The following is a 57,355-nucleotide window of genomic DNA, read 5'->3' as shown; positions in this document are numbered from 1 at the left end:
CCACCTCCATCTGGAGTGCCCGAATCGCCCTGATCGCGGGCCTGATCGCGGTATGGCAGCTGGCCGCCGGGCGGATCTTCGACCCGAGCTTCACCAGCAGGCCCAGCGACATCTGGACCCGCCTGGTCGAGTGGAACGCCGACGGCACCCTGTGGATGCACTCCTGGATCACCCTGCAGGAGGTCGTCTACGGCTACGCCCTCGGCTCGGCCGGCGGTGCGCTGCTGGGCTTCGTCCTGACCTCCCTGCCGACCGTGTACCGGGTGCTGGACCCCTTCATCATGGCGCTGTACGCGATCCCGAAGGTGGCGCTGGCGCCGCTGTTCATCGTCTGGTTCGGCATCGAGATGGACATGAAGATCCTGCTCGCCGCGGTGACGGTGTTCTTCCTGGTCTTCCTGAACACCGCCGCCGGGGTGCGCGAGGTCGACCGCGGGCTGATCGACGCGGTGCGGCTCATGGGCGGCGGGCCCCGCGACATCGCGCTGAAGGTGGTGCTGCCCGCGTCGATGACCGGGATGCTCACCGGTCTCAAGGTGGCGATCCCCTATGCGCTGATCGGCGCGGTGATCGGTGAGCTGGTGGCCTCCAACCGGGGCCTGGGCTACCTGATCAGCAACTCCGCGGCGCAGTTCGACACCGCCGGGGTGTTCGCCACCCTCGTGGTGCTCAGCGTGATCGCCGCGATCCTCAATTTCCTCGTCGGACTTCTCGACCACCGCGTGAGCCGGTGGAAACCAGCGGAGGCACGGACATGACAATCACGACCACGGCGCGCCGGATGCGCGCGACGGCGGCGGCCGGTGCGCTCTCCGCCCTGATGATCGCCACGAGCGCATGCGCCGGCGGCTCCTCCGACACCCCCGACGGCGTGCTCAACGTCGGCCAGATCAGCGACTCCGTCGCCTTCTTCCCGCTGTATGTCGCCGAGGAGCGCGGCTACTTCGAGGACGAGGGCCTCAAGCTCGGCGAGCGGCCGCGCATGGGCACGGGCGCCAAGCTGGCGGCCGCCCTGCAGTCGGGCAGCATCGACCTGGGCGCGGGGGTGCTGACCGACGCCCTGAACCTGTACGGCAACGACGACTCCACCGAGCTGGTGGCCAACCTGGTCGAGAAGTACTACGTCGACATCGTCGTCAGCGAGGACTTCGACGGCCCGTCCGCCGACGCGCCGCTCAAGGAGCGCATCGCCGCCCTGGAGGGCAAGAACATCGGCATCACCGGCCCCGGAAGCGGGACCGAGGCGCTGGTCGCCTACGTCTTCCAGCGCAACGGGCTCGATCCGGCCACCGACGCCAAGCTGGTCAACCTCGGCGCCGACCCCTCCGCCGCACTGGGTGCGCTGGAGTCCGGCCAGGTGGACGCGCTGTCGTTCTTCCAGCCGGTGCCCCAGCAGGCCGAGGCCACCGGTGTGGGCACCACCTACATCTCCCCCTCGCGCGGCGACATCCCCGGGTTCGAGCACACCGCCCACGGCGTCGTGTTCAGCACCCGGGCCGTACGGGAGGACAAAGCCGAGGAGGTCGAGGCCTTTCAGCGGGCCATCGAACGCGCCAACAAGGACATCCGCGAGGACCCGAAGATCCAGGAGCTGCTCGCCAGCTACATGGAGGGCATCGACGAGCAGGCCCGCGAGGAGCTGGTGCCCATCATGCGCGAGCAGGTGCCGCCGGGGATCGGGTTCTCCAAGGACTCCGTCGAGACGGCCCTGGAGTTCCACACCTCGACCGGCCTCGTGGAGAACCCGCCCGGCTACACCGAGATCGTCCCCAAGGACCTCCGCGCCGAGCCCGCCGCCTAAGAGCCCCCATCCCCTCCCCGCCCGCCTGCGGTCCCGACCGCGGGCGGGCGGCTCGCGGGCCGCGCCCCCTCGGGCGAGCACCGGCCCGCCACCTGCGACAGCGGTAGGGCCAAGCGGCGATTGACCGCGGACGACTCGGGTAGCCGCGGGCTCATGCGCCACAGCCCGGACAGACCCGACACCGACCCCGGACCCGAGGACCCCGACGGCGAAGATCGGCCGGTCCCGCTGCCCAAGCGCGGCGGGGGCCGGGCGCAGGCGGCTCTTCCGGGGCGGCCCCACCCCGGAGCGGTGGCGTGCTCGGCCGTGGTGGCGGCGGCCATCAGCGGGGTGCCGGCCGCGGAGCTGAGAGTCTATGAGAACCGCGGGCTGATCGCCTCGGTGCGCGGCCCGGCAGGCGGCCGCGGCTACCCGCCGCGCGACGTCGAGCGCGTGCTCGCCGTCGCCGAACTCCGCGAGCAGGGGCTCGACCTGACGCTGGTCAAGACCGTCCTCACCGACGAGTCCGGACCCGGCTCCCTCGGCCGGGGCCGCCGCGGCGCGGCCCGCGAATCCGCCGTGCCGGCCGCCGCCACATACGGTTTCCCCAGGGCAACCGCTTGCGGCCGCGCCCCCGGGGCGGCGCGGCTGCCGGACATCGGACGCTGAGACAGGGGAGTGTGCATGCTCATCGCCGCGTTCAAGCCCGGCCACGACGGGTCCGTCGCCGTCGTCGAGGACGGCGTGCTGGTGGAGTCGCTGGAGGCGGAGAAGGACTCCTTCCCCCGGCACTCCCCGCTAACCCCCGCGGCCCTGTTCGACAACGCCGAAAGCCTCGACCGCCTCCCCGACGTGTTCGCACTGGGCGGCTGGCAGAGCGGGAAGGCGCCCATCGGCGCCGGCTACCACGGCACGGCCGCGCCCGTCCGGCACCGGAGGCGGTTCTTCGGCCGCCAGGCGGAGATGTTCTCCTCCTCCCACGTCCGCTCGCACATCATGATGGCGGTCGGCATGGCGCCGCGGCCGGAGCCGCCCCAGGCGCAGGTGGTACTGGTATGGGAGGGCGTCACCGGCGCGTTCTACCTGCTCGACGAGGAGTTCCGCATTCAGCGCGAGCTGCCCGTCCTGGAGCAGCCCGGCGCCCGCTACGCCTTCCTGTTCGCCCTGGCCGATCCCACGTTCCCCGACGAGGGTGCCGTCCCCGACCTCAGCGACAGCGGCAAGCTGATGGCCCTCGCCGCCTACGGCGACGCGGAGTCCGCCGGTGCCGAGACCGTGCGCACCGTCGAACGGATCCTGCAGACCCCCACCATCTACCCGGCGCCCAAGGGCGCCTTCGCCGACAGCCCCGTCTACAACTCCGGTGTGCGCTCGCAGGTCGCGGTGGACGCCGCGGCGCTGCTCAGCGACCGCCTCTTCGACACGTTCTTCCGCATGGCCAAAGAGGAGCTGCCGCCCGGCCTGCCGCTGCGGATCTCCGGCGGCTGCGGGCTGAACTGCGAATGGAACGCGCGCTGGCGGTTCGACGGGCACTTCTCCTCGGTGTTCGTGCCACCCTGCACCAACGACTCCGGTTCGGCGATCGGCACCGCCGCCGACGCCCAGCTCGCGGCGACCGGCGATCCGCACATCGACTGGAGCGTCTACAGCGGCCGGGAGTTCGTCTGGGACCGCGACCCCGACGGCGCGCGCTGGCACCGGCGCTCCGCGGACCTGCGCGGGATCGCCGACGCACTCGGCTCCGGCCGCGTCGTGGCCTGGGTGCAGGGCCGCTGGGAGATCGGCCCGCGAGCCCTGGGCAACCGCTCGCTGCTGGCGGAGCCGCGCGACCCGGCCACCAGAGACCGGCTCAACCGCATCAAACAGCGCGAGGACTACCGCCCAATCGCCCCGTGCTGCCGCGTGGAGGACACGGCCGCGGTCTTCGCCCACGACTTCCCCGACCCCTACATGCTGTACTTCCGGGAGTTCCGCACCGCGGAGTACGGCGCGGTCACCCACGTGGACGGCTCCGCGCGCGTCCAGACGGTCGGCACGGACACCAACCCGCGCCTGCACGCCCTGCTCAGCGCCTTCGCGGAGCGCACCGGCGGGCCGGGCATGCTGTGCAACACGTCGCTGAACTTCAAGGGGAGCGGCTTCATCAACCGCATGTCCGACCTGGTGCGCTACTGCGAGGACCACGGCGTCGACGACATGGTGGTGGGGGAGACCTGGTTCCACCGCACCGCGCCCGACCGACGCTGAGCCGACGGGGGAGGAGGGGCGGCGCCGCGGGCGTGCCGGGAGCAGCCGCGCCCGCGTTCTCCGGAAGTTCGCGGTCCGGCCACCCGGCACACGCCGCCGTGGGCGAGGATCGCGCTCATGCGCCTCACCCTCACGGCACTCACCGCGATCGCGCTCCTCGGCCCCCTCGCACCCGCCGCCGCGGCGGAGGAAGCCGAGCCCGCCCGGAAACGGGGGACCGGGCCGGCCGTGGTGACGACCGACAACGAAACGCCCCCGCTGTATGACGACGAACAGGGCGGCAACGCCTCCGGCGACGACCCGGCGATCTGGGTGCACCCGAGCGACCCGGGCCGGAGTCTCGTGCTGGCGACCGCGAAAGAAGGCGGCCTGCGGGTCTACGACCTGGACTCCGAGGAGATCCAGTCCATCGCGGCCGCGCCCGCACCGGGCGACGACGGTGTGGACGGCCGCTACAACAACGTCGACATCGCCACCGGCATCACCGTCGGCGGGGAGACCGCCGACGTGGCCGTCGTCTCGGACCGCTACAACGACCAGCTGAGGTTCTGGACCATCGACCCGGCCGGAGCGGCCGCCGAGGCGCCGCTGACCGAGGTCACAGCGCCCGGCCAGGACTTCCTGTTCAACCCCGACCGCAAGGCCGTCGCCGAGGAGCGCACCGCCTACGGAGTCGCCGTCTGGCAGCCGAACGCCGACGAGGCCTACGCGGTGGCCACCCAGGCCGACGAGACCTCGATCGCCACCGCCCGGATCGTCCCTCGCGGCGGCACCGTGGGCTACACCGGGATCGAGACGATGGACCTGCCCGCACGCTTCGAGCTGCCCGACGGCACCGTGTGGCGGCCCTGCGGCGAACCGGGGACGCGTCCGCACCTGGAAGGGGTGGCGGTCGACCAGCGCACCGGCACGCTGTTCGCCGCCCAGGAAGACGTCGGGCTGTGGCGGATCCCGCTGCCCCTGGGCTCGGGCGATCCGGTGCTCGTCGACAGGGTCGCCGGCTTCGGCGTCCCCGCCACGTACAACCCCGCCACCGACGAGTGCGAGCCCGACGACCCCGACGCCCCCTCCTACGGCGGGACCAACCTGACCGCCGACGCCGAAGGAGTCGGCATCTACTACGGACCCGGCCGAACCGGCTACATCCTGGTCTCCAGCCAGGGCGACGACCGGTTCGCGGTCTACACCACGCAGGGGCGGAACCGCTCCCTGGGCACCTTCCGGGTCGCCGGCGACGGGGTCGACGACATCCACGGCTCAGACGGGCTCGCGGTCACCAACCGAGCCGTCGGCGACTACACCCGCGGCCTGCTGGTCGTGCACGACGAGCCCGAGTCCGGCCCCGACACCGACCCGGGACGCGATGCCACCGGCTTCTCCTACGTCGACTGGGGGCGGGTCGCCGACGCGCTGCGGCTGAAGACCGACACCACCGCGGGCAACGCTCCCGCCGCCTAGCAGCGCCCGCGCCCCGGGCGACCCGGTGGGCCGCGGCCCCCGCCGCGGCCCACCGAGGTCAGGCCGTGTACTGGTAGGCCGGGTAGGTCAGATAGCCCCTGTCGCCGCCCTGGTAGAAGGTGTCCTCGTCGACGGGAGCCAGGGGGACCCCGGTGCGCAGGCGTTCGACCAGGTCGGGGTTTGCGATGAAGGCGCGGCCGAAGCTGATGAGGTCGGCGCCCAGGTCGAGCCAGCGGTCGGCCTCGGCCCGGCCGGTCTGCTTGGGGCCCATCGGAACCGACGGGTTCACGACGAAGGTCCCGGGCCAGGCGCGGCGGAGCCCGACCAGCACCTCTTCGTCGGCGGTGGCCTCCAGGTGGATGTAGGCCGGTTGGAGCCGGGCCAGCTCGGCCAGGAGCGCGGCGTAGAGCTCGGGCGTATCGTCCTCCTCCACGCCCCAGAACCCCCCGCCCGGCGAGAGCCGGATGCCCGTCCGGGCCGCGCCCACGGCGTCGACGGTCGCGGACGCCGCCTCCACGGCGAAGCGGATCCGGTTGGCGATCGAGCCGCCGTAGCGGTCGGTGCGCAGGTTGGCGTTGGACGACAGGAACTGCGAGATCAGGTAGCCGTTGGCGCCGTGCAGCTCGACGCCGTCGAAGCCGGCGTCGACGGCGCGGCGCGCCGCCGCCGCGTAGGCCAGGGCGTGCTCGGGCACCTCGTCGGTGTCCAGGGCGCGCGGGGCCGGCGCGGGCTGCGGGCCGGTCGGGGTGAAGACCTCGCCGACGGCCGAAACGGCCGAGGGCCCGACCGGCCGCATGCCGGTGGTGTCGGGGTGCGAGACCCGGCCGCCGTGCATGATCTGGGCGAAGATGCGCCCGCCGTTGGTGTGCACGGCGTCGGTGACCGGCCGCCACGCGGCGACCTGGTCGTCGGTGTGCAGGCCGGGGGTGCCGGGGTTCGACTGCCCGATCAGGCTCGGCTGCACGCCTTCGCTCACGATGAGCCCGGCACTCGCCCGCTGGGCGTAGTACGCCGCCATCGACGGTGTCGCCAGACCGCCGGCGGCGGCGCGGACCCGCGTCATGGGAGCCATGACCACCCGGTTGGGCAGCGCCAGGTCGCCGAGCCGATAGGGGTGGAAGAGTGTGGGCACGGGGTTCTCCTTCCCGATGGTGCCCGGCCGTCGGGCACTGCGCTTAAGCTAGAACCTGACATCGGTGTCAGAGGCAAGTCGCTGTGCCGCAGCTCATAGCGGGGAGGAACACGTGCGTATCGGGGAGCTCGCGAGGCGGACCGGAGCCAGCGTCCGGTCGCTGCGGTACTACGAGGAGCAGGGGCTGCTCGCCAGCGCCCGCAGCGCCAGCGGGCAGCGGCACTACACCGAGGACCAGGTGGCCCGGGTGGAGTTCCTGCAGCGGCTCTACGCCGCGGGCCTGTCCAGCAGGACCATCGCCGAACTGCTGCCCTGCGTCGACCGGCCCAGCGAGGAGAACTCCGAAGCGGCCCTGGAGCGGCTGAGCCGGGAGTGCGAACGGCTCTCCGCGCACATCGAGGGGCTCATCAGCACCCGCGAATCGCTCCAGCGGCTGCTGGAGGAGACCCGGGCGCACGAGGACCGGCGGCGGCGGATGGCGGCGGGGGAATCCGCCGCGGCGGCCGGAGGCTGACGGCGCGAGCGGGGTCTGGGGCCGGCCCGGACCGGGGGGACGGCCGGCGCACCGCCCTCGGTGCGGGCGGCGCGCCGGCCAGCGGGGTCAGGACGTGGAGAACGTGAACCAGTTCAGGTTGACGAAGTCGGCCGGCTGGCCGCTTGAGAACGTCAGGTAGACGGTGTGCGTGCCGGTCACCGCGCTCATGTTCGCCGGAACGGTGCGCCAGCTCTGCCAGCCGCCGGTGTTGGCCACGGCGAAGCTCGCGACCGGTGCGGCCGTGGGGCTGTCCAGCCGGACCTCGACCAGGCCGCTCACACCCGCGGCCGCGCCGGAGGCCACGCGGGCCTTGAACTGGTGCGCGGCGGTGGAGCCGAAGTCGACGCCGTCGAAGCGGAGCCAGTCGCCGTTTGCGATCCGGGCGACGTTCTGCCCGCCTCCGGTATCGGAGGTCGTCTCCAGAGCCGTCCCCGACTGCGCCTGGTAGTCCTCGCCCTGGATGGTGGAGCGGGCGTCCACGCCCCCACCGCCGCCGTCGTCGCCACCGCCGTCGTCGCCACCGCCGTCATCACCGCCGCCCGAGGCGCTTTCCCACACGGCGACGTAGTCGACGAGCATGGAGGCGCCCGGCTGGGTGGCGGCGGTGGGGGTGGCGCTGCCCTGCACCCCGTCGGGGAAGGCGCCGCCCATGGCCACGTTGAGCAGGATGAAGTAGCCGGCGTGGCTGGTCATGTCGTTCCACGCCGAGGCGCCGATCTGTTCCTCGGTGACGCTGTGGTACTGCTGGCCGTCGACGTACCAGCGCAGCTCGCTGGTGGAGCCGCTGCGGTCCCACTCGAAGCGGTAGGTGTGGTAGCCGGACTGGCAGCTCGAGTCGGGGCAGGCCCGGCTGGCGCCCAGGCCCTGGGTCTCGTTGCACGGTCCGCCGGGGGTGACCCCGCAGTGCAGCACGCCCCAGGCCCGGTTCAGCCCGTTGACGTTCTCCATGATGTCGAACTCGCCGACGGCGGGCCAGTTCCAGTAGTCGCCGCGGTAGGGCGAGCCCAGGGCCCAGAACGCGGGCCAGTAGCCGAGCGCGGCCTCGCCGGTGATCTCGGGCAGGTGGATCCGGCCCTCGATGCGCAGAGTGTTCCCGTCAGCGGGCTTGAAGTCGGCCCGCCGGGTCTCGATCCGGGCGGAGGTCCACTGCCCCGACGCGTCGCGCCGGGGGGTGATGCGGAGGTTGCCCTGCCCGTCGAGGCCGAGGTTCTCGGGGTTGTCGGTGTAGGTCTGCACCTCTCCGGTGCCCCAGTTCGCCGGTCCTCCGGGGTAGGAGGTGCCGGTGTCGACGATCCAGTCGTCGGAGTCGGGCAGGCTCCCGGCCTGGCCCTCGAAGTCGTCGCTCCACACCAGGTTCCAGCCCTGCGGATCGGGCGGGACGTCGGCGTGAGCGGGGCCCGCCGCCGCACCCGACGCGCCGATGGGCAGCAGGAGTGCGGCGAGCGCGGCGAGGATTCTGCGCGGACGTCTGGACCGGGGGGATCGGGGGGTCTCCATTCCGACCTCTTTTCCGTGCGTCAGGGGGATGTGCTCGGGGAGTCGCAGGCCGTCGGACCCGGCTGCGCCGGCGGAACCGGGCGCGACCCCTGCGGTGAGAGAGCGCTCTCTCACTCAACGAACATGACACAACCGCCGCCGACGGGCAAGGCGGGGAAGGCGTCCGGATCCCCCTCCGGAACCCGCCGGCCGGCGGGTTCCGGAGGGGGACGCGGCAGCGCGGTGTGCGCGCGCCGGCGCCGCCTGTTCCTTCCGCACCGACGCCCCCTGCTGGGATGATGAGGCGAAAGCGCCGCCGGCGAAGGGGGCGCGCCCGAGCGCGACGCGACCGGTTGCGGCCGTCGCTTCCCCCCTCTGGCCGGGGGACGCCGCCTGTCGGGCTGCGCTACCGTAGCCGATCGGCACCGCGGATGCGCCTGAGAGCGCTCTCTTCCGCGGTCGAAGGGCTGTGCGGCAGGGAGGACAAGTGGATACCAGGCGCCCCACTCTGGAGGCTGTGGCGGCTCGCGCGGGGGTGTCGCGCGCGACGGTCTCCCGCGTCGTCAACGGCCAGACCACCGTCGACGCGCAGATCCGCGACGCCGTGCTGCGCGCCATCGACGAGCTGGGATACGTGCCCAATTCGGCGGCGCGCAGCCTGGTCACGCGGCAGACCGATTCCATCGCCCTGGTCGTCTCCGAGCCCCCCACGCGCGTGTTCTCCGACGATCCCCTGTTCTCCCTGGTCGTCCGCACGGTGAGCAGCGAGCTTGAGGCCGCCGGCAAGCAGGCGGTGCTGATGCTGGCCGGCTCGCAGCAGGCCCAGGAGCGGGTGGAGAGCTACGTCTCCGGCGGGCACGTGGACGGGGTCATGCTCCTGTCCATGCACGGTGCCGACCCGCTGCCGATCGCCCTGTCCCGCATGTCGGTTCCGGCGGTGTCCTACGGGCGGCCCGCCGCCGCGGTGCCCCTGCCCCACGTCGACAACGACAACGTGGGAGGGGCCGAGCAGGCCGTGCGGCACCTGCTCGCCGCGGGCCGCCGGCGCATCGCCGCCATCGCCGGGCCCCAGGACATGACCGCGGGACAGGACCGGCTCATCGGGTACCGCGACGCACTGCGGGCCTCCGACCGCCGCTCGATCGTGGCGGTCGGGGACTTCACGCGGGCCTCGGGAGCCGCGGCGATGCGCCAGCTCCTGGAGGACGATCCCGCACTCGACGCGGTGTTCGCCGCGAACGACCTGATGGCCATCGGCGCCCTGCAGGCGCTGCGCAAGGCCGGGCGCCGGGTGCCCGACGACGTCGCCGTGGCGGGGTTCGACGACATCGAGGCCGCGAGCTTCGCCGATCCGCCGCTGACCACGGTGCGCCATCCGGTCGTCGAGCAGGCGACGGCCATGGTCAGGATGGTGCTCACGCCGCCCGCCGAACGCGAGAGCGACCGCGTGGTCCTGCCCACCGAGCTCGTCGTGCGCGACTCGGCCTGACTCGACCGAGCGGCCCTGGAGCGGCGAAGGGACGGGCCGCGCGGGAGCGCCGATCCGGATCGGCGTATTACACCTAAAAACCTACTTGTTTTGTGGGGAAGAAATCCGCATCATGGTCGGGTAGGGCGGCCCGCCAGGCGCGGTCGCCGGGTCGGTGTGCCGCGCTGCCGCGCGTGCGGTGCCGAACGCGGCGGACGGGCGAGGGCGGGTGCGGCCCTATTCCATACTAAAAAAGTAGGATAAGTGGAGTGGCAGGCCGCCGCCGTTGCGGTCCGCCCTCGGCTTTCCCCCGGTCAGGAGGGCTCGCTTGCGCACCGTCATCCTTCTCGGCATCGCCGGGCTCGTCGCCCAGTTCGTCGACGGCAGCCTCGGCATGGCCTACGGCGTCACCTCGACGACCCTGCTCCTGCTGTTCGGCACCAACCCGGCCGCCGCCTCGGCCACCGTCCACCTGGCCGAGATCGGCACCACGCTGGCCTCCGGGGCCGCGCACTGGCGCCTGGGCAACGTCGACTGGACCGTCGTGCGGCGCATCGCGCTGCCGGGGGCCGTCGGCGCCTTCGCGGGAGCGACCTTCCTCAGCCGGTTGTCCACCGAGGCGGCGAAACCGGTCATGGCGCTGCTGCTGCTCGCGCTGGGCGTCTACATCCTCGTCCGCTTCACCGCCTGGGGGACGCCCCGGCACCGGCTGGGCAAACCGCTGCACCGGCGCTTCCTCGTGCCCGTGGGCCTGCTCGGCGGGTTCGTCGACGCCACCGGCGGGGGCGGATGGGGGCCGGTGGGGACGCCGGCGCTGCTGGCCAGCGGGCGCATCGAGCCCCGCAAGGTCGTGGGGTCCATCGACACCAGCGAGTTCATCGTGACACTGGCGGCCAGCCTCGGCTTCCTCGTCGGCCTCGGCTCGGCCGGGATCAACGTGGCATGGGCCGCCGCGCTGCTCGTCAGCGGGGTGATCGCGGCTCCGCTGGCGGCATGGGTCGTGCGGCACGTTCCGGCGCGGATCCTCGGGTCGGTCGTCGGCGCTGTCATCGTGCTGACCAACACCCGGACGCTGATGGACGCGGAGATCGTCTCCGCTTCCGGAGCGGTGCAGGCCGCCGTCTACGCCGTGGTCTGGGCGAGCTGGATCGCGGCTGTGGCCTGGTCGGTGCGCGCCCACCTCACCGAGCGCCGCGGCGGTGGCGTCGGCTCCCCCGAGGCCTCGCCGCGGGAAGCCCCGGCCCGCAGCACCGAGGAGGCGCCCGGCCCCCGCGGGTGAAAGCGCAGGCGGCCGAACCGCTCACCGGGTCTGCGGGACGGAGTGTCCCGGCAGCACGGCGCGCGGGGGTCGCGCTCAGCGCCGGATCCGGCGGACGCCCGCAGCGGCGATCCCGCCAACCACCGCAGCGGCGGCGAGGCGGCGCGCGGCCGTGCGGCGCCGGCCGTGCCAGCCCCCGTGGACGCTCCCGGTGCCGGGGGTCGACCGGTACAGGTTGCCGGAGCCGGCGGCCGCGGACTCCCCGTGCGACAGGTGGAGGCGGTCGGTCAGCGTCTGCATGAGCCGTTCGCTCAGCCCCGGGGCGGCCTTGTGCAGGGCGATCAGCCCGCGGCCGGGGCCCACGGCCGCTTCGCGGCGCGGCACGCGCACCAGGCCGACGATGATGTGGGCCACGTGCTCCGGCGTGTAGATCGGCGGCATCGCATGCACCCTGCGCCCCGTGTAGTTCGCGGCCTGCTCGAAGATCGGGGTGTCGATCGTGGGCGGCAGCACGCTGCACACGTGGACGTTGGAGGCACCCTCAAGCCGCAGTTCCTGGCGGAGGCTGGAGCTGAGGCCCCGGATGCCGGACTTCGTGGCGCAGTAGGCGTGGGTGTAGGGCTGGGCGATCACACCCAGCAGCGAGGAGACGTTGACCAGGACGCCCTTGCGCCGGTCGCGCAGATAGGGGAGGGCGGCTCGGGCACCGTGGACGTAGCCCATCAGATTGGTGTCCACCACCCGGCGGAAATCCTTCAGCGGTACCTCCGAGAAGCGTCCGAACATGGTCACCGCCGCAGCGTTGACCCACACGTCGATACCGTCGAACCGGTCGGCCGCGCGCCGCGCGAGCGCCTCGACGGCCTCGGGGTCGGTGACGTCCGTGGGGACGGCGAGGGCCTGCCCGCCGCGGCTGCGGCACTGCCGGGCGACCTCTTCCAGTGCTTCCTCGCGCCGGGCGGCCAGGACCACCGACGCCCCCTTGCCGGCGAGGGCGAGGGCGGTGGCCCGGCCGATACCGCTTGAGGCTCCGGTGATGACGACGACGCGATCCTTGACTCGCACGATCCCCAGATCCCTCCGACGGCGGCGTCTCAGACGGCATCCACGGGGCCGTCGCTACCCCCGCCGTTTCCGGGCAAACGATGCGCCCCAACGCCGCCTGCCGCCGGAGCACCCTCGACCCGAGGCCGGCTCGGCCGGGAGCCGCGGCTGAGGGCGCAGCGCCGCTCCCGAGCACGCATCCGCCGTGCGGGCGGTTAACTCGTTCGGCGTCCCGGGTAGCGGCCCGTTGCGCGGAAGGAGTGGTCAATGAGTCACGAGCCGACGCCCAGCCGTGCGGCGATCAAGGGGCACCCCATCCATCCGATGCTGGTTCCGCTGCCGATCGGCATGGTCATCGCCGCCCTGGCCGCGGACATCGGGTACCTGGCCGAAGGCTCGCGGGCCTGGGCGCTGGCCGCCACGTGGCTGGTGGGCGCTGGCCTGTTCAGCGGCCTGATCGCCGCCGTGCCCGGGTTCGTCGATTTCCTCGCCAGCCGCACGATCCGCCGGCACCCCTCGGCCCTGCGCCACGGCGCAGCCAACGGCATCGTGGTGGTGCTGCTGCTGGTCTCCTTCCTGCTGCGGCTGCCCGATCCGCAAGCCGCGGTCCTGCCGTCGGGACTGATCCTCACCGCCCTCAGCACGGCGATCCTCGCCTACTCCGGCTGGCTCGGCGGCGAGTTGTCCTACCGGCACATGTTCGGCGTCAACCCTCGCTAGCGCTGCACTCGCCGGCTGCCACCGGCCGCGCATGCCCGGAATCGCCGCTAGACGCTGCCCGCCTGAGCCGCCCGGCCGGGCGGGCCCTCCGTGTAGGCGGCGAGGTTGGCCAGGGAGGAGGCGAGGCCGGCCGCGTGGTCTTCGGCCGAGATGCCGGCGGGCACGTTCTCGGCGCGGATGTCCACCCGGGCTCCGGCGCCGGCGGGGGAGACCTCCCACGTCATGGTCATGGTGCCCGCGTAGGCCGGGTCGTCGGAGACGAAGTCGACGGCCTGCACGACCCTGACGCCGGGAACAAGTTCCAGGAAGCGGGCCTCGACGACGTCGGAGCCCGCGTCGGTCTTGCCCGGTGCGGCGGCGGGGTCCGCATAGGTCAGGACCATCCGGTACCACCCGCCGGGACGGGCGTCGAAGTGCTCGAACCTGCCGCTCATCGACTCGGGCGGCAGCCAGGCGGCGAGCGCGTCGGGATCGACGAGGGCGGCATAGACCCGCTCGGGCGGGGCCGCGATCACCCGGGAGGCGGCATCCGTTCGACTCACGGTTTCATCTTAGTCCGAGGGTGCCCGGCCGGCCCGGCCCTGGCCACCGCGTTCGGATCCCCCCTTCGCGGGTAGGCGTGCCACTCGTCAGAGCACACCGATGATTCGGGGGATCGATCGTGCGCTTGAAGGAACCCAAGGACCTGTGCCTCTACGAGCTCTCGGCCATGTACAACGGCGAGAAGACGATCGTGGAGATGCTCAAGGAGGTGGCCCGGGACATCGACAACGACACGCTGGCCGAGATGATGCGCACCCACCAGCGTGAGACCCAGGAGCAGGCCGAGATCCTGGAGGGGTGCTTCCGGCACCTCGGCGCCGAGCCGCAGGACGTGCCGTGCGGGGTCGTCGACGCCATCCGCACGGAGTACAAGGACTTCACCGCCCAGAAGCCCTCGTCGCAGGTCCTGACGATGTTCGCGCTGGGCGGCGCGCTGAAGACCGAGCACTTCGAGATCGCCACCTACCGCGGACTGATCGACAAGGCCATGGCCATGGGCGACAACGAACTCGCCAACAGCCTCACCACGATCCTCAAGCAGGAGGAGGAGACCGCGAGCAAGCTGGAGCACTTCGCCCACGAGCTCGACACGAAGGTCCTGCAGTCGGCCTGACCCCGGCCGTCCGCCGTTCGCGCCCCCGCGCCGCTGCCCGAATCCGGTACCGCGGCGCGGGGGCGCTGTGGTGTCCGGGACGCGATCGCCGTCGGCGGAGGCCCCGGCCGGTCGGAGGGGCCCGCGCGGAACCGACGAAAGTTTCCTTCTTGACATTCTTTGTCGAGGGTGGGAATTTTCGAGCAGCTCGATGGGCGCACGCGTCGGAAGGGACTGCTTCACTTGGCCGCCACGGAAACCAGCGGAACCGGCAACCCCGTCGACGACCTCCGGACCGACCTGGCCGGGCTGGCGACCGAGGCCCGGCGCAGCGACCTCAGCGGGATCGACCGGATGCCCACCGAGGCCATCGTGCGCGCCATGAACGCCGAGGACCGCACCGTGGCCCCCGCCGTCGGCGCCGCGGCCGCGGCCATCGCCGCCGCCGTGGACGCCATCGCCGCACGGATGGAGCGCGGCGGGCGCCTCATCTACGCCGGAGCCGGTACGGCGGGCCGGCTGGGCGTACTCGACGCATCGGAGTGCCGCCCCACCTTCAACACCGCCCCCGGCCAGGTCGTCGGGCTGATCGCCGGCGGGCCGGCGGCGATCCGCGACGCCGTGGAGAGCGCCGAGGACGACACCCGCGCCGCTGCGGCCGACCTGGAGGAGTTGGGGCTCGTCCCCGAGGACGCGGTGGTGGGCGTCTCCGCTTCGGGCCGCACTCCCTACTCCGTCGCCGCGGTCCGCCACGCCGCCGAACGCGGCGCCCTCACCGTCGGAGTGTCGTCCAACCCCGGATCGCCGCTGGGCGCGGCCGCCGACCACGCCATCGAGGTCGAGACCGGGCCCGAACTGATCGCCGGCTCCACCCGGCTCAAGGCCGGAACCGCCCAGAAGCTCGTGTTGAACACGCTGTCCACCGCCACCATGATCCGCCTGGGCAAGACCTACGGAAACCTGATGGTCGACCTGCGCAGCACGAACGACAAGCTGCGCGCACGCGCCCACCGGATCGTGGAGATGGCCACCGGCGCCCCCGACGACGAGGTGGAGCGGGCCTTGACCGCCGGCTCCGGCGACGTCAAGACCGCCATCCTCACCATCCTCGGCCGAGTCGGAGCCGAGGAAGCCGGCCGCCTGCTCGACGCCAGCGGCGGCCGACTCCGCGAGGCGGTCGAAGCCGCCGCCCGCGGGGACTGAATCCCCCCACCCCCCGAGCCCGGAAGGAAGCTGGCAATGAGCGACTCGGGTGCCACCGGCCACGCGGCCACGGCGCACGACCTCCTCGCGCTCGTCGGCGGCGAGCGCAACGTCACCTCCGTCACCAACTGCATCAGCCGGCTGCGGGTCGGCGTCGCCGACCGCGCGCTGGTCCGCGACCAGGAGATCCGCGACCACCCGAAGGTGCTCGGCGTGGTCGAGGACGAGACCTTCCAGATCGTGCTGGGCCCGGCCGCGGTCTCCAAGATCGCCGAGGAGTTCACCCGGCTCGTCGACACCGAGCGCGCCGCCGCGGGCGGCGCGGGGTCCGGGGCGGGGGAGGGACCGGCCTCGGCCCCGGGCGGCGCGGACACCGACGCCGCCGCCCTGGCCGCCAAAGGCGCCGCGATCCGGGCGGAGAACAAGCGGCGCAACGCCACCCCGTTCAAGCTGTTCCTGCGGCGCATCGCCAACATCTTCGTGCCGCTGATCCCCGCGCTGATCGCCTGCGGCATCCTCGCCGGGGTCACCGGGGTGTTCGCCAACCTCGGCTGGCTGGGGCCCGTACTGCCCGCGCTGGACGCCATCGCCAAGGGCTTCATGTCGCTGATCACGGTGTTCGTGGGCGTCAACGCGGCCAAGGAGTTCGGCGGGACCCCGGTGCTGGGCGGCGCCGTCGCCGCCATCATCCCCTTCGCCGGGGTGGCCGACGTGCAGGCGTTCGGCGTCGAGCTCGCCCCCGGCCAGGGCGGCGTACTGGGCGCGCTGGGTGCGGCGGTGCTGTGCGCCTACGTCGAGCGCTGGACCCGGCGGTGGGTGCCCGGCACCCTGGACATTCTGGTCACCCCCACCGTCGCCGTGCTGGTCTCCGGCCTGGTCACGGTGTACGGGCTGATGTTCCTGGCCGGAGAGGTGTCCGCGGCCATCGGCGTGGCCGCCGACTGGCTGCTCGGGCAGGCCGGGGCGCTGGCGGGGCTGATCCTGGGCGGGCTGTTCCTGCCGCTGGTCATGCTCGGGCTGCACCAGGCCCTGATCCCGATCCACACGACACTGATCGACATCGACGGCTACACCGTGCTGCTTCCGGTGCTGGCGATGGCGGGCGCGGGGCAGGTCGGCGCCGCATTCGCGCTCTACCTGCGCCTCAAGAACAACGAGGGCATCCGCACCACCATCCGCTCGGCGCTGCCCGCCGGCCTGCTGGGGGTGGGCGAGCCGCTGATCTACGGCGTGACGCTGCCGCTGGGCCGCCCCTTCCTGACCGCCTGCGCCGGCGGCGCCGTCGGCGGCGGCTTCCTGGGCCTGGCCAACCAGCTGGGGGTCAGCGCGGGTTCCACGGCGATCGGCCCCTCCGGATGGGCCCTGTTCCCCCTGGTGCAGGGCAACCAGGGAATCGGCGCCGCCGTTCTGGTCTACGGCCTGGGGCTCGTGGTCGGCTACATCGCCGGATTCGTGCTGACCTACTTCTTCGGGCTGAGCCGCCAGGCCGCCGCCGAGCTCAACGCGACGGAGACCATCGCCCCCGACTCTCCGCCCGACGACGACGCCGCGGCCGCGCCCGAACCCGCCGGGGACCTCGCCGAGACCCGCGGCGCGCCGGGGCGCTGAGACCGGACCCGCGGGCGGTCCGCGGCCGGGTGAGCGGGGCCGGCGGCGCGGCCGCCCGCGGGTCCGGTGATCGCCGGCCGGCGGCGCGGCGGCGGTCACAGGGTCCGCAGCGCCGGGACCGCGGCGGCCTTCTCGGGAGTGAGGTGGTCGCGCAGGATGCCGCGCGGACGGCCCGGTGCCGGTGTGCGCAGCACCTCCTCGGGCGTGACGACCACATCGACGCGGAAGTCGTGCCCGGTCTCGGGCAGCGGCCCCTCGACCACCTGCACCGGGTGCACCGTCGTGGCGATCGCGGTGCGCTCGTCCACGAGCCCGGCCTCGGCGAGCAGGCCGAACTCCAGATCCGAGAACCCGCCGCCCTTGCCGACGCGCCGACCGTCGCGGTCCACCGCGACGCTGCCGCACACGATGAGGTCGACGCGCTCCATCTCCGTCAGCGCCACGGGCCGCGCATGCCGGGCCGACCCCTTGATGGATGTGGCCGTGCGCGGCGGCACGTCCAGCCGCTCGGCCTCCAGCAGGAGGAACGGAGCCTCCTCGGCCAGCCGCGGCACCGCCATGTACAGGCGCTTGCCGCCGGCCACCGCACGGGTGCGCACCGGCCACTGCGGGGAGTCGGGGTTGGACTTGACCACCGCGGCCCGCTCCCACTCCGGCAGCCCCGCCAAACGCTCCGCCGCGCGTTCGGCGCCGGTGAAGTTGGGAATCCGCCCCCGAACCCCGGGGAACCGTGCGGCACCGGCGTCCTGGAGCGCCTGCCAGGACTCCTGCCGTACCGCCGCCTTGGCGTCGTCCTCGCCTTCTCGGGCCGCCATGCTCCCAGTCTGCCAAGTGCGGCGCGGGGCGGGACCTCCCCGCGACCGGTGATCGGCGCTGCGGGACGCATCGGGCGGCACCGCATCCGGCGCCGCGAAGGTCGGCGGCACGGTGTCAGGCCGGTCCGGGCGGGTAGCCGTGCCCGTGGCCTCGTGCGGGGATCGGGCGTGCGGGCCGGGAGCCGAGCGGAAGGAGCCCACCGGTGGCGACCGTCAGTGCCGAGCACGTACTCCAGTTGCTGCGTTCCGAGGAGCCCAGCCCCGTCCTGGTCGTCCACCGGGGGCGGGCCGAGGTCGTCGCGGAGTCGGCGCTGGAGGAGTCGGGCTACCGGGGCGCGCTGCGCCTGGCGGGCCGCGACGAGCTGGGGATCGCCGACGAGCCCGAGCAGGTGTCGCGCGAGGACGCCGAAGAGCTGGCGCGCCGGCTGAACAGCGCCGTGGAGGAGATGGGCGGGTGAGGCCGGCCGCCCGGCTCACCCCTGCGGTGGCCCGCACTCGGCGGCGACCCGCCGCAGTGCGCCGATGCGCAGGCAAAACGTCGCCAGGTTCGCCAGTGCCGCGACGAGGCCCCACACACCCAGCGCGGGCCAGACGATCCAGAGCCGCAGGAAGCCGGCGTCCGCCCCGCTCAGGGCCACCAGCGCGGCGAACCCGCACACGAGCGCGAAGGGCAGCAGCCGCGGCGCCAGGCGCGCCGCCGGCCGCAGGCGGGAGCGGCCGCCGAAGCGCCGGGCCCAGGCGCGGGCCCGGACGGCCCTGCGCACCCCCAGTGCCGCGCTCACCGCGGTGAGGGCCGCCAGCAAATAGTCCGCCGCCGCGTTGACGGGCGCCGACGCCGGCGGCGTCCTTCCCTCGACGATGTCCATGATCCCCGCGGCGATGGGATAGGCGGTCTCGACGGGTGCGGTGAAGGTGTTGCTCAGCACCGCCACCCCGTATTCGCCGCGGTGGTAGAGGCCCTGGTAGGCGCTGTAGCCGAACGACGCGCCCCCGTGGGACATGCGCGGGCGGTCGCTGCCCGCCGGCGTGCCGTCGCGCCAGCCGAGCGCGTACCGGCCGCCGGGCGCGGACGGGGTGAGCATCTCCTCGACGGTGGCGGCGGAGGTGAACGGTTCGCCGTCGGCGGTACGGCCGCCGGAGGTGTAGGGCGCGAGCCAGCGGGCCATGTCGGCGGCGGTGGAGGCGACGCCGCCCGCGCCGGCGGCGAAGTCGGCGGGTTCGGGGGCCGGGACGGTGGTGCCGTAGGCGGAGGCGTGACCCGTCTGCAGGCCGCCGATCTCTTCCACCGCCCGGCCGGTGTTCTCGAAGGCCACCGTGTCGTCCATGCCGAGCGGGGTGAACACGGCCGCGTCGAGGTGGTCGCCGAACCGCTCACCGGTGACGGTCTCGACCATGCGCGCCAGCAGCCAGTAGTTGCCGTTGAAATAGCGGTGCTGCACGCCGGGTTCGGCGGCCGGTTCCATGGTCTCCAGGATCGCCACGGCCTCGCGCAGCGACTCCTTGGCCTGCCGGTCGGGGCTGAGGAGCCCTGAAGCCAGGCCCGAGCTGTGGTCCAGGAGGTGGCGCACGGTGATGCGCGCGGCCCGCGGGTCGGTCGGCCGGAATCTGGGCAGATAGCGCCGCACCGGCGCGTCCAGGTCGACCTCGCCCGCCTCGGCCAGGCGCATTACCGCCATCGCCGTCATCGACTTGGCCAGCGAGGCGACCATCATCGGCGTGTCCTCGGTGACCGGGCGGCCGGCGGAGTCGTGTCCGTACCCTGCGGTGTGCAATATCTCACCGCGGCGGACCAGGGCCACCGAAACACCGGCCAGCCCCTGCTCGTCGACGTAGCGCTCGACGAATGCGTCGATCTGGGCGGTATCCGCACCGCCCGGCCGGTCGCCGGCATGTACGGGCCCTTCCGCCGCCGCGCACACCGGCAGCGCCGCGGCGAGCAGGGCGGCGCCTACCGCCGGAATCCAACGTCGCATGGCCGCGAACCTACGGTCGCAGGCCGGGGCAGCACACCTGCCGATCGCCGTGCACGGCACCCCGCTTCCGTACCGTCCCGCTCCGGCGACCCGCGCACGCTCCGGGCTCCTCGCCGCTCGGGGAGGCGCCGCGGCGCGGTCGCGGCGGCGGCGGCGAGCGCGTCGGGGAACCCTCACCCCACCGGGTACGTTGCAGGGGAAGGCACACGGCTGAGTATTGCGGACACACCTGTGGACATCCGCGACGCGGTGCTCCACATTCCAGGTACTCCTGGATCGGCGGAGGTTCAGCAAGCCGCGACCGCGCGACCGCGCGGCCCTATCGACCCCCCTCGACCTGGAGACACCACATGCCCGATGGAACCGTCGACACCTCCGAGCCCGGCGACGGCCTCGGCGCCGCCCACGGCGGACGCACGGACGGCACCCCCGCGCAAACCGAGGCGCACGGTGATGCGCCCCGGGCCCGAACCGACCGCCGAGGCAGCGACTACGCGGTGCTCTCGCGCGAGGTCAAGGCCGCCGGGCTGCTGAAGCGGCGGCCGTTCTCTTACGCGGTGCGGATCTCGGTCACCCTCCTCCTGCTGGCAGCCGGATGGGCCGCGTTCGCGCTGATCGGCCCCTCGTGGTGGCAGCTGCTGACGGCCGCGCTCCTCGGGATCGTGTTCACCCAGACCGCATTCCTCGGACACGACGCCGGCCACCAGCAGATCTCCGGATCCCGGCGCGTCAACGACCTGATCGGCCGGATATTCGGGAACCTGCTGGTCGGGATCAGCTACGGGTGGTGGAACACCAAGCACAACCGCCACCACGCCCACCCCAACCACGTCGACCGCGACCCCGACATCGGCGGCAACGCGCTCGCCTTCACCGCCGACCAGACCCGCGCCCGCAGAGGCGCCGGCGTCTGGCTGGCGCGCAGCCAGGCGTGGCTTTTCTTCCCCATGCTGCTGCTGGAAGGGCTCAACCTGCACGCGGCCGGTGTGCGAGCCCTGTTCGACCGCGGCAGCGCCCCGCGCGGCGTCAAGGCGGCCGAAGCGGTCATGCTCTTCGCGCACCTCGCCGGCTACCTCGCCGCGGTGTTCCTCGTGCTCACGCCGCTGCAGGCGGTGTGCTTCATCGCCGTGCACCAGGGCGTGTTCGGCCTGTACATGGGCTGCTCCTTCGCCCCCAACCACAAGGGCATGCCGATCATCGCCAAGGGCGAGAAGGTCGACTTCCTGCGCCGGCAGGTGCTGACCTCGCGCAACATCCGCGGCGGCCGCTTCACCGACCTCCTTTTGGGCGGGCTGAACTACCAGGTGGAGCACCACCTGTTCCCCTCCATGCCCCGGCCCTCCCTGCCCCGCGTCCAGCCGCTCGTGCGTGCGTTCTGCGCCAGGCACGGCATCGACTACTACGAGACCGGCCTGCTGGACTCCTACGCCCAGGTGCTCCGCCACCTGCACACGGTCGGCGGCCCGCTGCGCCCCGAACTGGAGTACTGAGCGGCCGCGGGCCCACCGGGGCCGGTCGGCGAGCGGCGCAGCGCGCGCTATCCGTCGGCGCGCTGGAACATGGTGTACAGCCACAGCAGCGACGGCACCAGCAGGACCGCGCCGACGGCGAGGGCGCCCAACGCGGCGCCGAGGACCGCGTCGGTGGCGGCCGCCTCCCGCAGCGTGACCCCGGGCAGCAGCCGCGGATACTGGGCCGCGCCCCACCCCCACAGCAGGCCGGCGACGGCCAGGGCGGCGCTGACCCGCACCACCAGGTAGGCCCGGGTCCAGGCCAGCAGGCCCAGCGACACGACGCCCGATCCCACGGACAGCACCAGGAAGGCCAGCGCCGCCCCCGAGGTCAGCTCCGCGAACAGCCGCGGGGCGTCGGCGCGCAGCACGGCCAGTCCGGCGACCGACAGCGCCCCCACGACCACACCCGAGGCCAGGGCGCGGCGGCGGAACGCCGAGACGAGACCGGGCTCGCCCGCGCGCTGGGCGTCGCGGGTGAGGTAGACCGCCGCCAGGTAGGCGGCCGTGCCCACCGCCAGTGCACCGCTGACCAGTGAGGTGGGATTGAGCCAGCCGGCGACCAGATCGCCCGCCGCGATGCCCGGCGGCACCCGGCCCGAGGCGATCGCACCGGCCACCGTACCCAGGAAGAACGGGGTGACCAGCGACGAGAACGCGAACGCGGCGCCGAAGAGCCGCCGCTGCCACAGCTCGGTGCTGGCCTTGCGGAACGCGAACGCCGCTCCGCGGGCGATGATGCCCAGCGCCGCCAGCGTCAGCGGGATGTAGAGCGTGGAGGAGACCGCGGCGAACACCGAGGGAACACCGGTCCAGGCGAGCACGATGACGAAGATCAGCCAGACGTGGTTGGCCTCCCACACGGGACCGATGGAGTGTTCGACCAGGGCCCGCTGGCGGCTGCCGCGCTCGGCTCCTCCGGCCAGCAGGTCCCACACGCCGCCTCCGAAGTCGGCTCCGCCGAAGAGCACGTAGGCGGTCACGCCCAGCCACAGCACGGCCAGCAGGATCTCGGACAGGGGCATGGCGCCTCCCTAGACGACGCCGTAGTCGGTGACATCGCGCTCCTGCGGCGCGACGGGGACCGGTTTCTCCCGGGCCAGGCGGCGCAGCACATAGACCGTCGCCACAGTCAGCACCGCATAGACCGCCGACACCCCGGCGAAGCCGTAGACCAGCCCCGGCGCCGGGTTGACCGCCTCGGAGGTGCGCATCACCCCGTAGACGATCCAGGGCTGGCGCCCGACCTCGGTGACCACCCAGCCCGCCTCCAGTGCCACCACGGCGGCCACCCCCGACAGCGCGGCCGCGCGCAGGAACCACGGCGACCGCGGCAGGTCGCGGCGGCGCCACCAGGCCGCCGCCAGCCACACGGCCAGGGCGAGCAGGGCGAAGCCGAGCCCCACCATGATCTGGAACGCCCAGTGGACCACGTTCACCGGCGGCCTGTCGGCCTCGGGAAACTCTTCCAGGCCGGTGATCTCGGCGCCGGGATCCCAGTGCGCAAGCAGGGACAGGCCGTTGGGGATCTCCAACGAGTAGCGCAGCTCGCCGTCGAGGGCGACGCCGCCCAGATGCAGCGGAACCCCGCGCTCGGTGGCGAAGACGCCTTCCATGGCCGCGAGCTTGGCCGGCTGGTTCTCGGCGACGAAGTGCGCGGCCCAGTCGCCGACCCCGATCTGGACCGGCGTCACCATCGCCGCCACGGTGAAGGGGATCAGGAACCCGAGGCGGTGGTAGCGTTCGCGCCGCCCCCGCAGCATGGCCACCGCGTAGACCCCGGCCATGGTGAACCCGGCGACCATGAAGGCCGCGAGGATCATGTGCACCGTCTGCGGCGGGGTCGCGGGATTGAACATCGCCGCCCACGGGTCGACCGCGACGATGCGTCCGCCCTCGGTGTCGAAGCCGGTCGGCTGCTGCATCCAGGCGTTGGCGGTCACCACGAAGAAGGCGCTGGCAACGCCCGCGACGACGATGGGGATCCCCGAGAGCATGTGCGCGACGGGCGGCAGCCGGTCCCAGGCGTAGAGGTAGACGCCCAGGAAGATCGCCTCGATGAAGAACGCGATGCCCTCAAGCGCGAACGGCAGGCCGATGACCTCGCCGTAGGTGCTCATCAGGCCGGGCCACAGCAGCCCCATCTCGAACGACAGGATGGTCCCCGAGACGGCCCCCACGGCGAAGAGGACGCCCATCGCCTTGGCCCACCGGCGGGCGAGCAGCCGCACGTGCGGATCGCCGGTGCGGTGGCCGCGCCACTCGGCGATCAGGGTGATCGCGGGCATACCCACACCCAGGCACGCCACGATGATGTGCCAGCCCAGGGAGAGCGCCATCTGCATCCGCGCCGCACCCAGATCGGCCTCGTGCACCGCCGCGATGGCATGGGGGTCCACCGCCCACCTCCCCGTGCGGGTCCCGCGTCCACCGGCCGCCCACCCCCTTCCGAGCAGGCGCTACGAGCCGCCCACTGCCCCGGGCGCCGACTTTCACGCACGCCGCCCGCGCACTCGCCGGCGGGTACGCGGGCCCGCCGCGGGTAGTCGCGCGGGCATGTGGCGCAGAGCGGTGATACGGGGGATGGTCGCGGGTGCGGCGGGGGCCGCCGCGATGACCGCCGTCGAGAAGCTGGAGCAGGCCTGGTCCGGGCGCCCGGACTCCCATGTCCCCGGTCTGACGCTGGGCCGACTGGCGGGGCTTCCCGAGCAGTGGGCGCAGCGTTCGCAGGCGGGCAACCTGGCCATGCATGCGGGTCAGGGCGTGCTGCTGGGGGCCTTGCGCGGGGTCATGGCCGCTTCCGGGCTGAGGGGACCGTGGGCGTCGGGCATGTTCTTCGCGGTCCGGCTGACCAACGACCAGGTGCTGGAGAACGCGACCGGTGTGGGCGCCCCGCCGTGGACGTGGCCGCGGGAGGAACTGGCCCTGGATCTCGCGCACAAGGCGGTCTACGCCTTCGTCACCGGTGCCGTGGCCGACAGGCTGGTCGCCCGACTGGGGCTGGGGCCGGGCCGCGTGCACGCCGCCGCGCGGCCCGGCCGGCGCTCCGACGCGGGCCCGCCGCCACGCGGTGCGGGGCTGCGTCCGGGCTGAATGCCGCGGGCCGTGCCACCGCCCCCGAAAACCGGCCGGTGCCCGGGTCCCCGGCGCCTCCGGCGCCGGGGACCCGGGCATGCGTGTCAGCGCCAGCCCAGGCCGGGGGCGACGTAGCGCAGCAGGCTGTCGAGGATGTGGGCGTTGTAATCCACGCCCAGCTGGTTGGGGACGGTGAGCAGGAGCGTGTCGGCGGCGGCGACGGCCTCGTCCTGCGCCAGGTCCTCGATGAGCTTGTCCGGTTCGGCGGCGTAGGTCTTGCCGAACCGGGCGAGGCCGTCGTCGAGGTGGCCGACCTGGTCGGTGCTGGCGGCCTGCCGGCCGAACAGCTGGTGGTCCACGCTGCTCACCAGCGGGAAGATGCTGCGGCTTACCGAGACGCGGGGCTCGTGGGGGTGGCCGGCGGCGTTCCAGGCGTCCTTGAAGAGCCGGATCTGCTCGGCCTGCAGCTGGTGGAACGGCACCCCGGCCTCTTCGGTGAGCAGCGTCGAGCTCATCAGGTGCATCCCCTGCTCGCCCGCCCACTGGGCCGTTGCGCGGGTGCCGGCGCCCCACCAGATCCGCTCGCGCAGTCCCGGGGAGTGCGGCTCGATCCGCAGCAGCCCGGGCGGGTTGGGGAACATCGGCTGCGGGTTCGGCTCGGCGAAGCCTTCCCCCCGGAGCACGTCGAGCAGCTTCGCCGTGTGCTCCCGGGCCATGTCGGCGTCGGTCGAGCCCTCGGCCGGGTGGTGGCCGAAGTACTCGTAGCCCTTGACGACCTGCTCCGGCGAGCCGCGGCTGATCCCGAGTTGCAGGCGCCCGCCGGCGATCAGATCCGCGGCGCCGGCGGTCTCGGCCATGTAGAGCGGGTTCTCGTAGCGCATGTCGATGACGCCGGTGCCGATCTCGATCCGGCTCGTCCGCGCCCCGATCGCGGACAGCAGCGGAAAGGGGGACGCCAGCTGCCGGGCGAAGTGGTGCACCCGGAAATAGGCGCCGTCGGCGCCGACCTCCTCGGCGGCGACCGCCAGCTCGATCGACTGCAGCAGCGCGTCGGAGGCCGATTGCACCAGCGAGCGCGGTGAGGGCGTCCAGTGGCCGAAAGACAGGAATCCGATCTTCTTCACAGCCTCGTCAACACTGCTGTCGGCCTGGTATTCCGGACCGGCGCGGCGGCGCCCGCCCCGCCACGCCCGTCGGCGGCGCGGACCGCGGGGAGCGGTGGATCAGGAAGGCCGGTACCGGGCTCGGATGTGGAACCGCTCGCCCTGGGGGCCGAGGATGCTCAAGAACTCGACCGGCCGCGGCTCGGCGTTGCCGAACCAGTGCGGGAGATGGGTGTCGAACTCGGCGACCTCGCCGACGGAGAGGACGATGTCCCGATCGCCGAGAACCAGGCGCAGGCGTCCGCTGAGGACGTAGAGCCAGTGGTAGCCCTCGTGGGAGCGGGGATCGGGGTCCGGGTCGTCCGGGCCGGCCGGGAGGATCTGCTTGAACGCCTGCAGCCCGCCGGGGTTGCGGGAAAGCGGGACGACGGTCATGCCGTTGCGGGTGAACGGCCGGGGGTACACCCGGGGATCGCCGCTGGCCGGGGCGCCGACGAGGTCGTCCAGCGGCAGCTGATAGGCCCTCGCCAGGGGCAGCAGCAGTTCCAGCCCGGGTTTGCGGTGGCCGGACTCCAGGCGGGAGAGCGTGCTGACCGGGATGCCGGTGGTCTCCGACAGTGCCGCCAGCGTGGCTCCGCTACGCCGCCGCAACTCGCGCAACCGCGGGCCGATCGCCCCGAGAACGGCCTCGAACTCCTCGCTCACCCCTCGACTATGCCCCCGTTTTTGCGGTTTGCGCAAAGAGCTTTGTCATCCGCTCCCCGGCAAGGGCAGGTTGTGTCCGAGTCGGCCGCGGCGGCCGACCGGACTCCACCGAGGCGAGGACCATGGACGCACAGTACTGGGACGAGAAGTACGCCGGCCGCGACCGGCTGTTCAGCGGCGCCCCCAACGGGGTGCTCGTCACCGAAGCCGCCGACCTGCCGCCCGGGCAGGCGCTGGACGTGGGATGCGGTGAAGGCGCCGACGCGGTCTGGCTGGCCCGGCGCGGCTGGCTGGTCACCGCGGTCGACATCTCCCGGACCGCGCTGCAGCGCGCCGCCGCCGCAGGCGCCGACGTCGCCGACCGCGTCGCCTGGAGGCGCGCCGACCTGACCGCCGTGCCGCCGCCGGCCGGTGCGTTCGACCTGGTTTCCGTCCAGTACTTCCCGCTGCCGCGCCGGCCCGCCGACACCGCGCTGCGCGGCCTGCTGGCCGCCGTGGCTCCCGGCGGCACGCTGCTGGTCGCGAGCCACGACCCGGCGGAACTGCCGCCGCGCCACGAGCTCGGCATCGACCCGAACGACTACTACCAGCCCGCCGACATAGCCGGGGTGCTCGGCGAGGAGTGGAGGGTCCTGGTCGAGGAGACCCGCCCGCGGACGGCTCCCGCGCCGGCGGGCACCCGCCACACCCGCGACACCGTCCTGCGAGCCCGGCGCCTGCGCTGAGGCTCGGCTCGCCCACGGTTCAGGCGGGCAGCCACAGGTCCGGGCCGAAGACCTCAGAGCGGATCGAACGCGCGGGCCGGCGCTTGACGCGCCGCCGCTTGGGCGCCCTCCGGCGGCACGTCCGGCGCCTGGTCGTGTCGCCTAACTCCTCTCGCCGCGGCCGGTGACGCGGCGGCCCGTGATCCGGTCGGCTGCGATGCGGACCCAGGCTTCGCGGTCGCCGCCGGCCCACGGGCGCAGGGGATGGCGTTCGCGCAGGGCGGCCAGTTCGTCCGCGTCCTCGATGAGACGGGCGCGGCCGGTCACGAGCACGCTCCAGCCCTCGCTCATGGTCCCGTCGAGCCGGTCGACCTGGAAGCTCATCGGCCCGGACGCGTGCCGGGCGACGATCCCCTCGGCGCCGGTGCGGAAGACCACCGCGGCGCCACTGAGGGCGTAGTTGACCGGAAGGACGAGCGGGGCCGCGCCGTCGGCCTCGGTGAACGCGGCGCGGCCGACTCCAGCGGGCCGGATCAGCTCCCAGCACTCCTCGGCCGTCAGCACGCTGAGCGGGGGATCGGGCGCCGCTGTGGCGGAGCCCCCGGGCTGCGCTTGGGTGTCGGCACCAAGCAGCCGGTCGGAGGTGGTGTGCAGCGCCTGCGCCAGGCGGTAGAGCGCTTCCCGGCTGAAACTCGCGGGATGCTCCTCCAGATACTCCACATAGCCCGGATCCATGGCGGCGCGCTCGGCCAGTTCGGCCCGCGTCAGTCCCAGCTCCGACCGGCGGTGCGCGACGCGGCGCCCCATGTCGCCGCCGTCGGTGGTGTGTGCGTTCATCGCCCCACCCTCTGTGTCCGTCGTTCGTGCAGCTCACTCGTGTCTCCACCGCATAGTCGCACCCGTGGCGGCGGTGGGCCAGAGTCGGTGCGGCCCGCGGCGGGAGTCGGAGATCCCCGGTCCGCTGCCCGAAGTCGGAACCTATGGCACGTGGCGGCGGGTACGAGGGCGCCGGCATCCGGCAAGGCGGCGGAGGGGCCGTCGCCGCCTCCGGCCGGTTTCCCGGACGAGGGGCCGGTTCCGATGCCCAGCGCATCGGGCGCGGCCGTCGGCGCTGCGTGATTGATGCGTCGCACTTAGTCGCGATTGAGGGTGTGAATCCTCCGATGTCCCGGTCTGTTGTTTATCTCCCCTTGACCTGGGGTGGTCCGACGTACTTTGATCAACGCTCACAGTGCAGTGAGCCGTATCACAGACAGGCGATGTCCCCGGCGGCCCCGACAGTCCGGGGACTCCCCCCAGGGAGAGGAGTCGCGGTATGGCGCGGCAGCAACGCACGACAACCCGCCTGACGAGTGCGGGTGCGCTACTCGCGAGCGGCGCGCTGCTCAGCGGGTGCGGGCTCGCATCCGGTCCGACGGCCGACGGCGAGGTGACGCTGCGGCTGTCGCACCAGTGGCCCGCGGCCGAGGACGGCGAAGGCGACTTCCGCGCCGTGCTCGCGGAGCGCTTCGCCGAGGAGGTGGAATCACGCACCGACGGCGACGTCACGGTCGAGATCCACCCCAACAACTCGCTGATCGAGGACCCGACCGAGCAGTACACGGCCATCCGCGAGCAGACTCTCGACCTTTCCGTCTACCCCCTCGACTACGCCGCCGGCGACGTCCCCCAGTTCAGCATCACACTGATGCCGGCGATGGTGCGCAGCCACGCCCAGGCGCAGAACTGGGCGGAGAGCGAGATCGGCGATCGCGTCTCGCGGATCGCCGAGGACAACGGCGTGCGCATCCTGACCTGGGTGTGGAACGCCGGGGCCATCGGAACCGCCGGACCCGACCCCATCCTCAGCCCCGACGACGTCCCGCCCGGCAGCGTGACCCGCGCCGCCGGCCCCCGGGTCGAGGAGATGCTGGAAGGCGTCGGCTTCGGCCTGTCCAGCATGCCCTCCTCCGACATCTACAACGCGCTGCAGACCGGCACCCTCGACAGCGCCATCACCTCCACGTCGTCGTTCAGCTCCTACCGGCTCTACGAGCAGGTCGACACCTTCACGTCGCCGACGGGCGGCAACACCTTCTGGTTCATGTTCGAGCCGCTGATCATGGGCACCGAGTCCTGCGACAGGCTCACCGAGGAGCAGCAGCGGATCGTCGACGAGGTCGGGGCCGACCTCCAGGAGTTCGCCTACACCGCCTCCGAGGAGGACGACCAGCGGGTGCACGAGGAGTTCGCGGCCAACGGCGTCGAGGTCGTCCAGATGTCCGACGCCGACTTCGAGAAGTGGCGCGAGGCCTCGCAGCCGGCCTGGGAGGGCTTCGCCGACGACGTCGAAGGCGGCCAGGAGCTTCTCGAACTCGCCCAGGACGTCCCCGCCGAGTAGGACCTGGCTGTTTTTCTGCGGGTGGGCGGGCCGCCTTGAGGCCCCAGGCGGCGCCGCCCCCGCACACCCGCCTGGGACCGCGCCGGGGCCCGCCGGGCACCGGCAGGGCCGGAAGGAGACTCGTGCCCCGCTCCCGCTTCCTCCGCGCCGCCGACCGGTTGTCCGGTGCCGCCGGATACCTCAGCGGCATCCTGATCATCGCGGCCATGCTGGTCATCTGCTACGGCGTCGCGCTTCGCTACCTGTTCGGCATGTCGACGATCTGGCAGACCGAGCTGTCCGTCTACCTGCTGATGTTCGCCGCCTTCGTCGGCGGCGCCTACGGGCTCCGCAACGGCGACCACGTCCGCATCGACCTCGTGGTCAAACTCCTGCCCGGCCGTGTGCAGATCGGTGTGCGCCTGCTGGCCGCGGTCCTCGGCCTGCTCCTGGCTCTGGCCGTCGCCGCGGTGAGCGGCTTCATGTGGTGGGAGTCGGTCGAGACCGGCGCGCGCTCGGGCACGGCGTGGAACCCGCCGCTGGCCTTGCCCTACGCCATCCTCCCGGCGGGCATGGCGCTGATCGCGCTGCAGTACCTCGCCATCGTCGCCGGCCTGTTCCGGGCGCTGCGCGGCGGCGAGCTCGGAGACTCGCCGCCGGATCAGCCCGCCCCCACCGCGGAGGGAGGGCCGGCACATTGAGCGGCCTGGTCATCGGTGCAATCGTCGGCGCCATCCTGCTCCTGCTACTGGCCCTGGGCGTTCCCGTGGCGTTCGCGCTCGGGCTCACCGCGCTGCTGTCGATCGTCCTGTTCCTCACGCCGGCGCAGTTCGGGTTCTTCGGCAACTTCGTCTTCGACTCGCTCAACAGCTTCGCGCTGCTGGCCATCCCGCTGTTCATCCTGATGGGATCGGTCTTCGGCCGGTCCAAGGCCAGCGAGGACCTGCTGGAAGCGGCGCACATGTGGGTCGGCCGGATCCGCGGCGGGTTGGCGATGAGCGCCGTCGTGGCCTGCGCCATGTTCGCGGCCCTGACCGGGTCGAGCCCGGCCACCTCCGCCGCGATCGGCAAGATCGCGATTCCGGAGATGCTGCGCCGCGGCTACCCGCAGGACATCGCGACGGGCGCGATCGTGGCGGGCGGCACGCTGGGGATCCTCATCCCGCCCAGCGTCACCCTGATCCTGTACGGGATCTCCACCGAGCAGTCCATCGGGCAGCTGTTCCTCGGCGGCGTCGCCCCCGGCATCCTGATCACCCTGCTGTTCTGCGCGTGGATCTTCGTCGCGCTGACGGTGAAGCGCGCCCGCGGCCGCTCCCCGCTGGTGCCGGCCGCGGCCGGTGCCGGCGGCGAAGGCGGCGATGCGGTCGGCGGCGACGAGGTGCCCCGCCCGATCGCCGACGCCGAGCGGTACTCCTGGAGCGACCGGCTGCGCAAGCTCGCCAAGGTGCTGCCCTTCCTCGCGCTCATCGTGTGCGTGCTCTCCGCGATGTATCTGGGCATCGCCACCCCGAGCGAGGCGGCGGCGGTGGGCGCGCTGGCGGCGTTCGTGCTCGTCGCCGTCTTCTACCGGTCGCTGGGCTGGAAGCAGATCCGCGACGTCGGGCTGGAGGCGACGCGCACCGGCACCATGATCCTGCTGATCGTGGCGTTCTCCGCGGTGCTGGGCCAGGTGCTGAGCTTCCTGGGGGTTCCCCAGGACCTGGCCGAGGCCGTGGCCGGGCTGGAGGTCAACCGCTGGGTCATCTTCCTGGCGATGAACGCGATCTTCCTCGTCCTGGGCTTCTTCATCCCTCCCGTGGCGATCATCCTGATCACCATGCCGGTCCTGTTCCCCATCGTCACCGGGCTCGGTTTCGACCCGGTCTGGTTCGGCGTGGTGATGACGCTCAACATGGAGATGGGGCTGATCACGCCGCCGGTCGGGCTGAACCTCTATGTGGTGCAGGGCATCGCGCCGCGGATTCCGCTGCAGCACATCCTCACCGGAGCGCTGCCCTATGTCGGCGTCCTGGCGCTGGGGATCGCCGTCCTGTGCTTCTTCCCCGAGATCGTGACCTGGTTGCCGGACCGGATGCTAGGCGGGTAGCACCCCGCGCCGCCTGAGGCCCGACCGCGCCTGCGACCGGCCGGAGGCGGCCCCGGAGGCGGTTCAGCGGTCGGCCCGGATCAGGTCGGCGGCGCGCTCGCCCACGGTCAGCACGGTGACCATCGGGTTGGGCGAGGGCATCGTGGGAAACACCGACGCGTCGGCGATGCGCAGCCCGGACAGGCCGCGTACCCGCAGGGCCGGGTCCACCACCGCCGCGGGGTCGTCGGCGGCGCCCATCCGGCAGGTGCCGGCGGGGTGGTAGACGGTGTGGGCGGCGCGGCGCCCGTACTCCGACAGCTCCGCGTCGGTGGTCAGCGCGGGGCCGGGGGCGACCTCGCGCTCGATCCACGAGGCGAAGGGCTCGGTGGCGGCGATGTCGCGGGCTATGCGCAGCCCGTCCACGATCGTGCGGGCGTCGTAGTCCTCGGGATCGGTGAAGTAGCGGAAGTCCAGCGCCGGCTTGGCGGCCGGGTCGGGGCTGGTCAGCCACAGCTTCCCGCGCGAGCGGGACCGGGGGATGTTGGGCGTCATGCAGATCGCGTTGCGCGGGCCCGGCGAGTCGTAGCCCAGGCGGGCGGTGTTGTCGTCGAAGGGGACCTGGTAGATGTGGAACATCAGGTCCGGGCGCGGGTCGGTGGTGTCGCGGCGGATGAACAGCCCGCCGTCGGAGAACATCACCGTGGTGTCGGGCACCTCGCGGGAGGTCTCCCACATGATGATCGACTCGGGGTGGTCCAGCAGGTTCTCGCCCACGCCGGGCAGGTCGTGGCGCACCTCGACGCCGACGTCGCGCAGGTCGTCGGCCGGGCCCACGCCCGAGAGCAGCAGCAGCCGCGGGGTGTCGATCGCCCCGGCGCACAGGATCACCTCTCGGCGGGCGGTGACGGTGCGCTCCCGGCCCTCGGGGGTGGTCACGGCCACGCCGGTGGCGCGGTCGCCGTCGAAGAGGAGCCGGTGGGCCCAGGTCTCCAGCATGAGGGTGAGGTTCTCGCGCACGCCGATGATGGGGTGCAGGTAGGCCACGGAGGCCGAGGAGCGGTGGCCGGTGTAGGGGTCGTAGGAGACGGGCAGGAATCCCACTCCCTGGCTGAAGCCGCCGCGGTGGGAGGTCTCGGCGTTGAAGTCCTCGATGACCGGCACCCCGGTGGCCGCCGCCGAGGCGGTGATCCAGTCGGTCACCAGGGCGTTGCGGTCGTGGGGGGCCACGGGGGTGATGTTGTTCTTCAGGCGGTCGGCATAGGCCTGCACGGTCGCGTTGTCCCAGCCCGCGGCGCCGGCGGCCGTCCAGTCGGCCAGGTCCTGGGGGAAGGGCCGGAAGCTGATGAGGGTGTTGTGGGAGGAGCAGCCGCCCAGCACGCGGGCGCGGGAATGGACGATGTGGGAGTTGCCGCGCGGCTGCTCGACGGTGCGGTAGGCGTAGTCGAGATCGCTTTCCAGCAGCTCCAGCCAGTCGCGCAGCCGCAGGACGCGGTCCTGGTCCTGGTCGGTGGGGCCGCCCTCGATCACGCACACGCTGGTGCGCGGATCCTCGGTGAGGCGGTTGGCGATGACCGAGCCCGCGGTCCCGCCGCCGACGATGACGTAGTCGTAGACCGGCTCGCTGTGGCTTGCGGACACCTGGGCGGCTCCTTTTCTCGGTGCTGAGGGCTTGCGGTGCCGGCGGGCCGGACGGTGCTGCTTCGCTGAATGGCTCTTTCCGGCGCCCCTAAGCCGGCCCGTACGCCTTATAGCTTCTCCGGCGCCACTAGAGAGTAATATCCGAGCGGTCGGAATTCTGCAAATCCGCAGGCTCGGCGGTGAGTCGGATCATACGGGGGCGGCCGTATCCGGCTCGGGCGCCGGCGGGCCACCGGGCCGCCGCGCCGCCCGGGTGGGTCCCGCGTTGCTGTGCTCGGTGTCACTTGATCGTTCGGGCCGGTCACGGGCCCGGGTCTACTCCAAGGAATTGCCGATGTATTTTTAGTATTCTGCTATAGAAGGGTTCTATACGGATGAGCAAGTATTGATATAGCTTATATTTTGCTAGATGTTGATTTTTCGGTGTTTTTGCACCATCATCATCCGGTGTGAATGTTGCGGCGCCGTCGTTTTCGTGGCGGGCGCCGCATTCGAAAACCGCGCATTCGAAGTCGGGTGGAAATGGAAAACAGGTTCGCGTCGGCCGGACCGGCCGCGCTGGAGTGTCGTGAAACATCGGCGCCGGAAACGTCTCCCCGTTTGGAGTGGAAATACGAATATGAATTCGATGCAGCGCCGTATCGCGGCGGCCTCGGTCCTGGTGCTCACTACGTCGATGGCGGCCGCGTGCGGCAACCCTGAGGGCGGTTTCGGTTCCGGCGGCGGGGGCGAAACCGAGGTCACCCTGGTGGAGCAGCCCTGGGAAGACCTCATGGTGGAGAACCAGATCGCCAAGCAGGTGCTGGAGGACGCCGGGTACAGCGTCAACATCAAGGACCTCTCGGTGCCGCTCAGCGCCCAGGCGCTGGCAAAGGGCGACGCCGACGCCTACCTGGGCAACTGGTGGCCCAGCCAGAAGGAGGTCTTCGGCGACTCCATCGACGCCGGCCGCATCGAGGTCCTCACCACCCTGGTTACGGGAGTGGCCTACGAACCCGCGGTACCGAAGTTCGTCGCCGAGGAGTACGGCGTCACCTCCCTGGCCGACCTGGAGCCCAACGCCGAGGAGTTCGGCGGCGAGATCCTCGGGATCGAACCCGGAACACCGGGCAACAACTCGGTCCAGAAGATGATCGACGAGGACGCCTACGGCCTCGGCGGGTGGACGCTCGTCGAATCCAGCACCCCGGCGATGCTCGCCGAGGTCCAGACGCGGGTGGACAACGGGCGACCGGTCGTCTTCCTCGCCTGGGAGCCCCACTGGATGAACATCGAGTGGGACCTCGTCTACCTCGACGATCCCGAGGACGCCTGGCCGGGCGCGGGCGAGATCCGCATCGCCGCCCGCGACGGGTTCGGCGACGACCACCCGAACGTGGCGCGCTTCCTCTCCCAGATGCGGATCGACCGCGAAACCGCCTCCGAGTGGGTCCACCAGGTGAGCAAGGAGGACGTGGCCCCCGCCGACGTCGCACGCCAGTGGATCAGCGACAATCCCGACAAGGTCGGCAACTGGCTGGAGGGCGTCGAGACCGCGGAGGGCGAGCCCGCGGAGGCGCCCGCGTGATCGAGGTTCGCAATCTGACCAAGGTCTTCGATCTGGCGCCGGCCCGCGCACGCCGGGCCCTCGACTCCGCGACCGACGCAGAGCGCGCCGTGCGCGACGTCGGCGGCGTCCTCGCTGTCGACGACGTCTCCTTCTCCGTCGGGCGCGGGGAGCTCTTCGCCGTCATGGGCCTGTCGGGATCCGGCAAGTCCACGGTCGTGCGCATGATCAACCGGCTGGTCGAGCCCACCGCGGGAACCGTCTCCTACGACGGCGCCGACGTCGGCGGCATGACGCGCCAGGAACTCCGCGAGCTGCGCAACAGGCGCATCAGCATGGTCTTCCAGCACTTCGCGCTGTTCCCCCACCGCACGGTCAGGGAGAACGCCGCCTACGGGCTCAAGGCCCGCGGCGTGCCCAAGCGCGAACGGCTGGAGCGCGCCGAGCGGGCGCTGGAACGGGTCGGCCTGGCCCACCGCGGGGATGCCTACCCCGACGAGTTCAGCGGCGGGATGCAGCAGCGCGTGGGACTCGCGCGCGCCCTCGCCACCGACCCCGACGTGCTGATCATGGACGAGCCCTTCAGCGCGCTCGACCCCCTCACCCGGCGGGCCATGCAGGAGCAGCTGCTCGAACTCCAGCGGGACCTGGGCACGACGATCATCTTCGTCACCCACGACCTCAACGAGGCCATGCGCATCGGCGACCGGATCATGGTGATGAAGGACGGCCGGGTCGTTCAGCTCGCCACCGGGCCCGACATCATCTCCCGGCCGGCGACCGGCTACGTGCGCGACTTCGTCTCCGACGTCGACCGGACGCGCGGCCTGACCGCGAGCGCGGTCATGCAGCGGCCCTGGGTCACCGCCACCGTCGACGAGAGTCCCGCCGATGTGCTGGCGCGGCTGGAGCAGGGTCCCGGCCGGTGCGCCTACGTCATCGACGCCGACGGGCGGATCGCCGGCGTGGCCACCGCCGAGACCCTGGCCGAGGCGGTGCGCAAGCGGCAGGCCGACCTGGGCGGCTCCGTCCGCGACGACTACACCGCCGTCCCGGGCGACACCCCCATCGTCGAGTTCTGCCACCTGACCGGGGGGCACAGCGTGCCGCTCGCGGTCGTCGACGGCGACAAGCACCTGGTCGGCGTCGTGCCCCGCAGCCGGGTCCTCGACGCGATCGCAGCCGTCCCGGAGGAGGTGGGCGAGCATGGCTGACATCCCGGTCGGCGAGGCCGTCGAGGCCGGCCTGCAGTGGCTCACGGACAACGCCGGAGGGTTCTTCGACGGGGTGTCCGCGGTGCTGCTGTTCACCGTGAACACGGTCTACACCCTGCTCGCCCTCCCGCTGCCCCCGGTACTGATCGCCGTCTTCGGTGTCCTGACGGCCGCGGCGACCCGCAGCATCGGCCTGACCCTGTTCACCGTGCTCTCATTCGCCCTCGTCGTGGGCATGGGGCTGTGGACGCAGACCCTGGAGACGCTCGCGGTGGTGATCATCGCGGCCGCCTTCTCCATCCTGGTGGGCGTACCGGTCGGCATCCTCGCCGCGAGCAGCCCGCGCGTCAGCTTCGCCGTGCGGCCGGCCCTGGACTTCATGCAGACCCTCCCGGTCTTCGTCTACCTGGTGCCGGCGGTGTTCCTGTTCGGCATCGGCGTCGTCCCGGGCATCGTCGCCACGACCGTGTTCGCGATCCCGCCGGCGGTCCGGCTCACCGAGCTCGGCATCCGCCAGGTCGACGGCGAGGTGCTGGAGGCCGCCCGCGCGTTCGGGTCGCGCCCCGGCCAGGTACTGCGCGAGGTGCAGCTTCCGCTGGCCCTGCCCTCGATCATGGCGGGAGTCAACCAGGTCATCATGCTCGCGCTGTCGATGGTCGTCGTCGCGGGCCTGGTCGGCGCGAAGGGGCTGGGCGGCGTCGTCGTCAACGGCGTCACACAGTTCGACATCGGCGCCGCCTTCGAAGGAGGGATCGCGGTCGTCGTCCTCGCGATCTTCCTCGACCGGGTGACCGGAGCCCTGGGGCGCCGCAAGGGCGCCGGCCGCCGGCCGGTGGCGGCTCTGCTCGCCCGGTTCACGAGCAAGCGCCCGCAACCCGACCCGGAAGCGGAGAAGGCCCCCGCCTGACCACGGCACCGGGCCGCGACAGACCCGGCCCCGGCGCCGCCCACCGGCCGCACCGGGGCCGGGCCCCAAGCCGCGGGAAACAGCAACAACGCCTGCGGAGACGAAGAGGAGAAGCTCGTTGAGCGATTCGCACCCCAACAGGCACAACCTGCCGATCGAGGAGCGGCGCCACGCTCCGGCCACGTCGATCGACGTGCGCGAGCAGGACCCGCCCTACCGGCCGGCCGAACCGCTGCGCCCGCCGCAGGGCGCGCCCAACGTCGTGCTGGTCCTCCTCGACGACATGGGGTTCGGGGCCCCCAGCGCCTTCGGCGGCCCCTGCGAGATGCCCACCGCCGACCGCCTGGCGCGTGACGGGTTGCGCTACACCCGGTTCCACGTCACCGCGGTCTGCTCGCCGACCCGGCAGTCGCTGCTGACCGGACGCAACCACCACTCGGTGGGGATGGGCGTCACCACAGAGATGGCCAGCGCGGCACCCGGCTACAACGGGATCCGCCCGCGCAGCGCGGCGACACTCGCCCAGACCCTGCGCGAGAACGGCTACAACACGGGCGCGTTCGGCAAGTGGCACCAGACCCCGGCGCGCGACGTGAGCCCGGCCGGGCCGTTCGACCGCTGGCCCACCGGCGAGGGCTTCGAGAAGTTCTACGGGTTCCTGTGCGCCGAGATGAACCACTGGTACCCCGTGCTCTTCGACGGGACCGCGCCGATCGAGCCGTCGAAGCGGCCCGAGGACGGCTACCACCTCTCCGAGGACCTCGTCGACCAGGCCATCGAGTGGATCGGCACGCAGCGCAGCCTCAAGCCCGACGTCCCGTTCTTCGCCTACCTGCCGTTCGGCGCCACACACGCGCCCTACCACGTCCCCCGCGAGTACCGGGAGAAGTACCGCGGCCGGTTCGACCACGGGTGGGACCGCCAGCGGGAGATCACCCTGCAGCGGCAGAAGGAGCTGGGCGTGGTCCCCCAGGACGCGGAACTGGCGCCCTGGGCCGAGGGCGTCCCGCACTGGGACGAGCTCTCCGAGGCCGAGCAGCGCGCGGCCGCCTCGCTGATGGAGCTCTACGCCGGCTTCGCCGAGCACACCGACGCCCAGGTCGGGCGCCTGGTCGACGCGCTGGAGGAGAACGGCGCGCTGGAGAACACGCTGTTCATCTACATCCTCGGCGACAACGGAGCCTCGGCCGAGGGCGGCCTGGGCGGCACGCTCAACGAGCACCGCTACGCCAGCGGCATCCCCGACACCGCCGAGTTCATCAACGAGCACGCCGACGCGCTCGGCGACCCGACCACGCACGCCCACTACCCCGTGGGGTGGGCGCTGGCCATGAACACCCCCTACCAGTGGACCAAGCAGGTGGCCTCGCACTTCGGCGGGACCCGCGACGGGATGATCGCGCACTGGCCGAAGGGCATCGCCGAGCGCGGGGGACTGCGCCACCAGTTCCACCACGTGATCGACGTCCTGCCGACCATCCTCGAAGCGGCGCGGATCCCCGAGCCCGCGACGGTGGACGGGATCGCCCAGCAGCCGATCGAGGGCACCAGCATGCTCTACACCTTCAACGACGGCGACGCCCCCGACCGCCACCGCCTCCAGTACTTCGAGATGGTCGGCAACCGCGGCATCTACCACGACGGCTGGATGGCGGTCACCCGCCACGGCACCCCGTGGGAGATGGTGCAGAACGGCCGCCGGTACTTCGAGGACGACGTGTGGGAGCTCTACGACACCAACGTCGACTGGACCCAGGCCCGCGACGTCGCCGCCGAGCACCCCGGCAGGCTGCGCCAGCTCCAGCAGCTGTTCCTCACCGAAGCCGCCAAGTACAACGTCTTCCCGCTCGACGACCGGATGACCGAGCGGGAGAACCCGCGGGAGGCGGGGCGGCTCGACCTGTTCGGGGACCGCAGCACGGTCACCTTCCACGGAGCGGGGCTGCGACTGACCGAGGAGACCGCGCCCAACGTGAAGAACCGGTCGCACACCATCACGGCGCTCGTCGAGGTCCCGGACGGCGGGGGAGAGGGAGTGATCGCGGCCCAGGGCGGCCGGTTCGGCGGGTGGTCGCTGTACGTCTGCGAGGGGCGCCCGCGCTACGCCTACAACTACTTCGGCCTCCAGGTGCACACGGTCTCGGGCGAGGAGCCGCTGACACCCGGCGAACACGAGATCCGGCTGGAGTTCGACTACGACGGCGGCGGTGTCGGTCGCGGCGGGACCGCCTCCCTCCTGGTCGACGGCAAGCATGCGGCCCAGGGGCGGGTGGACGCCACCATTCCCTACTACTTCGCCTTCGACGAGACCTTCGACCTCGGCGTCGACCGCGCCTCGCCGGTGACCGACGACTATCCCACCGCCGACAACGCCTTCACCGGGCACCTGCGGCGGGTACGCGTCGACCTCGGCGACGACCTGTGCAGCGACGCCGACAGCGACAGCGCACGAGAGCGATTCCGAGCGGCCCATGACTGACGCACACCCGGCATGCTGCGCCCCGTCGAGCGGTCGGCGGGGCGGCACCCGCTCCCCGGAGCCCGTGCCCGACACCGGCGTCGGCGCGGGCGGCACCGCGGGGATGGTGCTCCTGGACGGCGGGGAGTTCCTCATGGGCAGTGAGGACGACCGCGCCTACCCCGCCGACGGCGAGGGGCCCGTCCGCCGGGTGGAGGTCGACCCGTTCTGGATCGGCACGGCGGCGGTGACCAACGCGGAGTTCGCCGCGTTCGCCGACGCCACGGGCTACCGGACCGATGCGGAGCGCTTCGGGTGGTCCTTCGTGTTCGGCGGCCTGCTGCCCGACGACTTCCCGCCCACCCGCGGCGTGGCGGGCGCCCCCTGGTGGCGCCTGGTCGAGGGCGCGAGCTGGCGCCATCCCACCGGAGGGCACTCCGATGCCGAGCGCCTCGCGGACCACCCGGTGGTCCACGTCTCGTGGAACGACGCCGGCGCCTACTGCGCCTGGGCGGGGCTGCGGCTGCCCACCGAAGCCGAATGGGAGTACGCCGCCCGAGGCGGCCTCCAGGGGCGCGCCTTCCCGTGGGGCGACGAACTCGAACCCGCCGGAGAGCACCGGATGAACGTGTGGCAGGGGGTGTTCCCCCGGGAGAACACCCGCGCCGACGGCTGGTACGGCACCTGCCCGGTCGCGGAGTTCCCGCCCAACGGGTACGGGCTGTACAACATGACCGGCAACGTGTGGGAATGGTGCCGGGACCGGTTCGACCCGGCTTACCGGGACCGCCGCAGCGCGCGCGGGGGCTCCTACCTGTGCCACGAGTCCTACTGCCGCCGGTACCGGGTCAGCGCCCGCCAGGGGATCTCCCCCGACTCCTCCATGGGCAACACCGGATTCCGCTGCGTCCGCGACGCCTAGCGCCGTGTTTAAGAACAGCGGGGGCGCTGGCTTTTCCAGGAACCCACCGGGCACCACCCGGGGCGGCCACCACGGGGCTGCGGCAATGGTGCGCCTCGCGTAGCGCGGCCCGCCCGATTCGCGCAATCCAGCCCCATTGCCGCAACCTCCTGTGGTGACCGACTTCTTAAACAGACGTAGCGGCGCGCCCGCTCCGGCCGACGTCTCAGCCGGGGTGGGCGCCGTCCAGCGGTCCCCGGCTCTCGGCGTCCTCGCCGGGGTGCCGGGCCGCGACCAGATCGACGAACGCCTGCGCCGCGGGCGACAGCGCGTCCGGCGGCCAGACGAGCACGCCCCGGCGCGCCAGCGGCGGGGCGAGGCTGACGACCACGGCACCCAGCCCGGCCGCCTCCATGGCGAGCCGGTGCGGAAGCAGGGTCGCGCCGGCGCCGGCGATCACCAGGGGCACGATCGCGGCGCGGTGGGTGGTCTCCACGGCGATCCGCGGCGACGTTCCGGTGAGCGCCAGGGCGCTGTCGAGCGCGCTGCGGGTGGTGGTGCCGCTCGGCGTGGTCACGAGGTCCAGCTCCGCGAGCTTCTGCAGGGGCATCGGCTCCTGGGGGCCCGCCGCGGAGGGCGGGAGCACGGCCAGGACCTCCTGCTGGGGGAGATCGAGCACCCGCATGCCCGCGGTCGAGACGCCCTGCTCGGTGAGCCCCACCTCGCACTGCCCGCGCCGCACCAGGTCGACGATCGCGGCCGCGTTCTCCGCATCCACGATGCGGAACTCGACCCCCGGGTGGCTGTTGCGGAACGCCCCGACGAACGACGCGAGCGGGTCGACGGCCAAGGTGGTGACCGCGGCGATGTCGATGCGCCCCGACACGAGTCCCGACACCCGCTGGGCGGCGGTCTGCACCCGCATGAAGTCGTGCAGCACCTGCCGGGCCGGGTCCAAAAGCGCCTCTCCCACAGGTGTCAGCACCACGCCCCGCCCGACCCGGCGGAACAGCGGGGCGCCCACCTCTCGCTCCAGGACCCCTATGGCATAGGACAGCGACGGCTGCGCGATCCGCAGCGAGTTCGCGGCACTGGTGAAACTCCCATGGCTCGCGATCGCGAGAAAGTACTCGAGATGCTTTCGCTCCACACGAACTTCCTCCACGACTGCGGGCAGGGGCCGGCACGCGCGCGCCCGCCCGGGCGCCCACCCGCCGCGGTCTCCGCCGGCGCGGCCTCGCTGCACACGCCTGCGCGCCCGGATACAGCGAAACATACCTGATCACGCGATCGGCGCAGGAGAGGCGTGTTTTCAGCGGGCGTGTGCGGGGGTGCTTTGAGGCGCCGTGTTCCCTCCTCGCTCGGTCGCACTATGTTCCCCGCGGGCCTTCGGGGTGCTTCGACGCGCCGTCTTCCCTCCTCGCTCGGTCGCACTATGTTCCCCGCGGGCCTTCGGGGTGCTTCGACGCGCCGTCTTCCCTCCTCGCTCGGTCGCTCGTTCCTCGCTCCCTCGCTCGTCGGTCCAGACGGCGCCGCACCCCTCCGGCCCGCTCAGGGCCTCGCTCCCTCGCTCGTCGGTCCAGACGGCGCCGCACCCCTCCGGCCCGCTCAAGTCCTCGCGCTCCGGGCTCATCAGTCCAGACGGCGCCGCACCCCTCCGGCCCGCTCGGGTTTTTCAGCGGGCGTGTGCGGGCGCTTCGACGCCCCCGCACACCCCTTAGTCCTGGCTCTTCGCGGGATCGGAGACGACGGTCAGCGTCCCGGACGCGCCGTCGAGTTCGACGAGTTGGCCGTCGGTGATCCGCCGGGTCGCGTCCTCGACGCCGACGAGGCAGGGTTTGCCGTACTCGCGGGCCACGAGCGCGCCGTGCTGGAAGCCGCCGCCGGTCTCCAGGACGATCCCCGCGGCGTTGACGAACAGGGGCGTCCAGCCGGGATCCGTCGCCCGAGCGACCAGGACCTCTCCCGGCAGCACCGGCTTCTCGCCGGCATGGCGCAGCACCTTGGCCGGACCGGAGGCCACGCCGGGCGACACGGCCTCTCCGGCGAGTACGCCGGGGCCCGGCGCCCGCGCCGCGGGGCGCGGGATGCGGCCGCGGGAATCCACCGCGACCGGGAACCGGACGCCCGGAAGGTGCCGGACCCGCCTGCGGTAGCGGGTGTTGCGGCGGGCGCGGGCGCGCAGGTCGACCGGCGCGGCGCCGGCGGCCTCGGCCAGGTCCGCGTAGTCCAGCTCGAAAACCTGCTCGGCGGAGTCCAGGCGCCCGGCGGCGGCGAGTTCGCGACCGGTCTCCAGCGCGCGCCGGCGCACCAGGTAGCCGGCCCTGACCAGTTGGTACTTGTGGATCTCGCGGAGTCCGCCGAGTTCCTCGACGGCGGGGTAGAGCCGCCTCACCAGCCACGCCTTGACGGGATTGCGGGTTCCGGCGAGCAGGCGGTCATAGGCCGCGCGGCGTTCGCGCTGGCGGCGCTCGTAGGCTTGCCGCGGAGCCTCCCGAGCGGATTCGTCGAGCAGCACATAGTGGCGCAGCTGCTCCAGCACGGGCCGGGGGTCGTCGGCGTAGCGGGGCGCGGCCAGGTCAAGCTCGTCGGGACCGCGGAAGCCGTAGTCGGCCAGGAACGCGTCCCAGCGGCGCAGGAACGACTCCGGCAGGTCCCGCTCCACGAGACGCCGGGCCAGCGCCTCGATGTCGCTGTAGGCCTGCGGCCCGGCGGACTCCTCCAGCGAGCGCGCGAGGTCGTAGAGCTCCAGCCCCATGTCGATGGTGACGTTGCCCGGCATCGACCGCAGCGCGGTGCCGAGGTTTCGGCGCTGCTCGTCGGAGGCGCGCCGGTAGAGCGACCCGAGCAGCGACGCGGCGGTCTCCGCCGCAGCGGTGAGCGGCAGGCCCTCGCGCACGAGCAGGCGGACGGCGGGCTCCGCGGCCTCCTCGCCGAGCCGGGGCAGCGACCGCGCCGTGCGCGCCACACCGGCCAGGTGCCGGCGGTGCCGGTCCACCGCCGCCGCGTAGCGCCGGCGGGCGCGCCGCGGCGCAGTGAGCGCGGCCAGTGCCGCGGCGAGGAGGCCCCCGGAGCGGGCGGCGGTACCCGCGACCGCCCGTGCGGCGCCCGCCGGCTGCGGCTTCGCCGCCGCCTTGCGGTACCGCCGCGCATCGACGTTGCGCAGGGTCCGCGCGGCGTGGACGTCGAGCGCCGCCACGGAGCGCGCCAGCCGCTCCGTGCCCAGCCACAGGATGTTCGACGCGTTCAGGTACCAGCGGCCGCCGACCGTCAGGATGAGCCCGCCCGCGTCGCGCGTCGAGACCCGCAGCCCCGTCACCTGCCGGACCATCTCGACGATGGCATCCTCCATCCACCGCTCGCCGAGCACCGACAGCGGCTCCTGCAGCCCTTCCTCCAGCAGCGTGCTGTCCAGGTAGAGCCGCCTCGGCTCCTCCGGCGCGGTGAGCAGCTCCTCGGGCAGCGGGAAGTAGGTGGTGACCGGACGCGCCTGCAGCAGCGACAGCTCTCCGCCGGCGGTATAGGCCCATTCGACGTCGACCGGGGCCGAGGTCAGCGCCTCGACCCGCTGCACCGCCCGCGCGACCTCCGCCGCCTGGTCCCGGGTCAGCGAGCACCGCCCGCTGCCGCCGCCCTGCTCACCGGGCCGCTCGGCCGAGCCGCCCTCGGGCCGGGACCACAGGGCGGTCTCCTTGGCTCCGGGCCGGACGTCGACGACCCGCCCCGTCGCCTTGTCCACGACGAACCGGTCCGGCGTGACGGCGCCCGAGACCACCGTCTCGCCCAGTCCCCAGTTCGCGTGGATCACGGCTTCGTCGTAGTCGTTGCTCTGCGGGTTCAGGGAGAAGGCGACTCCGGCCGAGGCGCTGTCGAGCTGGCGCTGCACGACCACCGCGATCTCCACCCGGGTGGGGTCGAAGCCGCGCCGGCGTTTGTAGGAGACCGCCGGGAAGCCCATGCCGGAGAGGAAGACCGCGCGTACGGCCGCGGCCAGGTCTGCCGGCGCGACTCCCAGGACGGTGTCGTAGACCCCGGCGAACGAGGCGCCCGACAGGTCCTCCTGGGGCGCCGACGAGCGGACGGCGAGCAGTCGCGGGTCCCGGGAGCCGTCGGCGGGGCCCGGATCCGGACCCGGGCCGGGCAGCTCGGCGAGCGCCTCGGACAGCCCCCGCTGCTGTGCGGCGGTGAAGGCGAGGTCCTCGCCGGCGGCCGCCAGCTCCGCGGCGCGGGTGCGCAGCTCCTCGTCGGCGGCGTCCTCGGCACCGGCGGACGCGGCGAACGCGCGCCAGGCGGCGGTGGCGCGCAGCTGTTCGAGCCACGGGCGGAAGAACGCCGTCGTCAGCACGAAACCGGGGGGCACCGGGAGCCCCGCACGGGTCATCTCGATCAGCGAGGCGCCCTTGCCGCCCACCTCCGCCGGGCCCGGGCGTTCGGCGGTGTCCAGCGAGTACAGCGTCTGCTCGGGTTCGGACCTCATCATCCTTCCTCTCGCGCGGTGCTCGAGGCCGGCTCGGTCTCCAGCAGGGCGCGCAGCGCGCCGAAGGCGCCGGCGGCGTCGGTGCCGGAGTCCAGCAGCGCGTGCAGGACCAGGCCGTCGCCTGCCGCCGCGATCAGTGTCGCCAGCGCTGCGGGGTCGGCATCGGCGCGCACGGCGCCCCGCCGCTGCTCGGCGCGCACCAGTTCGCTCAGCAGGCGCCGGTACTCGTCCAGCAGCGCGGTCACCCGCCGGGCCAGGTCCGGGTCCCGCTCGGCCTCGCGCAGGGTCTCCACCAGCAGCCCGGACAGCATCTGCTCGGGCGGCTCGCGACGGGCGAAGGCGGCCGCGATCGCCCCGATGAGGTCGGCCAGCGTTTGCACGGCCGCCAGCTCCTGGACCGGAAAGGCGGCTTCGACCGCCTCCAGCGCGGCCTGGGTCAGCAGTTCCCGCTTGCCGCGGAAGTGGTAGCTCACCGCGCCCAGCGGCAGTCCGGCCCGCTCGGCCACCGCCCGCGTGGTAACCCGCCCCCAGCCGACCTCGGCGATCAGCGCGGCCGCCGCTGCGAGCAGCCGCCGCCGCGTCTCCTCGGAGCGGGGGCGCGGTGGCGATGTTTGGTCAACTGAACTGTTCACTTGTACAAGTGTAGCAGCGTGCTGGTTCCCTGGGGCTGACCGCCGGGATGCCCGGGTCGGCACGGAGACGACCCGCCGACCCGCGTCGCGCCGCCGAAGCCGGGTGGATCCGCGCCGGCAGACCGGACCGCGGTGGAGCGGAGGGCGGCGATTGCGGATGCTCGGCGCTCGGCGGCAGGAGCCGCGCGGGCCGGGCATCCGGCGCCGCACAGGCCGCTCGGCCGTCCTGCGGCCGCCGAGGCGACCCGCCGGCAGACGACCGGCCGGTACCGCCCGCCGGGATCAGTTCGCCTGCCGGCGCGCCTGCCGCACCTCGCGGTTGACGGCCCAGGCGTCGCCGACCGGCCCGAGGTGGGCGAGCTTGTCGGGGTTGAGCACCACGTGAACGGCCTGGATCCGCCCGTCGAGGACATCGAGGGCCAGGGTGTGCAGGACCCTGCCGTCCCGGTCGCGCAGGATCGCGCCGGGCTGGCCGTTGACCTCCTGCGGCTCGAAGGTCACCGCGACCCGGGCCAGCAGCGGGAAGCCCGTGCCCAGCACGCGGGCCACCTTCTTGGCGCCGGTGACGGTGTTGGCCAGTTGCGGGGCCTTGCCGCCGCCGTCCCCGACCAGCTGCACGTCGGCGGCCAGCAGTTCCTGCAGCCCGTCCACGTCGCCGTCCTTCAGCGCCTCGAAGAACCGCGCCGCCAGCTCCCGCTGCTCCCGCCGGTCGGCGGCGAACCGCGGCCGGCCGTCCTGCATATGCCGCCGCGCCCGCACCAGCAGCTGCCGGCAGGCCGCCTCCGAACGCCCCACCGCCGCGGCGATCTCGCCGAACTCGAAGGCGAAGACCTCCCGCAGCAGGAAGACCGCCCGTTCCAGCGGGCTGAGCCGCTCCAGCAGCAGCAGTGCCGCCGTCGACAGGGAGTCGGCCAGCTCCGCGGAGCGGACCGGATCCTGGTAGGGATCGCTCAGCAGCGGCTCGGGAAGCCACGGACCGACATACCGCTCCCTGCGCACCCGCGCGGAACGCAGCACGTCGATCGAGATCCGCGTGACCGCGGCCGACAGGAACGCCTTGGCGGATGCGGGGCGGGTCGCCGAGCCGTCGAAGCGCAGCCACGTCTCCTGCACCGCGTCCTCGGCCTCGCTCACGCTGCCCAGGATCCGATAGGCGATGGAGAACAGCAGCGGCCGCAGCTCCTCGAACTCCTCGACCTTGCTCATGCCCGATCCTCCTTCCCGGAGGCCCTTCCGCCCGGCCGCGGTCGCGCCGCCGGTGTCTTCCAGTCAACCCCGGTCATACGCGGGCGATGGCGGCGCCCCCCGCGACCGGAAGCCCGGGGCCTCGGCGGGCCCCGAGCCGGTCGGTGAGCTAGTGGAACTGCCCGGGCTCATAGGAGCCGGCCGGCTGGCGGGTGATGATGTTCATCCGGTTCACCGCGTTCATGAAGGAGACGAAGATGACCAGGGACGTGAGCTGCTCCTGGTCGTAGTGCTTGGCGGCGTGCTGCCACACCTCGTCGCTGACCCCCTCGGCGGCGTCGGCGACCCGTGTTCCCTCCTCGGCCAGTGCCAGCGCGGCGCGCTCGGCGTCGGTGAAGACGGTGGCCTCCCGCCACCCCGCGACCAGGTTCAGCCGCACGGAGGTCTCCCCGGCGGCGGCGGCCTCCTTGGTGTGCATGTCGATGCAGACGGCGCAGCCGTTGATCTGGCTCACCCGCAGCGCCACGAGTTCCTGCGTCGCGGCCGGCAGGGGTCCCTCCTTGAGCTGCTTGCCCGCGGACATGAAGGTCGTCATCATCCTGCCGGCGATCGGGCTGGCGAAATAGTTCAGTCGCGCTTCCATGCTGGGCTCCTCGCACTCGTCGGTGGCTACACCCCCTGAGACGAGGCGGCCCGGCCCCCTGTGACACCGAGAGCTGTGACCCGCGTCTCCCCGCAACCGGGCGCCCGCCGGCCGGGGGACTGCTCGCCGTCCTCTACCGCGCATCGTCCGCACCGGTGGCCGCGCTACCGAGTCGCGACCGCGGTGTCGATGACGGGCTGTTCACGCGCACGAGGCGCCAAGGACGGGCACGCCCCTGAGCGATTCCGCCCGGGGCCCCGCTCCCGCGACCAGTGGGGCGGAGTCTCGGCAACTTCGCGACCACGCTGCGCAAGAAGTGGGGCCGCGGGGGTCATCCACCCGCTGCCCCGAGGATCACCGCAAGTTCCGTGCGCTAGGGGCACGGTTGATCCATTCCTTGCCCTCGGCGGCGATGCCTTCCAAGATGTGCAGGGTATGCGCGAATCCGGCCGCATCGAGGTTGATCCTGGACAGTGCTTCCAGGTCGGCGAGGTCCTCGTTCAGTTCCGGCTGCGCGTATTCCGGAGCGGTGACGCGGATGTTACGCGTGGGTCCGTTGTTGAGGATCAACGTGAGGGTGTAGCTGAACGCATCGGTCTCCGAGTAGCGCACCGAAGAGACCGCGTCGAAGCGGTAGTTGTTGCGTTCCTTCGCGTTAAGCGCGGCTCCCACGAAATCGAGTTCCGCATAGACTTCGCGTACCCCGTCGTTGGTTATCAGGAAAAGCCGGATGTCGTATTGGGAATAGCGCCAGGGGCCTCCTTTGACGCGCGCCCGCCTGTGGTTGCCCGCGGGCGTCTGCAGAAAGGCGTGGGCGAGGATGTCGTGCCAGGCTAGTCCGTAGTGGATCAGGGCTTCGTCCAGGATCTTCGTCTTGTCGCAGTTCAGCCAGACTTCCATCTCGCTGTCCGACGGGCGGAGCGCGTCCAGCTTCTGTTTCCACCGCTGATAGGCGGCTTCGCGTTCTCCGAGTAGTCGCTGGCGGTCCTGCACGTCCTCGGCAGCCCTTCGACGCTCGCCGATGATGTGCAGCCATCGCTTCGCGGAGCCCCTCCCGGTCACTGCCGCGACGACCGTGGCGAGAATCGTGAAAAGCGGCGAGGCCGCCAGCGCCGAGACGACGACGAGCAAGGCCGCGGGAGCCAGGACGACGAGTGCTATCGAGCACCACATCTGCCGGGAAGGGTCGACCTTGTACCGCTCACGGTGTTCCAGGAGCGTTCCGGATTCCCAGCGCCTGCGTACATCGCTGACCATGTGACGAATGAGCCATTCGACTCGATCGACGCCGATCCTGCTCTCCCGATAAAGCTCGACAATCTCGTCCCGCAGGGCCATTCGGACGCCGGACGTGTTGGCCAGCCATAGTCCTCTATCCGTATCCCGGGGAACGTACTTCGAGAAATAGTGGGAAAAGTAGTGGTCGACCCGGTTGGCGAATCCGCCGTCGGGAGCTTGATGTAGCTGCGCGGGGCCGAAAAGCTCGCGCTCCTTGGTCTTCAACCGCTGCGCGGAATAGCTCCATTCCAGGCCCGTGAGCACCGCGACCGTCCCGGCGGCGACCGTCACCAGGAAAGCCAGCACGGCGACCACGGCGCCGTCTGCCAGGACCGTCACGCCGAGCGAAAGAACGGCGGCAGCAAACAATCCGGACCGCCAAACAGCCGCAATCCGGTCGCCGGAGGTACTGGTATCGGGCACGGGCCTGCGGACCCGCGGACCGATCGGATCGGGATGGAAGAAGGCCCACACCCGGTTGCGGCGATCCCCGGAGAACCTGGCGTTCGCTGCGGCCTGTCGGCTATCGGCCCATAGGCTGTCCTTCATTCCTCCGGTAAGGACCAGATCCAGATGACGGACGATCCTGCTGCGCAGGTAGTCGGGCAGAGCATGCAACTCCGCCAGCGCCGACCGGGGGTCGCCCTGGGATTCGTCCAGGCACGCAAGAAGTTCGCAGACCGCCCGCAGTGCCCGCTTCCACTCGTCGTCGGTGTACTTCTGCATTCCGCCCCGGACATCGTCCAACCGCTGGCGCTCTCCGGGGGAGAGGTCCAGGAAAGAGCGCTTGCTGAGCATGGCGAGAACCCAGTGGAAGCGCACCTCAGCATTCTCGAACCCGTGGGCGATGGCTTCGCCTATCAGTTCAAGAGCCTTCGCTGGCACACCGGCTTCCAGATAGTTGAGGCCGACCTCGTACTTGCGGTCCGCCGGAGCATCCGGAAGGACTTGGTAGACCGTGGAGTTGTGTACTTCCTGTGCCTGGATGCCCACACCGGAGCCGGGTTGGGCCGTGTTGTGGGTGAAGGCGCCAGGGAACTGCGGGTGCGGTGGAGCGCCGTGGGGGTGCGGAGCGCCGGAGGCGTAGGGAGCGCCCGCACCATGGGGCGGGTAGGGGGTGCCTGCTCCTTGTTGGGAGTAGGGGGCTTCGTGGCCGGCCGGGGGCATCATGACAGCCCCTGCGCAGCTGCGAGGAACGCCGCCACCTTGGCCGCCGGCTCCGCCAGGTCGCCGACCAGTCCGCGCAGCCGCTTGAGGGCGAGGACAAGCGTGCTCGTGGCCTGTGGGGCGTCCCCTTCCAGGGCTTTACCGGCCGTGTCGAGTTCCGCTTGTGCCGCCGCGAACTCGTCGTCGCGGAGGTTGCCCGCGGCGTGTTCGCGGGTCAGCGAGGCTCGCAGTTCGTCTAGCTTCGTGATCAATCCCGCGGCGGGCTCCGGAGTCGGTTGCGCGCTCATCGAGACGTTGCTCCCGATGACCGTTCCGGCCTGAATCCCGACCTGGCCGGCGGTGTTGTTGTTGACGACGCTTCCAGTCGCGGCCGTTCCCCGGCCTCGCGCGGAGTTGGCATCGTGCATGGCGGCCTGCTCCCATTCGCTGGTGAGTTCCTCGGCGAGTCGAACGGCCAACGCCGCCGCGTTCGCGGCCGCGGCGGGTTGCCAGTCGGCATCCGTTTCGGTGGTCTTGGTTCCATCGGCCCGATCGCTGATACCGCGGATAACGGCGACCGGGGACCCGTTCAGGTGGCCGGCCTGAGCCACGCCTGCGGCCTCCATCTCGATCGCCAGCGCGTCGTTGTAGATGTTCCTAATCCATTCTGCTTGGTAGGAGATCTGCGAATTCTGCACCACCTCACCGGCGGCAATGGCCCCGAAGTGGAGCTGCGGCGCGCGGTCGCCCGGTGGTATCCGGTCGGCCCAGTCCCCGGTCCGGCCTAGATGTGAGGCGATCTGGCTAATTTCGTGCGCGACCTCCCAGACTCGAGGGCGCGCTTTGAGACCGTCGTCCTCGCTTGTGCCACCGTGGTAGGCGTAGATGTGCGTCGCCATCACAACGTCGCCCAGCTGAGCCGATTCCCGCAACGCACCGGCCACTCCGACGAACATCATCAGTTTCGGGGAGAACTCGTGCATCGCCCGCTCAGCGAGGACCGCGGCCGAGTGGTTGCCTTTACCGGTAAGGCCCAGTGCCACACGGCATCGGGCGCGCGGCAGCGCGCCGACCTCGAACCGCGTTCCTCGCTCATGGCGGTGAATCCCGGGGTCGACCAGTTTCTGCCGAACAGCCTCGTACTCCAGGTTGAGGGCGGTGAGCATCACCACCGTGTTATCGGTCATTCCGTCCTCTCGTTCCTCGTCGGTGGATCAGGCCGGACCAGCGGGGGGTGCAGTACAGTCCGTGGTCCCCGCCGGAACAGTTGTGCGGGTCTTCCCTTGGTGCTTCTTCGGCGATTCGAGCCCGCCGGGGTAATGAACCCGCGCGCGGCCTGCACCTTGCGGTAGAAATTGCGCGAGTCGAGCCTGACACCCCACACCGTCTCGTAGACTTGCTGAAGATCCGAAATCGTGAACGTCTCATCGCAGAAAGCGGTAGCAAGGGCGGAGTGCTCGATCTTCGTGCGGGCGCGCTCGACCCCGTCAGTCAGAATCTGCTCGTGGTCGAAAGCGAGTCTCAGCTGGCCTGAGGTGACGTCTTCCACCGGTCTCCAGCACGCGCTCGCCGCGTCCGTTCCTGCGATCGGTTCGGGAAGGCCGGGGGCGATCGCCAGGTAGGCGACGGAGACGACGCGTCCTCGCGGATCACGCGACGGTGCCCCGTAGGCGCCCAGCTGTTCGAGGTGCAACCGCGAGGCGTCCAGGCCGGCCTCCTCGCGCAGCTCGCGGTGGGCCGCGGTCAGGATGTCCTCACTGACGTTGTTCAGGAAGCCGCCGGGAAGCGCCTGGTCGCCTTCATAGGGGGCGATTCCGCGCTCTACCAGAAGGACATGCAGCTTCGCGGACCTCAAGGTCAGGATGACCAGATCGACAGCGACCAGCACAGAAGGCGGTTCCCAGAGCTCATCGGACATGGCGCGACTATAGCTTTTCGTCAATAAGACGGAAAGTCGGTCAGTGGCCCACGGTGACCGAAACAATGCACTTCGGTCGGACAGAATCCAGTACCTGTGGGTCGTCGCTGCGCAGCCCTCCGGAGTCGGTGCCCGGAACCGAAACGACTGTGCGGGTCGTCGTCGGTTTCGGCATGCGGGCATTGCGTTGCCAGCTATTTCATAAGATACTGAAATTGCTAGCAACCACGGAAGGAATCGCATGGCGGAAGGCCGGTCGCCCGAGCAGGGGGAGGCGCTCGCGTGGGTGGAGCGTGTCGCCACGGTCCTCAGTGCCGACGGGATCCCGCCGATCGCCGGGCGGATCATGGGGTGGCTGATGATCTGCGACCCGCCGGAGCAGTCCGCCGGAGAGATCAGCGCGGCCATCGGTGCCAGCCGGGCGTCGCTGACCACGAACATCCGCATGCTGACCACCATGGAGCTCGTGACCCGGCGCACCCGCCCCGGCGAGCGCACGGTGTACTACCGCGTCGACGACGACGCCTGGTACCGGGTCGTCCAGCGGCAGATCGCCGGTGTGGCCTCCTACGTCGAGGTCGCGCGAGAGGGCATGGACCTCCTCGGCCCCGACAGCGCGCGCGCAGCACGCGTCCGCGAGTCCTACGAGGTCCTGTCCTGGCTGGTGAAGGTGTTCGCCGAGGCGCCGCCCCCGCCCGGAAAGGAAGGCCCGTCATGAGCAATCCGGCGGCTCGGACCGCGGACGGTCCGATGGCCATCGTCGCGGTCGACCAGTTCGACGAGCACCCGCTGATCCGCGATCCGCTGGCCCACCGGTTCCTCACCGGCGGTGCGCGCTGGTTCGCGGCCGCCAACCGGTTGGCTCCGGTGCGCCGGTGGACGATCCGCAGCATGGAGAAGCGGATCCCCGGCCTGTGGGCGAACATGCTGTGCCGCAAGCGCTACGTCGACGACCGCCTGGCCGAGAGCGCGGAGTCGGGTATCGACGCCGTCGTCGTCCTCGGGGCGGGATTCGACGACCGCGCCTACCGCCTGCCCGCGCTGGAGGCGACACCGGTCTTCGAGGTCGACCTGCCCGAGAACATCGACCGCAAGCGGGCCGTCCTGCGCCGCGCCTACGGCGGGGCGGTACCCGGATCGGCGACGCTGGTCCCGCTGGACTTCGCGACCGGCGATCTCGCCGGCGCCCTCGCCGCGCACGGCTACCGGAAGCGGTGGCGCACCTTCTTCGTCTGGGAGGCCGTCACCCAGTACCTGGATGAGGAGGCCGTCCGGGCGACGTTCGACGTCCTGGCCGAGGCCACCGCCGGAAGCCGGCTCGTCTTCACCTACGTCCATCGCGACCTCATCGACGGCACGAACCTGTTCGGGGCCGAGGCGGCCTACAACAAGTGGGTGGTGCGGGAAGGCCTGTGGCGCTTCGGGATGCGGCCCGAAGAGGTGGCGGGATTCCTCGCCGGATACGGCTGGCGCGAAGTCGAGCAGGCGGGCGCGCGGGAGTTCGCGGCCCGCTACGTCGCCCCGACCGGGCGCGCGCTGGGTACGACGGACGCCGAGCGCTCGGTCTACGCCGAGAAGGTCTGAGCCGTCCGCCGCCCGGGCGGCCGCGGTCGGCAGGCCGACCGGCGAGTCCCACGCGTATCCGCCGATTCGGCAGGTGCGTCCCGCAAGGATGCGGGACCCCGGAGAGGACGCGTGGAAACCGCATGCGGTTCCGCCCGGCAGGGCGAAAGCGGGGAAGACGGGCATGCCGACCCTGCCGATCGCCCGGTCGGCCGCCGCTGAAGCCCTTTCCCGGATCCGCTCCCGGATCCGCCCGGGCCGGCGTTCACCGGGCCGCGCCCGTGGCATCGGGCTCGGCGACTGCGGGCGGGGGAGGCTGAGCCGCTCCGGACGAGGCCGCGCGGCGGCGCCGGCGCACCAGAAACCGCACCGCTTCAGTGGCGATGCCGATGCCGGCGGAGAACCCCACACCGATCGTGACGGCCAGCAGGTGGTTTCCCGCGAAGGCCTCTCCGGCGGCGAAGCCGACGAGTCCCGAGTACAGCGCCCACAGCACGGCGGCCAGCGCGGCGAAGGCGGCGAACCGGGCGAGGGGGTATTCCAGGGTTCCGGCGGCGAACGTGGTAGCGGTGCGTCCTCCGGGGACGAAGCGCAGCGCCACGATCATCAGCCCGCCGCGCACCCGCAGCGCACCGGTCGCCCATTCACGGGCCGCACGGCCACGCTTGCCCGGGAGCAGGCGCGCGGTGGCGCGGGTGCCGAGCAGGCGCCCGATCGCGTAGGAGACGTGGTCGCCGACGAAGGCGCCCGCCGCCGCCACCGCGATCGCGGCGGCCAGGTCCGCGTCCCCGGAGGCGGCCAGCGCGCCGGCGGCGATGACCGTCGTCTCGCTGGGCACCACGGGGAAGAACGCGTCGAGGACGCAGACCAGGAAGATCGCCACCAGCGCCCACTGCGACGCCATGGCCCCGGAGATGATCCCGTTGATCGCGTCAACCACGGCGGCCCGCCGTTTCCGGCGAGCGGGTCCGAGCGGCCTGGGAGGGCAGGGCGGTCGGGGAGGGGATCATGGCAAGAACCGGCATGGCGAGCAGACTATGGGCCGCGCCGTATCCGCCGCCATGGTGCGACCGCCCGAACCCCTGTAGTGGTGCCCCCACCCGAGCCGGCGCCGCAGGCGGCGGTCAGCCGAGAAGGTCCCAGCGGTTGCCTGCGATGTCGAGGAAGACCGCGACGCGGCCGTAGGGCTCCGTGCGCGGTTCGGTGACGAAGCGGACCCCCGCCTCGACCATCCGCGCGTGGGCGGCCGCGAAGTCCTCCACCCGGAGGAAGAACCCCACGCGTCCGGCGACCTGTGCGCCGACCGCCGCGGCCTGGTGCTCCCCGTCGGCACGGGCGAGCAGCACGCCCGTCGCGGCCCCGGGCGGACGCACCACGACCCACCGCTTCGGGCGTCCGTCGTTGGTCACCGCCGGAGAGTCCTCCGCGAGTTCGAATCCCAGGGCGCCGACGAAGAATTCGATCGCCGGATCGTACTCGTCGACGACGACGGTGACCAGATCCAGGTTCATGCCGGCAGCCTAGGAGAGCGGGAATCTCGAAATCTCGACCGGGCAACCGCGCCGCCCGCACCGTTGCCACCGTGCGTCGGCGGTTGACAGCCCGGACGAGCGGCCGGACAAAAGGAGATGCACACCGCCGGGATACTGTGCTGGGGTAAGGGCATGCGACCGAGTGACGAGGTTGTCGCGCACTATTCCCGAGGTGTCGAGCGCGACCGCCTGGGGACATGGGGGCGGCTGGAGGCGCTGCGCACCCGCGAGCTTCTGGCGCGCTTCCTGCCGTCCGCTCCGGCCGTCGTCTGGGACGTCGGCGGCGCCGAAGGCGCATACGCCCTCCCGCTGGCCGAAGCCGGCTACGAGGTCTACCTGCTCGATCCCGTCCCCGCCCACGTCGACGCGGCACGGGCCGCGTCGGCCCGGCAGGCCGCCGCACCGCTGGCCGGTGCCGTGGTGGGCGACGCGCGCGGGCTTCCCGCCGCCTCCGCAACGGCCGACGCGGTGCTGCTGCTCGGACCGCTGTACCACCTGACCGAGGCGCGGGACCGGGAGTCGGCGCTGACCGAGGCCTACCGGGTGCTCCGCCCGGGCGGCCGGCTGCTCGCCGCGGCGATCTCCCGGTTCGCCTCGACGCTCGACGGACTGCGTGCCGGGATGGCCGCAGATCCGGTGTTCGAGGGCGTCATCGAGGGCGACCTGGACACCGGGGTCCACCGCAACCCCGAAGGCCGGCCCGGATGGTTCACGCTCGCCTACTTCCACCGCCCGGACGAGCTTCGCGAGGAGGTCCGCCGCAGCGGCTTTTCGGACGCCGAGGTGTACGCGGTGGAGGGCCCGTGCGCCCAGGCGAGCATGAACCTCGACCTGGACGACCCGGTCGCCCGGCACGCGGCGCTGCGCGCCATCGCGCGCGTCGAACAGGAGCCGAGCCTCCTCGGCGCCAGCTCGCACCTGATGGCGGTGGCGAGCAAGCCGTAGGCCGCCGTGGGCGTGTCCGCAGCGAGCCGCGCACTCGTGCGCGCCCCGCGCCGAATGCGCGTAGGGCCCCCGGCCGACGGGGACGGGCGTTCGCCGTCCCCGTCGGCCGGGGGCCGCCGGTCCGCGTTCAGGGGCCGTCAGACCTCTTCGACACTGCTCGGCTCGCGCCGGCCCAGGTCGATTCCCAGTTCCTCCGCCGCGCGGAAGACGTCCTCATCGGTATCCCGCATCTCGATGGACATGCCGTCGCTGGACAGCACCTCCACGTTCAGACAGAGCGACTGCATCTCCTTGATGAGCACCTTGAACGATTCGGGGATGCCCGGTTCGGGGATGTTCTCGCCCTTGACGATGGCCTCATAGACCTTCACGCGGCCCAGCACGTCGTCGGACTTGATGGTCAGCAGCTCCTGCAGGGCGTAGGCGGCCCCGTATGCCTCCATCGCCCAGACCTCCATCTCGCCGAAGCGCTGGCCGCCGAACTGCGCCTTACCGCCCAGCGGCTGCTGGGTGATCATCGAGTACGGGCCGGTGGAGCGTGCGTGGATCTTGTCGTCGACCAGGTGGTGCAGCTTGAGGAAGTAGGTGTAGCCCACCGCGATCGGTTCGGCGAACGGCTCACCGGTGCGGCCGTCGAACAACCGCGCCTTGCCGTCGGCGTTGATGAGCCGGTTGCCGTCGGCATCGGGGCGCACCGACTGGATCAGCCCGCCGAGTTCGTCACCGCGCAGCCCGTCGAAGACCGGCGTGGCCACGCGGGTGTCCGGAGGCACGTCGGTCGCGCCGATCGCGTGGAGCGACTTCTGCCACTCCTCCTCGGTCCCTTCCACATGCCAGCCGTTCTTGGCCAGCCAGCCCAGGTGGATCTCGAAGATCTGTCCGACGTTCATGCGGCCGGGCACACCCAGCGGGTTGAGCACGATGTCGACCGGAGTGCCGTCCTCCATGAACGGCATGTCCTCCTGCGGCAGGATCTTGGCGATCACACCCTTGTTGCCGTGCCGGCCCGCGAGCTTGTCGCCGTCGGTGATCTTGCGCTTCTGCGCCACATACACCCGCACCAGCTCGTTGACCCCGGGCGGCAGCTCGTCGCCCTCCTCGCGGCTGAACACCCGCACCCCGATGACCTTGCCCGACTCGCCGTGGGGCACCTTCAGCGACGTGTCGCGCACCTCACGCGCCTTCTCACCGAAGATCGCCCGCAGCAGCCGCTCCTCGGGCGTCAGCTCGGTCTCGCCCTTGGGCGTGACCTTGCCCACCAGGATGTCGCCGTCGATCACCTCGGCCCCGATGCGGATGATGCCCCGATCGTCCAGATCGGCCAGCACCTCCTCGCTGACGTTGGGGATCTCCCGGGTGATCTCCTCGGGCCCCAGCTTGGTGTCGCGCGCATCGACCTCGTGCTCCTCGATGTGGATCGAGGAGAGCACGTCGTCTTGGACCAGGCGCTGGGACAGCACGATGGCGTCCTCGTAGTTGTGGCCCTCCCAGGACATGTAGGCCACCAGCAGGTTCTTGCCCAGCGACATCTCGCCCTGGTCGGTGGAGGGCCCGTCGGCCAGCACCTGGGCGGCCTCCACCCGCCGGCCCTCCTCGACGATCGGGCGCTGGTTGAAGCAGGTGCCCTGGTTGCTGCGGCGGAACTTGCCCAGCCGGTAGGTGGTGCGGGTGCCGTCGTCGGCCATCACGGTGACGTAGTCGGCCGTGACGTCCTCGACCACCCCGGCCTTGTCGGCCAGCACGACCTCGCCGGCGTCGGTGGCGGCCCGGTACTCCATGCCGGTGCCCACCAGCGGCGACTCCGCGCGCAGCAGCGGCACCGCCTGGCGCTGCATGTTGGAGCCCATCAGCGCCCGGTTGGCGTCGTCGTGCTCCAGGAACGGGATCATGGCCGTGGCCACCGAGACCATCTGGCGCGGCGAGACGTCCATGTACTCCACCTCGTCGGTGGAGACCGCCTCGAACTCCCCGCCCTTGCGCCGAACCAGCACC

50 protein-coding genes (1 of these 50 cut by a window edge) are annotated in these 57,355 nt (G+C 72.1%); 27 read left to right on the top strand and 23 right to left on the bottom strand.

Features of this window, described 5'->3' with window-relative positions; all coding sequences use genetic code 11:
• The 5 genes from FZ103_RS12550 to FZ103_RS12530 form a co-directional block, all read left to right on the top strand.
• Positions 1–758, top strand: partial view of an ABC transporter permease gene (locus FZ103_RS12550; RefSeq protein WP_222936719.1) — the 3' portion only. The gene continues 94 nt to the left of window position 1, outside the view; 758 of the gene's 852 nt are visible here — the last part of the coding sequence; its start codon lies off the left edge, out of view; the stop codon is at positions 756–758.
• On the top strand, positions 755–1,801 hold the full coding sequence (locus FZ103_RS12545) for an ABC transporter substrate-binding protein (protein ID WP_222936717.1): 1,047 nt from the start codon (positions 755–757) through the stop codon (positions 1,799–1,801). The genes FZ103_RS12550 and FZ103_RS12545 overlap by 4 nt, the downstream gene beginning before the upstream one ends.
• Positions 1,802–1,954: 153 nt before the next feature.
• On the top strand, positions 1,955–2,449 hold the full coding sequence (locus FZ103_RS12540; RefSeq protein WP_156001252.1) for a MerR family transcriptional regulator: 495 nt from the start codon (positions 1,955–1,957) through the stop codon (positions 2,447–2,449).
• A 15-nt stretch (positions 2,450–2,464) separates the two neighbouring features.
• A complete protein-coding gene (locus FZ103_RS12535; RefSeq protein WP_156001249.1) occupies positions 2,465–4,027 on the top strand; it encodes a carbamoyltransferase C-terminal domain-containing protein in 1,563 nt (520 codons plus the stop codon).
• 117 nt (positions 4,028–4,144) lie between these two features.
• Complete coding sequence (locus FZ103_RS12530; RefSeq protein WP_156001246.1) at positions 4,145–5,485, top strand: phytase; 1,341 nt, start codon at positions 4,145–4,147, stop codon at positions 5,483–5,485.
• Positions 5,486–5,543: 58 nt separating this feature from the next.
• On the opposite strand, the gene FZ103_RS12525 is transcribed toward FZ103_RS12530, so the two are convergent.
• Positions 5,544–6,617, bottom strand: coding sequence for an alkene reductase (locus tag FZ103_RS12525; RefSeq protein WP_186356208.1), 1,074 nt, complete (start codon positions 6,615–6,617; stop codon positions 5,544–5,546).
• 112 nt (positions 6,618–6,729) lie between these two features.
• Here FZ103_RS12525 and FZ103_RS12520 point away from each other — a divergent pair, with 112 nt between their 5' ends.
• A complete protein-coding gene (locus FZ103_RS12520) occupies positions 6,730–7,131 on the top strand; it encodes a MerR family transcriptional regulator (RefSeq protein WP_186356207.1) in 402 nt (133 codons plus the stop codon).
• An 87-nt stretch (positions 7,132–7,218) separates the two neighbouring features.
• Here FZ103_RS12520 and FZ103_RS12515 read toward each other — a convergent pair whose 3' ends face one another.
• On the bottom strand, positions 7,219–8,649 hold the full coding sequence (locus FZ103_RS12515; protein WP_156001240.1) for a glycoside hydrolase family 16 protein: 1,431 nt from the start codon (positions 8,647–8,649) through the stop codon (positions 7,219–7,221).
• A gap of 466 nt (positions 8,650–9,115) precedes the next feature.
• Between FZ103_RS12515 and FZ103_RS12510 the strand changes: the two genes are divergently transcribed.
• Positions 9,116–10,117 (top strand): LacI family DNA-binding transcriptional regulator, encoded by a 1,002-nt coding sequence (locus tag FZ103_RS12510; protein ID WP_186356206.1) that lies wholly within the window; start codon positions 9,116–9,118, stop codon positions 10,115–10,117.
• Between the two features lie 307 nt (positions 10,118–10,424).
• Positions 10,425–11,375: a sulfite exporter TauE/SafE family protein gene (locus FZ103_RS12505; RefSeq protein WP_156001237.1), complete on the top strand. Its 951-nt coding sequence runs from the start codon at positions 10,425–10,427 to the stop codon at positions 11,373–11,375.
• 75 nt (positions 11,376–11,450) lie between these two features.
• Here the strand turns inward: FZ103_RS12505 and FZ103_RS12500 are convergent, their stop codons facing one another.
• Positions 11,451–12,419: an SDR family oxidoreductase gene (locus tag FZ103_RS12500; RefSeq protein WP_186356205.1), complete on the bottom strand. Its 969-nt coding sequence runs from the start codon at positions 12,417–12,419 to the stop codon at positions 11,451–11,453.
• A 246-nt stretch (positions 12,420–12,665) separates the two neighbouring features.
• Here FZ103_RS12500 and FZ103_RS12495 point away from each other — a divergent pair, with 246 nt between their 5' ends.
• Positions 12,666–13,118: a DUF2231 domain-containing protein gene (locus tag FZ103_RS12495; RefSeq protein ID WP_156001232.1), complete on the top strand. Its 453-nt coding sequence runs from the start codon at positions 12,666–12,668 to the stop codon at positions 13,116–13,118.
• 47 nt (positions 13,119–13,165) lie between these two features.
• Here FZ103_RS12495 and FZ103_RS12490 read toward each other — a convergent pair whose 3' ends face one another.
• Positions 13,166–13,660, bottom strand: coding sequence for an SRPBCC family protein (locus tag FZ103_RS12490; RefSeq protein WP_186356204.1), 495 nt, complete (start codon positions 13,658–13,660; stop codon positions 13,166–13,168).
• A 119-nt stretch (positions 13,661–13,779) separates the two neighbouring features.
• Between FZ103_RS12490 and FZ103_RS12485 the strand changes: the two genes are divergently transcribed.
• The 3 genes from FZ103_RS12485 to FZ103_RS12475 all read left to right on the top strand — a co-directional run bounded on the left by FZ103_RS12485 (position 13,780) and on the right by FZ103_RS12475 (position 17,064).
• Positions 13,780–14,274: a ferritin-like domain-containing protein gene (locus FZ103_RS12485; RefSeq protein WP_186356203.1), complete on the top strand. Its 495-nt coding sequence runs from the start codon at positions 13,780–13,782 to the stop codon at positions 14,272–14,274.
• A gap of 222 nt (positions 14,275–14,496) precedes the next feature.
• Entirely contained in the window at positions 14,497–15,456 is a 960-nt protein-coding gene (gene murQ, locus FZ103_RS12480; RefSeq protein WP_156001229.1) for an N-acetylmuramic acid 6-phosphate etherase, read from the top strand.
• Between the two features lie 36 nt (positions 15,457–15,492).
• Positions 15,493–17,064 carry a PTS transporter subunit EIIC gene (locus FZ103_RS12475; RefSeq protein ID WP_156001226.1) on the top strand — a complete coding sequence of 524 codons (1,572 nt, stop codon included), beginning with the start codon at positions 15,493–15,495 and terminating at the stop codon, positions 17,062–17,064.
• A 95-nt stretch (positions 17,065–17,159) separates the two neighbouring features.
• On the opposite strand, the gene FZ103_RS12470 is transcribed toward FZ103_RS12475, so the two are convergent.
• Positions 17,160–17,879: a 5-formyltetrahydrofolate cyclo-ligase gene (locus tag FZ103_RS12470; RefSeq protein ID WP_156001223.1), complete on the bottom strand. Its 720-nt coding sequence runs from the start codon at positions 17,877–17,879 to the stop codon at positions 17,160–17,162.
• A gap of 203 nt (positions 17,880–18,082) precedes the next feature.
• Between FZ103_RS12470 and FZ103_RS12465 the strand changes: the two genes are divergently transcribed.
• Positions 18,083–18,337 (top strand): hypothetical protein, encoded by a 255-nt coding sequence (locus FZ103_RS12465; RefSeq protein ID WP_186356202.1) that lies wholly within the window; start codon positions 18,083–18,085, stop codon positions 18,335–18,337.
• Positions 18,338–18,352: 15 nt separating this feature from the next.
• On the opposite strand, the gene FZ103_RS12460 is transcribed toward FZ103_RS12465, so the two are convergent.
• Positions 18,353–19,852, bottom strand: a complete 1,500-nt coding sequence (locus FZ103_RS12460; protein WP_156001221.1) for a serine hydrolase — start codon at positions 19,850–19,852, stop codon at positions 18,353–18,355.
• A gap of 350 nt (positions 19,853–20,202) precedes the next feature.
• Here FZ103_RS12460 and FZ103_RS12455 point away from each other — a divergent pair, with 350 nt between their 5' ends.
• Positions 20,203–21,342 (top strand): acyl-CoA desaturase, encoded by a 1,140-nt coding sequence (locus tag FZ103_RS12455; RefSeq protein ID WP_156001219.1) that lies wholly within the window; start codon positions 20,203–20,205, stop codon positions 21,340–21,342.
• Between the two features lie 47 nt (positions 21,343–21,389).
• On the opposite strand, the gene FZ103_RS12450 is transcribed toward FZ103_RS12455, so the two are convergent.
• Together FZ103_RS12450 and FZ103_RS12445 are read right to left on the bottom strand one after the other, a co-directional pair.
• Entirely contained in the window at positions 21,390–22,388 is a 999-nt protein-coding gene (locus FZ103_RS12450; RefSeq protein ID WP_156001217.1) for a cytochrome d ubiquinol oxidase subunit II, read from the bottom strand.
• 9 nt (positions 22,389–22,397) lie between these two features.
• Positions 22,398–23,762 carry a cytochrome ubiquinol oxidase subunit I gene (locus FZ103_RS12445; protein ID WP_343233496.1) on the bottom strand — a complete coding sequence of 455 codons (1,365 nt, stop codon included), beginning with the start codon at positions 23,760–23,762 and terminating at the stop codon, positions 22,398–22,400.
• 157 nt (positions 23,763–23,919) lie between these two features.
• On the opposite strand from FZ103_RS12445, the gene FZ103_RS12440 reads away from it, so the two are divergent.
• The gene (locus FZ103_RS12440) at positions 23,920–24,456 is read left to right on the top strand and encodes a hypothetical protein (protein WP_156001215.1); all 537 of its coding nucleotides are present in this window, start codon (positions 23,920–23,922) and stop codon (positions 24,454–24,456) included.
• Between the two features lie 86 nt (positions 24,457–24,542).
• On the opposite strand, the gene FZ103_RS12435 is transcribed toward FZ103_RS12440, so the two are convergent.
• Positions 24,543–25,562 (bottom strand): LLM class flavin-dependent oxidoreductase, encoded by a 1,020-nt coding sequence (locus FZ103_RS12435; protein WP_186356201.1) that lies wholly within the window; start codon positions 25,560–25,562, stop codon positions 24,543–24,545.
• A 99-nt stretch (positions 25,563–25,661) separates the two neighbouring features.
• A complete protein-coding gene (locus FZ103_RS12430) occupies positions 25,662–26,246 on the bottom strand; it encodes a helix-turn-helix transcriptional regulator (protein WP_186356200.1) in 585 nt (194 codons plus the stop codon).
• 122 nt (positions 26,247–26,368) lie between these two features.
• Here FZ103_RS12430 and FZ103_RS12425 point away from each other — a divergent pair, with 122 nt between their 5' ends.
• Positions 26,369–26,971: a bifunctional 2-polyprenyl-6-hydroxyphenol methylase/3-demethylubiquinol 3-O-methyltransferase UbiG gene (locus FZ103_RS12425; protein ID WP_156001211.1), complete on the top strand. Its 603-nt coding sequence runs from the start codon at positions 26,369–26,371 to the stop codon at positions 26,969–26,971.
• Between the two features lie 141 nt (positions 26,972–27,112).
• Here FZ103_RS12425 and FZ103_RS12420 read toward each other — a convergent pair whose 3' ends face one another.
• Complete coding sequence (locus FZ103_RS12420) at positions 27,113–27,787, bottom strand: pyridoxamine 5'-phosphate oxidase family protein (protein WP_156001209.1); 675 nt, start codon at positions 27,785–27,787, stop codon at positions 27,113–27,115.
• Positions 27,788–28,265: 478 nt separating this feature from the next.
• On the opposite strand from FZ103_RS12420, the gene dctP reads away from it, so the two are divergent.
• From dctP to FZ103_RS12405, 3 genes are all read left to right on the top strand, one after another.
• Positions 28,266–29,330, top strand: a complete 1,065-nt coding sequence (gene dctP / locus FZ103_RS12415) for a TRAP transporter substrate-binding protein DctP (RefSeq protein ID WP_156001207.1) — start codon at positions 28,266–28,268, stop codon at positions 29,328–29,330.
• 122 nt (positions 29,331–29,452) lie between these two features.
• Positions 29,453–30,010: a TRAP transporter small permease gene (locus FZ103_RS12410; protein ID WP_156001205.1), complete on the top strand. Its 558-nt coding sequence runs from the start codon at positions 29,453–29,455 to the stop codon at positions 30,008–30,010.
• Positions 30,007–31,398 (top strand): TRAP transporter large permease, encoded by a 1,392-nt coding sequence (locus FZ103_RS12405; protein WP_156001203.1) that lies wholly within the window; start codon positions 30,007–30,009, stop codon positions 31,396–31,398. The genes FZ103_RS12410 and FZ103_RS12405 overlap by 4 nt, the downstream gene beginning before the upstream one ends.
• A gap of 63 nt (positions 31,399–31,461) precedes the next feature.
• Here FZ103_RS12405 and FZ103_RS12400 read toward each other — a convergent pair whose 3' ends face one another.
• A complete protein-coding gene (locus tag FZ103_RS12400; protein ID WP_186356199.1) occupies positions 31,462–33,018 on the bottom strand; it encodes a GMC oxidoreductase in 1,557 nt (518 codons plus the stop codon).
• Between the two features lie 619 nt (positions 33,019–33,637).
• On the opposite strand from FZ103_RS12400, the gene FZ103_RS12395 reads away from it, so the two are divergent.
• The 5 genes from FZ103_RS12395 to FZ103_RS12375 all read left to right on the top strand — a co-directional run bounded on the left by FZ103_RS12395 (position 33,638) and on the right by FZ103_RS12375 (position 40,065).
• Positions 33,638–34,585 (top strand): ABC transporter substrate-binding protein, encoded by a 948-nt coding sequence (locus tag FZ103_RS12395; protein ID WP_186356198.1) that lies wholly within the window; start codon positions 33,638–33,640, stop codon positions 34,583–34,585.
• Complete coding sequence (locus FZ103_RS12390; RefSeq protein ID WP_186356197.1) at positions 34,582–35,778, top strand: betaine/proline/choline family ABC transporter ATP-binding protein; 1,197 nt, start codon at positions 34,582–34,584, stop codon at positions 35,776–35,778. Before FZ103_RS12395 ends, FZ103_RS12390 begins: the two co-directional genes overlap by 4 nt.
• Entirely contained in the window at positions 35,771–36,685 is a 915-nt protein-coding gene (locus FZ103_RS12385; RefSeq protein WP_156001197.1) for a proline/glycine betaine ABC transporter permease, read from the top strand. The genes FZ103_RS12390 and FZ103_RS12385 overlap by 8 nt, the downstream gene beginning before the upstream one ends.
• 118 nt (positions 36,686–36,803) lie before the next feature.
• Positions 36,804–39,164, top strand: coding sequence for an arylsulfatase (locus FZ103_RS12380; protein ID WP_156001195.1), 2,361 nt, complete (start codon positions 36,804–36,806; stop codon positions 39,162–39,164).
• A complete protein-coding gene (locus FZ103_RS12375) occupies positions 39,157–40,065 on the top strand; it encodes a formylglycine-generating enzyme family protein (RefSeq protein WP_156001193.1) in 909 nt (302 codons plus the stop codon). Before FZ103_RS12380 ends, FZ103_RS12375 begins: the two co-directional genes overlap by 8 nt.
• Positions 40,066–40,270: 205 nt before the next feature.
• Here FZ103_RS12375 and FZ103_RS12370 read toward each other — a convergent pair whose 3' ends face one another.
• The 8 genes from FZ103_RS12370 to FZ103_RS12335 form a co-directional block, all read right to left on the bottom strand.
• The gene (locus tag FZ103_RS12370) at positions 40,271–41,194 is read right to left on the bottom strand and encodes a LysR family transcriptional regulator (protein WP_186356196.1); all 924 of its coding nucleotides are present in this window, start codon (positions 41,192–41,194) and stop codon (positions 40,271–40,273) included.
• A 567-nt stretch (positions 41,195–41,761) separates the two neighbouring features.
• On the bottom strand, positions 41,762–44,521 hold the full coding sequence (locus FZ103_RS12365) for a PEP/pyruvate-binding domain-containing protein (protein WP_186356195.1): 2,760 nt from the start codon (positions 44,519–44,521) through the stop codon (positions 41,762–41,764).
• Complete coding sequence (locus FZ103_RS12360; protein WP_186356194.1) at positions 44,521–45,153, bottom strand: TetR/AcrR family transcriptional regulator; 633 nt, start codon at positions 45,151–45,153, stop codon at positions 44,521–44,523. The genes FZ103_RS12365 and FZ103_RS12360 overlap by 1 nt, the downstream gene beginning before the upstream one ends.
• Before the next feature lie 282 nt (positions 45,154–45,435).
• Positions 45,436–46,359: an RNA polymerase sigma-70 factor gene (locus FZ103_RS12355; protein WP_156001185.1), complete on the bottom strand. Its 924-nt coding sequence runs from the start codon at positions 46,357–46,359 to the stop codon at positions 45,436–45,438.
• A 148-nt stretch (positions 46,360–46,507) separates the two neighbouring features.
• Entirely contained in the window at positions 46,508–46,981 is a 474-nt protein-coding gene (locus FZ103_RS12350; RefSeq protein WP_156001183.1) for a carboxymuconolactone decarboxylase family protein, read from the bottom strand.
• 354 nt (positions 46,982–47,335) lie between these two features.
• Positions 47,336–49,252 carry a hypothetical protein gene (locus FZ103_RS12345; RefSeq protein WP_156001181.1) on the bottom strand — a complete coding sequence of 639 codons (1,917 nt, stop codon included), beginning with the start codon at positions 49,250–49,252 and terminating at the stop codon, positions 47,336–47,338.
• Positions 49,253–49,425: 173 nt separating this feature from the next.
• On the bottom strand, positions 49,426–50,592 hold the full coding sequence (locus FZ103_RS12340) for a 5'-methylthioadenosine/S-adenosylhomocysteine nucleosidase (protein WP_156001179.1): 1,167 nt from the start codon (positions 50,590–50,592) through the stop codon (positions 49,426–49,428).
• On the bottom strand, positions 50,589–51,323 hold the full coding sequence (locus FZ103_RS12335; RefSeq protein WP_156001177.1) for an NUDIX domain-containing protein: 735 nt from the start codon (positions 51,321–51,323) through the stop codon (positions 50,589–50,591). Before FZ103_RS12335 ends, FZ103_RS12340 begins: the two co-directional genes overlap by 4 nt.
• 241 nt (positions 51,324–51,564) lie before the next feature.
• Between FZ103_RS12335 and FZ103_RS12330 the strand changes: the two genes are divergently transcribed.
• Positions 51,565–52,041, top strand: a complete 477-nt coding sequence (locus FZ103_RS12330; RefSeq protein WP_156001175.1) for a GbsR/MarR family transcriptional regulator — start codon at positions 51,565–51,567, stop codon at positions 52,039–52,041.
• Positions 52,038–52,907, top strand: a complete 870-nt coding sequence (locus FZ103_RS12325) for an SAM-dependent methyltransferase (RefSeq protein ID WP_156001173.1) — start codon at positions 52,038–52,040, stop codon at positions 52,905–52,907. The genes FZ103_RS12330 and FZ103_RS12325 overlap by 4 nt, the downstream gene beginning before the upstream one ends.
• A 244-nt stretch (positions 52,908–53,151) precedes the next feature.
• On the opposite strand, the gene FZ103_RS12320 is transcribed toward FZ103_RS12325, so the two are convergent.
• A complete protein-coding gene (locus tag FZ103_RS12320; protein WP_343233495.1) occupies positions 53,152–53,826 on the bottom strand; it encodes a VTT domain-containing protein in 675 nt (224 codons plus the stop codon).
• A gap of 184 nt (positions 53,827–54,010) precedes the next feature.
• The gene (locus FZ103_RS12315) at positions 54,011–54,397 is read right to left on the bottom strand and encodes a VOC family protein (RefSeq protein WP_156001171.1); all 387 of its coding nucleotides are present in this window, start codon (positions 54,395–54,397) and stop codon (positions 54,011–54,013) included.
• 153 nt (positions 54,398–54,550) lie between these two features.
• On the opposite strand from FZ103_RS12315, the gene FZ103_RS12310 reads away from it, so the two are divergent.
• A complete protein-coding gene (locus tag FZ103_RS12310; RefSeq protein ID WP_156001169.1) occupies positions 54,551–55,363 on the top strand; it encodes a class I SAM-dependent methyltransferase in 813 nt (270 codons plus the stop codon).
• 137 nt (positions 55,364–55,500) lie between these two features.
• Here the strand turns inward: FZ103_RS12310 and FZ103_RS12305 are convergent.
• Positions 55,501–57,355 (bottom strand): DNA-directed RNA polymerase subunit beta (locus FZ103_RS12305; protein WP_156001167.1); only part of this gene is annotated, 1,855 nt, incomplete at its 5' end.

Origin of the sequence: Streptomonospora sp. PA3, from assembly GCF_009728995.1 — a bacterium.
GTDB lineage: Bacteria > Actinomycetota > Actinomycetes > Streptosporangiales > Streptosporangiaceae > Streptomonospora.
Note: the sequence above shows the minus strand (reverse complement) of the source record. Positions and strands in the feature narration are given on the sequence as shown.

Excerpts from the sequence above, each read along its gene's own strand:
- FZ103_RS12545 (WP_222936717.1), top strand. The coding sequence starts at position 755 with ATGACAATCACGACCACGGCGCGCCGGATGCGCGCGACGGCGGCGGCC.
- FZ103_RS12540 (WP_156001252.1), top strand. The coding sequence starts at position 1,955 with ATGCGCCACAGCCCGGACAGACCCGACACCGACCCCGGACCCGAGGAC.
- FZ103_RS12535 (WP_156001249.1), top strand. The coding sequence starts at position 2,465 with ATGCTCATCGCCGCGTTCAAGCCCGGCCACGACGGGTCCGTCGCCGTC.
- FZ103_RS12530 (WP_156001246.1), top strand. The coding sequence starts at position 4,145 with ATGCGCCTCACCCTCACGGCACTCACCGCGATCGCGCTCCTCGGCCCC.
- FZ103_RS12515 (WP_156001240.1), bottom strand. The coding sequence starts at position 8,649 with ATGGAGACCCCCCGATCCCCCCGGTCCAGACGTCCGCGCAGAATCCTC.
- FZ103_RS12495 (WP_156001232.1), top strand. The coding sequence starts at position 12,666 with ATGAGTCACGAGCCGACGCCCAGCCGTGCGGCGATCAAGGGGCACCCC.
- FZ103_RS12475 (WP_156001226.1), top strand. The coding sequence starts at position 15,493 with ATGAGCGACTCGGGTGCCACCGGCCACGCGGCCACGGCGCACGACCTC.
- FZ103_RS12470 (WP_156001223.1), bottom strand. The coding sequence starts at position 17,879 with ATGGCGGCCCGAGAAGGCGAGGACGACGCCAAGGCGGCGGTACGGCAG.
- FZ103_RS12460 (WP_156001221.1), bottom strand. The coding sequence starts at position 19,852 with ATGCGACGTTGGATTCCGGCGGTAGGCGCCGCCCTGCTCGCCGCGGCG.
- FZ103_RS12455 (WP_156001219.1), top strand. The coding sequence starts at position 20,203 with ATGCCCGATGGAACCGTCGACACCTCCGAGCCCGGCGACGGCCTCGGC.
- FZ103_RS12450 (WP_156001217.1), bottom strand. The coding sequence starts at position 22,388 with ATGCCCCTGTCCGAGATCCTGCTGGCCGTGCTGTGGCTGGGCGTGACC.
- FZ103_RS12440 (WP_156001215.1), top strand. The coding sequence starts at position 23,920 with ATGTGGCGCAGAGCGGTGATACGGGGGATGGTCGCGGGTGCGGCGGGG.
- FZ103_RS12425 (WP_156001211.1), top strand. The coding sequence starts at position 26,369 with ATGGACGCACAGTACTGGGACGAGAAGTACGCCGGCCGCGACCGGCTG.
- FZ103_RS12420 (WP_156001209.1), bottom strand. The coding sequence starts at position 27,787 with ATGAACGCACACACCACCGACGGCGGCGACATGGGGCGCCGCGTCGCG.
- dctP (WP_156001207.1), top strand. The coding sequence starts at position 28,266 with ATGGCGCGGCAGCAACGCACGACAACCCGCCTGACGAGTGCGGGTGCG.
- FZ103_RS12395 (WP_186356198.1), top strand. The coding sequence starts at position 33,638 with ATGAATTCGATGCAGCGCCGTATCGCGGCGGCCTCGGTCCTGGTGCTC.
- FZ103_RS12385 (WP_156001197.1), top strand. The coding sequence starts at position 35,771 with ATGGCTGACATCCCGGTCGGCGAGGCCGTCGAGGCCGGCCTGCAGTGG.
- FZ103_RS12375 (WP_156001193.1), top strand. The coding sequence starts at position 39,157 with ATGACTGACGCACACCCGGCATGCTGCGCCCCGTCGAGCGGTCGGCGG.
- FZ103_RS12365 (WP_186356195.1), bottom strand. The coding sequence starts at position 44,521 with ATGAGGTCCGAACCCGAGCAGACGCTGTACTCGCTGGACACCGCCGAA.
- FZ103_RS12355 (WP_156001185.1), bottom strand. The coding sequence starts at position 46,359 with ATGAGCAAGGTCGAGGAGTTCGAGGAGCTGCGGCCGCTGCTGTTCTCC.
- FZ103_RS12350 (WP_156001183.1), bottom strand. The coding sequence starts at position 46,981 with ATGGAAGCGCGACTGAACTATTTCGCCAGCCCGATCGCCGGCAGGATG.
- FZ103_RS12340 (WP_156001179.1), bottom strand. The coding sequence starts at position 50,592 with ATGACCGATAACACGGTGGTGATGCTCACCGCCCTCAACCTGGAGTAC.
- FZ103_RS12335 (WP_156001177.1), bottom strand. The coding sequence starts at position 51,323 with ATGTCCGATGAGCTCTGGGAACCGCCTTCTGTGCTGGTCGCTGTCGAT.
- FZ103_RS12330 (WP_156001175.1), top strand. The coding sequence starts at position 51,565 with ATGGCGGAAGGCCGGTCGCCCGAGCAGGGGGAGGCGCTCGCGTGGGTG.
- FZ103_RS12325 (WP_156001173.1), top strand. The coding sequence starts at position 52,038 with ATGAGCAATCCGGCGGCTCGGACCGCGGACGGTCCGATGGCCATCGTC.
- FZ103_RS12315 (WP_156001171.1), bottom strand. The coding sequence starts at position 54,397 with ATGAACCTGGATCTGGTCACCGTCGTCGTCGACGAGTACGATCCGGCG.
- FZ103_RS12310 (WP_156001169.1), top strand. The coding sequence starts at position 54,551 with ATGCGACCGAGTGACGAGGTTGTCGCGCACTATTCCCGAGGTGTCGAG.